The 55,970-nt window shown below is 51.2% G+C and carries 60 protein-coding genes (2 of these 60 only partly in view); 32 read left to right on the top strand and 28 right to left on the bottom strand.

All coding sequences use genetic code 11. The annotated features are described in order from the left end of the window. Positions 1-1,663, bottom strand: partial view of a penicillin-binding protein 1A gene (locus tag IMY23_RS17755; RefSeq protein WP_192823359.1) — the 5' portion only. It extends 668 nt beyond the left edge of the window; only the first 1,663 of its 2,331 coding nucleotides appear in the window; the start codon lies at positions 1,661-1,663; its stop codon lies off the left edge, out of view. A gap of 519 nt (positions 1,664-2,182) precedes the next feature. Then, positions 2,183-3,166, bottom strand: coding sequence for an N-acetylmuramoyl-L-alanine amidase (locus IMY23_RS17750; RefSeq protein WP_192823358.1), 984 nt, complete (start codon positions 3,164-3,166; stop codon positions 2,183-2,185). 166 nt (positions 3,167-3,332) lie between these two features. Between IMY23_RS17750 and IMY23_RS17745 the strand changes: the two genes are divergently transcribed. The 5 genes from IMY23_RS17745 to IMY23_RS17725 all read left to right on the top strand — a co-directional run bounded on the left by IMY23_RS17745 (position 3,333) and on the right by IMY23_RS17725 (position 6,682). Further along, positions 3,333-3,932 carry a hypothetical protein gene (locus IMY23_RS17745; RefSeq protein ID WP_192823357.1) on the top strand — a complete coding sequence of 200 codons (600 nt, stop codon included), beginning with the start codon at positions 3,333-3,335 and terminating at the stop codon, positions 3,930-3,932. Positions 3,933-4,000: 68 nt separating this feature from the next. Next, positions 4,001-4,516, top strand: a complete 516-nt coding sequence (locus IMY23_RS17740) for a nuclear transport factor 2 family protein (RefSeq protein ID WP_192825131.1) — start codon at positions 4,001-4,003, stop codon at positions 4,514-4,516. A gap of 33 nt (positions 4,517-4,549) precedes the next feature. Further along, positions 4,550-5,245, top strand: coding sequence for an SUMF1/EgtB/PvdO family nonheme iron enzyme (locus IMY23_RS17735; RefSeq protein WP_192823355.1), 696 nt, complete (start codon positions 4,550-4,552; stop codon positions 5,243-5,245). A 560-nt stretch (positions 5,246-5,805) separates the two neighbouring features. Further along, positions 5,806-6,168, top strand: coding sequence for a hypothetical protein (locus IMY23_RS17730; protein WP_192823354.1), 363 nt, complete (start codon positions 5,806-5,808; stop codon positions 6,166-6,168). A 196-nt stretch (positions 6,169-6,364) separates the two neighbouring features. Continuing rightward, the gene (locus IMY23_RS17725) at positions 6,365-6,682 is read left to right on the top strand and encodes an SRPBCC domain-containing protein (RefSeq protein ID WP_370589889.1); all 318 of its coding nucleotides are present in this window, start codon (positions 6,365-6,367) and stop codon (positions 6,680-6,682) included. A gap of 171 nt (positions 6,683-6,853) precedes the next feature. Here the strand turns inward: IMY23_RS17725 and IMY23_RS17720 are convergent, their stop codons facing one another. From IMY23_RS17720 to pnuC, 5 genes are all read right to left on the bottom strand, one after another. Next, the gene (locus IMY23_RS17720) at positions 6,854-7,261 is read right to left on the bottom strand and encodes a hypothetical protein (RefSeq protein ID WP_192823353.1); all 408 of its coding nucleotides are present in this window, start codon (positions 7,259-7,261) and stop codon (positions 6,854-6,856) included. A 355-nt stretch (positions 7,262-7,616) separates the two neighbouring features. Then, complete coding sequence (locus tag IMY23_RS17715) at positions 7,617-8,519, bottom strand: aldose 1-epimerase family protein (RefSeq protein WP_192823352.1); 903 nt, start codon at positions 8,517-8,519, stop codon at positions 7,617-7,619. A gap of 2 nt (positions 8,520-8,521) precedes the next feature. Next, the gene (locus IMY23_RS17710; RefSeq protein WP_192823351.1) at positions 8,522-9,058 is read right to left on the bottom strand and encodes an AAA family ATPase; all 537 of its coding nucleotides are present in this window, start codon (positions 9,056-9,058) and stop codon (positions 8,522-8,524) included. A 97-nt stretch (positions 9,059-9,155) separates the two neighbouring features. Then, positions 9,156-9,911 (bottom strand): DUF2490 domain-containing protein, encoded by a 756-nt coding sequence (locus IMY23_RS17705; protein WP_192823350.1) that lies wholly within the window; start codon positions 9,909-9,911, stop codon positions 9,156-9,158. Positions 9,912-10,030: 119 nt separating this feature from the next. Then, complete coding sequence (gene pnuC, locus IMY23_RS17700; RefSeq protein ID WP_192823349.1) at positions 10,031-10,630, bottom strand: nicotinamide riboside transporter PnuC; 600 nt, start codon at positions 10,628-10,630, stop codon at positions 10,031-10,033. A gap of 140 nt (positions 10,631-10,770) precedes the next feature. Here pnuC and IMY23_RS17695 point away from each other — a divergent pair, with 140 nt between their 5' ends. The 12 genes from IMY23_RS17695 (at position 10,771) to IMY23_RS17640 (ending at position 23,676) form a co-directional block, all read left to right on the top strand. Next, complete coding sequence (locus IMY23_RS17695) at positions 10,771-11,091, top strand: rhodanese-like domain-containing protein (protein ID WP_192823348.1); 321 nt, start codon at positions 10,771-10,773, stop codon at positions 11,089-11,091. A 61-nt stretch (positions 11,092-11,152) separates the two neighbouring features. Continuing rightward, the gene (locus tag IMY23_RS17690) at positions 11,153-11,389 is read left to right on the top strand and encodes a DUF433 domain-containing protein (RefSeq protein ID WP_192823347.1); all 237 of its coding nucleotides are present in this window, start codon (positions 11,153-11,155) and stop codon (positions 11,387-11,389) included. Continuing rightward, positions 11,389-11,742 carry a DUF5615 family PIN-like protein gene (locus IMY23_RS17685; RefSeq protein ID WP_192823346.1) on the top strand — a complete coding sequence of 118 codons (354 nt, stop codon included), beginning with the start codon at positions 11,389-11,391 and terminating at the stop codon, positions 11,740-11,742. The genes IMY23_RS17690 and IMY23_RS17685 overlap by 1 nt, the downstream gene beginning before the upstream one ends. A 251-nt stretch (positions 11,743-11,993) precedes the next feature. After that, the gene (gene guaB / locus IMY23_RS17680) at positions 11,994-13,463 is read left to right on the top strand and encodes an IMP dehydrogenase (protein ID WP_192823345.1); all 1,470 of its coding nucleotides are present in this window, start codon (positions 11,994-11,996) and stop codon (positions 13,461-13,463) included. 89 nt (positions 13,464-13,552) lie between these two features. Next, on the top strand, positions 13,553-15,631 hold the full coding sequence (locus tag IMY23_RS17675) for a PP2C family protein-serine/threonine phosphatase (protein ID WP_192823344.1): 2,079 nt from the start codon (positions 13,553-13,555) through the stop codon (positions 15,629-15,631). 19 nt (positions 15,632-15,650) lie between these two features. Continuing rightward, entirely contained in the window at positions 15,651-15,989 is a 339-nt protein-coding gene (locus IMY23_RS17670) for an STAS domain-containing protein (protein WP_192823343.1), read from the top strand. Further along, positions 15,982-16,392 carry an ATP-binding protein gene (locus IMY23_RS17665; RefSeq protein ID WP_192823342.1) on the top strand — a complete coding sequence of 137 codons (411 nt, stop codon included), beginning with the start codon at positions 15,982-15,984 and terminating at the stop codon, positions 16,390-16,392. The genes IMY23_RS17670 and IMY23_RS17665 overlap by 8 nt, the downstream gene beginning before the upstream one ends. 208 nt (positions 16,393-16,600) lie before the next feature. Beyond that, entirely contained in the window at positions 16,601-18,880 is a 2,280-nt protein-coding gene (locus IMY23_RS17660) for a peptidylprolyl isomerase (RefSeq protein WP_192823341.1), read from the top strand. Positions 18,881-18,992: 112 nt separating this feature from the next. Continuing rightward, positions 18,993-20,342, top strand: a complete 1,350-nt coding sequence (locus tag IMY23_RS17655; protein ID WP_192823340.1) for a peptidylprolyl isomerase — start codon at positions 18,993-18,995, stop codon at positions 20,340-20,342. A 10-nt stretch (positions 20,343-20,352) separates the two neighbouring features. Continuing rightward, a complete protein-coding gene (locus tag IMY23_RS17650; protein ID WP_192823339.1) occupies positions 20,353-21,318 on the top strand; it encodes a MoxR family ATPase in 966 nt (321 codons plus the stop codon). 438 nt (positions 21,319-21,756) lie between these two features. Then, a complete protein-coding gene (locus IMY23_RS17645) occupies positions 21,757-23,175 on the top strand; it encodes an FAD/NAD(P)-binding protein (RefSeq protein WP_192823338.1) in 1,419 nt (472 codons plus the stop codon). Positions 23,176-23,247: 72 nt separating this feature from the next. Further along, positions 23,248-23,676, top strand: a complete 429-nt coding sequence (locus tag IMY23_RS17640) for a hypothetical protein (RefSeq protein WP_192823337.1) — start codon at positions 23,248-23,250, stop codon at positions 23,674-23,676. Positions 23,677-23,796: 120 nt separating this feature from the next. Here IMY23_RS17640 and IMY23_RS17635 read toward each other — a convergent pair whose 3' ends face one another. Beyond that, on the bottom strand, positions 23,797-24,174 hold the full coding sequence (locus IMY23_RS17635; RefSeq protein WP_192823336.1) for a hypothetical protein: 378 nt from the start codon (positions 24,172-24,174) through the stop codon (positions 23,797-23,799). Beyond that, positions 24,155-25,072, bottom strand: coding sequence for a TIGR02587 family membrane protein (locus IMY23_RS17630; RefSeq protein ID WP_192823335.1), 918 nt, complete (start codon positions 25,070-25,072; stop codon positions 24,155-24,157). Before IMY23_RS17630 ends, IMY23_RS17635 begins: the two co-directional genes overlap by 20 nt. A 265-nt stretch (positions 25,073-25,337) precedes the next feature. Here IMY23_RS17630 and IMY23_RS17625 point away from each other — a divergent pair, with 265 nt between their 5' ends. Then, positions 25,338-25,937, top strand: a complete 600-nt coding sequence (locus IMY23_RS17625; protein ID WP_192823334.1) for a GNAT family N-acetyltransferase — start codon at positions 25,338-25,340, stop codon at positions 25,935-25,937. 67 nt (positions 25,938-26,004) lie between these two features. Here IMY23_RS17625 and IMY23_RS17620 read toward each other — a convergent pair whose 3' ends face one another. After that, complete coding sequence (locus IMY23_RS17620) at positions 26,005-27,174, bottom strand: hypothetical protein (RefSeq protein WP_225986545.1); 1,170 nt, start codon at positions 27,172-27,174, stop codon at positions 26,005-26,007. Positions 27,175-27,444: 270 nt separating this feature from the next. Between IMY23_RS17620 and IMY23_RS17615 the strand changes: the two genes are divergently transcribed. The 9 genes from IMY23_RS17615 to IMY23_RS17575 all read left to right on the top strand — a co-directional run bounded on the left by IMY23_RS17615 (position 27,445) and on the right by IMY23_RS17575 (position 34,568). After that, positions 27,445-28,161, top strand: coding sequence for an IS1 family transposase (locus tag IMY23_RS17615; protein WP_192820093.1), 717 nt, complete (start codon positions 27,445-27,447; stop codon positions 28,159-28,161). A gap of 292 nt (positions 28,162-28,453) precedes the next feature. After that, complete coding sequence (gene recA, locus IMY23_RS17610; protein ID WP_192823333.1) at positions 28,454-29,491, top strand: recombinase RecA; 1,038 nt, start codon at positions 28,454-28,456, stop codon at positions 29,489-29,491. Between the two features lie 154 nt (positions 29,492-29,645). Next, on the top strand, positions 29,646-30,455 hold the full coding sequence (locus IMY23_RS17605; RefSeq protein ID WP_192823332.1) for a DUF3108 domain-containing protein: 810 nt from the start codon (positions 29,646-29,648) through the stop codon (positions 30,453-30,455). Positions 30,456-30,840: 385 nt separating this feature from the next. Next, complete coding sequence (locus IMY23_RS17600) at positions 30,841-31,530, top strand: response regulator transcription factor (protein WP_192823331.1); 690 nt, start codon at positions 30,841-30,843, stop codon at positions 31,528-31,530. Further along, a complete protein-coding gene (locus IMY23_RS17595) occupies positions 31,505-32,605 on the top strand; it encodes a cell wall metabolism sensor histidine kinase WalK (RefSeq protein ID WP_225986544.1) in 1,101 nt (366 codons plus the stop codon). The genes IMY23_RS17600 and IMY23_RS17595 overlap by 26 nt, the downstream gene beginning before the upstream one ends. Before the next feature lie 132 nt (positions 32,606-32,737). Then, positions 32,738-33,451 carry an RluA family pseudouridine synthase gene (locus IMY23_RS17590; RefSeq protein ID WP_192823330.1) on the top strand — a complete coding sequence of 238 codons (714 nt, stop codon included), beginning with the start codon at positions 32,738-32,740 and terminating at the stop codon, positions 33,449-33,451. Between the two features lie 93 nt (positions 33,452-33,544). Further along, positions 33,545-33,886 (top strand): type II toxin-antitoxin system RelE/ParE family toxin, encoded by a 342-nt coding sequence (locus tag IMY23_RS17585; RefSeq protein ID WP_192823329.1) that lies wholly within the window; start codon positions 33,545-33,547, stop codon positions 33,884-33,886. 19 nt (positions 33,887-33,905) lie between these two features. Further along, entirely contained in the window at positions 33,906-34,217 is a 312-nt protein-coding gene (locus IMY23_RS17580; RefSeq protein ID WP_225986543.1) for a helix-turn-helix domain-containing protein, read from the top strand. A gap of 66 nt (positions 34,218-34,283) precedes the next feature. Beyond that, on the top strand, positions 34,284-34,568 hold the full coding sequence (locus IMY23_RS17575) for a hypothetical protein (protein WP_192823327.1): 285 nt from the start codon (positions 34,284-34,286) through the stop codon (positions 34,566-34,568). A 6-nt stretch (positions 34,569-34,574) separates the two neighbouring features. On the opposite strand, the gene IMY23_RS20175 is transcribed toward IMY23_RS17575, so the two are convergent. Continuing rightward, positions 34,575-34,709, bottom strand: coding sequence for a hypothetical protein (locus IMY23_RS20175; protein WP_255430362.1), 135 nt, complete (start codon positions 34,707-34,709; stop codon positions 34,575-34,577). Positions 34,710-34,793: 84 nt separating this feature from the next. Here IMY23_RS20175 and rplM point away from each other — a divergent pair, with 84 nt between their 5' ends. The 4 genes from rplM (at position 34,794) to tsf (ending at position 37,409) form a co-directional block, all read left to right on the top strand. Then, complete coding sequence (rplM, locus tag IMY23_RS17570) at positions 34,794-35,243, top strand: 50S ribosomal protein L13 (protein WP_192823326.1); 450 nt, start codon at positions 34,794-34,796, stop codon at positions 35,241-35,243. A 14-nt stretch (positions 35,244-35,257) separates the two neighbouring features. Then, on the top strand, positions 35,258-35,644 hold the full coding sequence (gene rpsI, locus IMY23_RS17565) for a 30S ribosomal protein S9 (RefSeq protein ID WP_192823325.1): 387 nt from the start codon (positions 35,258-35,260) through the stop codon (positions 35,642-35,644). A gap of 24 nt (positions 35,645-35,668) precedes the next feature. Further along, positions 35,669-36,430 carry a 30S ribosomal protein S2 gene (gene rpsB / locus IMY23_RS17560; protein WP_192823324.1) on the top strand — a complete coding sequence of 254 codons (762 nt, stop codon included), beginning with the start codon at positions 35,669-35,671 and terminating at the stop codon, positions 36,428-36,430. Positions 36,431-36,575: 145 nt separating this feature from the next. Next, positions 36,576-37,409, top strand: coding sequence for a translation elongation factor Ts (gene tsf / locus IMY23_RS17555; protein ID WP_192823323.1), 834 nt, complete (start codon positions 36,576-36,578; stop codon positions 37,407-37,409). Positions 37,410-37,775: 366 nt separating this feature from the next. On the opposite strand, the gene IMY23_RS17550 is transcribed toward tsf, so the two are convergent. Continuing rightward, positions 37,776-39,122, bottom strand: a complete 1,347-nt coding sequence (locus IMY23_RS17550; RefSeq protein WP_192823322.1) for an NAD(P)/FAD-dependent oxidoreductase — start codon at positions 39,120-39,122, stop codon at positions 37,776-37,778. Between the two features lie 236 nt (positions 39,123-39,358). Further along, on the bottom strand, positions 39,359-40,231 hold the full coding sequence (locus IMY23_RS17545) for an alpha/beta hydrolase family protein (protein ID WP_192823321.1): 873 nt from the start codon (positions 40,229-40,231) through the stop codon (positions 39,359-39,361). A gap of 135 nt (positions 40,232-40,366) precedes the next feature. Between IMY23_RS17545 and IMY23_RS17540 the strand changes: the two genes are divergently transcribed. Next, positions 40,367-41,185 (top strand): glucose 1-dehydrogenase, encoded by an 819-nt coding sequence (locus IMY23_RS17540; protein WP_192823320.1) that lies wholly within the window; start codon positions 40,367-40,369, stop codon positions 41,183-41,185. A gap of 9 nt (positions 41,186-41,194) precedes the next feature. Here IMY23_RS17540 and IMY23_RS17535 read toward each other — a convergent pair whose 3' ends face one another. The 15 genes from IMY23_RS17535 to IMY23_RS17465 all read right to left on the bottom strand — a co-directional run. Continuing rightward, positions 41,195-41,635, bottom strand: a complete 441-nt coding sequence (locus IMY23_RS17535) for a hypothetical protein (RefSeq protein ID WP_192823319.1) — start codon at positions 41,633-41,635, stop codon at positions 41,195-41,197. A 151-nt stretch (positions 41,636-41,786) separates the two neighbouring features. Next, positions 41,787-42,035: a hypothetical protein gene (locus IMY23_RS17530; RefSeq protein ID WP_192823318.1), complete on the bottom strand. Its 249-nt coding sequence runs from the start codon at positions 42,033-42,035 to the stop codon at positions 41,787-41,789. A gap of 77 nt (positions 42,036-42,112) precedes the next feature. After that, a complete protein-coding gene (locus tag IMY23_RS17525) occupies positions 42,113-43,912 on the bottom strand; it encodes a DNA mismatch repair protein MutS (protein ID WP_192823317.1) in 1,800 nt (599 codons plus the stop codon). Positions 43,913-44,149: 237 nt separating this feature from the next. Continuing rightward, complete coding sequence (locus IMY23_RS17520) at positions 44,150-44,569, bottom strand: RidA family protein (RefSeq protein WP_192823316.1); 420 nt, start codon at positions 44,567-44,569, stop codon at positions 44,150-44,152. Positions 44,570-44,677: 108 nt separating this feature from the next. Then, the gene (locus IMY23_RS17515; protein WP_192823315.1) at positions 44,678-45,961 is read right to left on the bottom strand and encodes a hypothetical protein; all 1,284 of its coding nucleotides are present in this window, start codon (positions 45,959-45,961) and stop codon (positions 44,678-44,680) included. After that, on the bottom strand, positions 45,942-46,559 hold the full coding sequence (locus tag IMY23_RS17510; RefSeq protein WP_192823314.1) for a hypothetical protein: 618 nt from the start codon (positions 46,557-46,559) through the stop codon (positions 45,942-45,944). The genes IMY23_RS17515 and IMY23_RS17510 overlap by 20 nt, the downstream gene beginning before the upstream one ends. A 42-nt stretch (positions 46,560-46,601) precedes the next feature. After that, complete coding sequence (locus tag IMY23_RS17505; RefSeq protein WP_192823823.1) at positions 46,602-47,162, bottom strand: RNA polymerase sigma factor; 561 nt, start codon at positions 47,160-47,162, stop codon at positions 46,602-46,604. 363 nt (positions 47,163-47,525) lie between these two features. After that, positions 47,526-47,987, bottom strand: coding sequence for a hypothetical protein (locus tag IMY23_RS17500; protein ID WP_192823313.1), 462 nt, complete (start codon positions 47,985-47,987; stop codon positions 47,526-47,528). 434 nt (positions 47,988-48,421) lie between these two features. After that, positions 48,422-48,943: a DUF4442 domain-containing protein gene (locus tag IMY23_RS17495; protein ID WP_225986542.1), complete on the bottom strand. Its 522-nt coding sequence runs from the start codon at positions 48,941-48,943 to the stop codon at positions 48,422-48,424. Between the two features lie 144 nt (positions 48,944-49,087). Beyond that, a complete protein-coding gene (locus tag IMY23_RS17490; RefSeq protein ID WP_192823312.1) occupies positions 49,088-50,629 on the bottom strand; it encodes an aldehyde dehydrogenase family protein in 1,542 nt (513 codons plus the stop codon). Positions 50,630-50,763: 134 nt separating this feature from the next. Continuing rightward, positions 50,764-52,263, bottom strand: a complete 1,500-nt coding sequence (locus IMY23_RS17485; RefSeq protein WP_192823311.1) for a Do family serine endopeptidase — start codon at positions 52,261-52,263, stop codon at positions 50,764-50,766. Positions 52,264-52,446: 183 nt separating this feature from the next. Further along, the gene (locus IMY23_RS17480; protein ID WP_225986541.1) at positions 52,447-52,881 is read right to left on the bottom strand and encodes an Hsp20/alpha crystallin family protein; all 435 of its coding nucleotides are present in this window, start codon (positions 52,879-52,881) and stop codon (positions 52,447-52,449) included. 1,065 nt (positions 52,882-53,946) lie between these two features. Then, a complete protein-coding gene (locus tag IMY23_RS17475; RefSeq protein ID WP_192823310.1) occupies positions 53,947-55,152 on the bottom strand; it encodes a M20 family metallopeptidase in 1,206 nt (401 codons plus the stop codon). A 103-nt stretch (positions 55,153-55,255) separates the two neighbouring features. Then, positions 55,256-55,528 carry a hypothetical protein gene (locus tag IMY23_RS17470; protein ID WP_192823309.1) on the bottom strand — a complete coding sequence of 91 codons (273 nt, stop codon included), beginning with the start codon at positions 55,526-55,528 and terminating at the stop codon, positions 55,256-55,258. Between the two features lie 218 nt (positions 55,529-55,746). Beyond that, positions 55,747-55,970, bottom strand: partial view of a sporulation protein gene (locus IMY23_RS17465; protein ID WP_192823308.1) — the 3' end only. It continues 319 nt past the right edge of the window; the window shows 224 of its 543 coding nt (coding positions 320-543); the start codon falls outside the window, past its right edge; the stop codon is at positions 55,747-55,749.

The raw sequence follows: 55,970 nt of genomic DNA, 5'->3' as shown, positions 1-55,970 counted from the left end.
ACTTACGCGCGAATTTGCGAACCGTGTCCCAGCCAATGGCCTCAGTTAACTGCGCGGTGACGGTGTTGATGGAGCGGCCCATGGCGTGGCGCAAGGTCATCTGGCGGCCCGAGATGGAATAGTCGGCGTTGTGCGGGGTCCATTCCATGGGTTTGCCGTTCTCCACGTATTTAATGGTCACGCGCTTGTCCTGAATCTTGTCGCAGGGCGAATAGCCTTGGTCAATGGCGGCGCCGTACACAAATGGCTTGAACGTAGAGCCCGGCTGGCGCTTGGCCTGTTTTACGTGGTCATATTTGAAGTTCTCGTAGTCAATACCGCCCACCCAGGCTTTGATGAACCCGGTTTTGGGGTCCATGGTCATCATGCCAGCGCGCATAAACCGCTTATAGTACCGCAAAGAATCCATGGAACTCATGGTCATCTCCTTGGGCCCTTTCCAGCTGAAAACCGTCATTTTCTTGGGTGTGTTGAGTGCCAAATTAATAGCGGCCGTGTCAGAACCGTACTTGGCTTTCAGGGATTGATACACGCCGGTGCGCTTGATGGCATTCTCAATAAAGCCCGGAATCTCCTTGTCCTGGTCATCTACCCAAGGGTTCTTGCCGCGCCAGTGGTTCTCAAACCGGTTCTGCAGGCTCTTCATCTTCTCCTTCATCGCCTCCTCAGCTAACCGCTGCATGCGCGAATCAATGGTGAGGTAAATCTTGAGGCCCTCAGAATACATGTCCAGTTCCTTGGTTTCGGCCCATTTGCGCACAATCTCGTTCACGGCCTGGCGGTAATAAGCCGGCACGCCGTCTAAGTGCTGTTCTACCTGATATTTGAGTTCTATGGGAATCTGGCTCAATGAATCTGCCTGCGCGGGCGTGATGACCTTGTTGCGGGCCATCTGCTGCAAGACCACGTTTCTTCGCGCCAGCGCATTTTTAGGATTGAAGCGCGGGTTGTAGGTAGTAGGTGCTTTGAGCACGCCCACCAACATGGCAGCCTGCTCGGGTTTCAGGCTGTCTGGCGTGGTGCTGAAAAACGTTTTGGCCGCCACTTTAATCCCGAAGGCGTTGCTCCCGAAGTCAACCGTGTTCAGGTACATGCCCAGAATTTCGTCTTTGGTGTAGCGCTGCTCCAGTTTGATGGACGTGTTCCACTCCTTGGTTTTGGCCACCAGCGTAGAAATGCCCGGCACGTAGCCCAGCGGCCCTTTGGTGTTCTTGGTTCTGAGTTTGTAGAGGTTCTTGGCCAGCTGCTGCGTGAGCGTGGACCCACCGCGATTCTCGCCTTTCAGGTTGTCACGCACAGCGGCTAACACGGAGATAGGGTCAATGCCCTGGTGTTCATAGAAACGTTCGTCCTCAGTGGCTACCAGCGCCTTCACCATCACCGGCGAAATGCTGTCAAAGGGAACCGGGTCGCGGTTTTCCCTGAAGTAGCGTCCTAGCAACACACCATCGGCGGAGAAAATCTGCGAAGGCAGGTTGTTGCGCGGGTTCTCCAGTTCGTCCAGCCCCGGCGAGGCCCCGAAAAGGTAGAACAAATTCACATCTACGGCAAAAAAGTACCCCACCGTGAACAGCACCCCGACCGCGAACAGCTTCCAGAGGTTTCTAATCCATTTGTTGATTTTGGTACGCGGGGGCTTTTGCTTAAATTCTTCTTCTGACATGCGGGTATGGCACGGGCGGCGGCCCGCTCTCTCAAAAACGTACAAAGTTACGCGAAAGTGTTGGGTTTCCCGTGGTTAGACTTCTATTTTCGGGCTCATTTTCAGAAACGAAGCTGAAAACAGGAAATTGTTAATTGTTCGTTGTTGATTGTTATGGCCGTGGTATCCAAACACGAAGAAGCGACCTATCTCTACCGTCTGCGGATTCGGCTTCATTTCCAGTTTAGAGCCCGAAAACGCAAAATTTGTCGTTGCCTACTACATGGTTGTGCGAAGAGTTAGCGGAGCGCTCTTCGGACTTGCCGGACAGCCAATCTCCTGATTGGCGTAATTGGCAAAGACCTCGTAGGAGCTGCGCATACTTCGAGTCTTTGAGCAGGCGGTGTTGTCCATGGCAGCAACTGTAGAGACAAGGCGGTGCCTAGTCTCTACAGTTGCTGGTTTTCGCCCCATTTCTATTTCAGGGCCCGAAAACGTGAGATACAAACAACAGAAAATTATTTCTGTCTAATCTGACTGCTACAAACTCTTTCGGTACAAGTCATACAGAATCTTCAGGTCACGCTCGGTTAAAATGGCGTTCACTTCAGACTGAATAAAATGCAGCTTAAACGCTTTCACCGCAGCGGCCATATTCCGCGTGTCAAACCCGATGATGCGCAGCGCGTCTTTTGGGTTGAAACTGGCCGGAATGGTGTCTGTGAGCGCAGCCGGAGTTTCTTTGCTGAAATCCTTATAATAAACTGGTATTGGATTATGCATTCCTGGTTCATTTCCAGTTCTTGCCGTGGAATCTGAAACTGCAATAGCCACTGACTCTTTAGGCAATTGGCTTTCCAGCACCAGGCGGTTCACGGCGGCTTCATCGTACCAAATGCCAAAACCGGCTTCTGCCAGGCGCTTCCAGGGGAAGGTGGGGTTAGGGTCTACCTTGCGGCTGGGGGCAATGTCTGAGTGGCCTATGAAATTGGCGGCCGGTATGCCGTGCGTTTTCTTGAGAATGGCCAGCACCTGCAACAAACTTTGCACCATCTCCTCGGGGAACGGCTCAAACCCGTTGTTGTCCAGCTCAATGCCAATGGAGGTGGAATTGAGGTCGGTGGTGGTGCCCCAGCGGGCGTTGCCGCCGTGCCAGGCGCGCAGGTAATCATGGAGCATGTGGTAGACCTTGCCGTCGCGGCCGATGACGTAGTGCGCGCTCACCTGCGTCTTAGGCGTGGTGAAGGTCTTGAGCGTTTGCTCGGTGGAGTTTTGCGCCGTGTGGTGGATCACCACATAATTAGGTTTGCGCATGCTGAAATTAGTGGTGCCTACCCAGTAATCGCCTTGGTGCAGGCTGTCTTCGCCGGGGTTGGTGACGGGCGTGGCGCGCAGGGTTTTGGCCATGCGTTTGACCTGTTTTTTATAGACTTTGTTGGTAGCCAAGTACGGGTGTAGGGTGCAGGCTCCGGTGAGCAAGAGCAAAGACAAACTGAACAGCAGGCGGAAGGCAGGGAATTTCATGGCATGGGGCTTAGAAGAGCCAAAGATGTTCAATTATCTGGAGCCGGAAACCACGCTTGCTAATAATTTTTACGAACTCCTTGAAATAGGGCTTCCGGCGGCCAGGTTGTTATTTAAAACAGCCAGAATTTGATAACTTGAGGTTTAAAACGTTGCCCACCTGCCCATGGACCTGCCATCGCTTCGCCTTTCCCACGAGTTTGAGCCCATTCCCAAGCTGTTTCATTCCACGGCCACCGGCCAGTGCTTTACCCATTGCGTTACTTGCAACAAAGCGCTGCTGCAAGACGGAACGCCCTATCTGGTGGAAAAAGCCGTCCGGAATTACCCGGGTACCGGCGTGCATGATATTCTGCTGGAGTACGCCATGTGCCTGGGCTGCGCCGAACAACTGCGCCAGGAACTGTCTGTGGAGTCAAAAACGCGCATTGACGCCTACATGGCCAAAAACGTAGACTTGGCAGCGCGCCGCGAAGCCCTGGTTTCTTTGCCTGACCCGTTTTTGCTGGACAATTGGCTGGCGAACTGTCTGGTGACCGGCGAACCAGTAAACAAATGCACTGAATACCAGATTTTCGCGCAGTGCGATGGCCCAGATTTGCTCTACGGGTACATGCCCTACGTGCTCAGCGAACAGGCCATGTCCCAGATTCAGGAACTGATTTCGCCGCACACCCGCCAGATTCTGGATGATTTCATGGACACGCACTTCGGGTTGCCGCCGGAGCTCAGGGCGCTGCTGCAAGACCGGTTGGTGCTGATTTGAGCCGCTGTTTCAGAATATGCCGGAAACTATTTACCTTCCGGCCACTAAACCCTAACTACTTGAAGACCATGCGTTCCTTCTTCCTATTGCTGGCCTTTGCTGCCCTTAGTTTTTCGGCGGAAGCCCAAACCAAAAAAGCCGCCGCGCTCGCCTTGAACCTCGAAGCCAAAGCCGTGGAAGCAGCCGTAGTCAAATTCTTTGACGGCATGCGCGCCGGCGACAGCACCATGGCTCGGTCAGTGTTGGCCCCGCAGGCGCGGTTGCTCTCAGTGGGCAAGGGCAAAGACGGTGTGGTGCAGCTGCGCGAGACGCCCATGCAGAAGTTTCTGGAGATGATTGGCACGCCCCAGCCCAAGGTGGTGGACGAGCGCATCTGGGACGTGCGCGTGCAGATTGACGGCGACCTGGCCACGCTCTGGTGCGAGTATGCCCTGTACGTAGGCGAAAATTTCAGCCATTGCGGGGTAGATGCGTTTCAACTGCACCGCAGCAAAGACGGCTGGAAAATCTTCGCCATTGCAGACACGCGCCGCAAGGAAAACTGTGACCTCAAAGCCGCCGAGGCCGCCAAAACCAGACGTTAGCCGTAAAATACTCCGTTTACCTACACATTTCCTTTGCCACCTACCAATGTGAACGTTTCCTCCATTTTAGAACAACTGGTAGAAATTCCGGCTGGCCAGGTAGAATTACGTGATGACAGAACCAAGCAAAAATGGACGGCAGTCGTTAAGCCTTTCTGGCTAGGAAAATATCCTGTTACCCAGGAACTGTATTTTGACGTTACCCAGGAAGCACCCAGTCTGTTCAAAGGCAGAAACCACCCCGTGGAGAACGTGACGTGGGAAGACGCCGTCCTTTTTTGCAACGCTTTGTCACAGATGGCTGGGCTGCAGCCGTGCTATGCGCTAAATGCTACTACAGAAGAAATACAGGTAAATGTGACGGCCAACGGCTATAGATTACCCACCGAGGCCGAGTGGGAATATGCCTGCAAGGCAGGCACTGCCGGCGCTAGGTATGGACTTCTAGAAGACGTGGCCTGGTTTAAAGGGAACTCTGGTAGAAGCACCCAGCCCGTAGGGCAAAAATCGCCCAACGCCTGGGGACTGTATGACATGCTGGGGAACGTCTGGGAATGGTGTTCAGACATTTATGACCAAACCACGTATGGTTCCTACCGCATCTTCAGGGGTGGCGGCTGGTGCGATGAAGAACGCAGCGTGATGGCCACCACCCGCCGCCGAAGCCACCCTTCCAAGTTTAAAATTGATGACCTGGGCTTTAGAATTGCCCGTAACCAAATAAATTAATATCATGGACATTGTAACTGGTTCTATCCTTTCTATCATCGCGTTTATTGGGTTTGTATGGCTCCTGCCTTTTTTGGTGATAGGCTTTTCCAGCAAAACGTCTGGGCTTGAAAAACTCGGCTGGTTGTTGGCGGTGGTTTTCATTTCCTGGTTCGCCTGGATTTTTTTCTTGCTCTTCGCCCCGCTGAACAAAAATTCTGGGTACCCAGATAGAAATAGTAGGTAAGCACTGGTGCGTTTCCTGGGCAAGCGAAGGAAAGTGTTTCGCACTTGGCTTTGGAAGCCGTCTGCAGTATTAGGTCAATTAAAAGTCAGCAGAAAAGCTTCCGCTAGCATACTAATTTGTAGCGTTTTGGGGCTTATTTCGGGAAATGGGGCCGAAAACGGAGATGGCCTTTTCCTTTTTTATACTTTTTATTCTTGCTTAGGCAATAGGAATATGGACGTAAAAGGTAAAGTTATCTATTGAAAACAGCAGATAAATATACCTATTCCTTTCAATTTGTATACCCAATAACTGTACTGGTGTAATTATCCAGGTGTTGGCAGAAATAGATAAAATGAAAAAAGTCATTGCGATTTCCGTTGTCATTTCTGTAGCGATAGGCTTGACTTGGTATCTTGACCCATTCCATAAGCCAGTAGAATCTATAAAAGAGCTTGAAGGTCAAGATTATGAATTCGCACGTAAGAAATACTTTGGAAAAGAACCTGACGAGAAATATGATATCAACATCAACAAAGGCTTATACGAATTCCATTACGGAATTATGTACAAAAAAGAATTACTTCTCGATTCGATAGTTCAGGTTATTACTTGGGAATTCCCTCGGCATAAAGAAACTATATGGGTTAGTAGGACGGCCCAATCGGACAAAGAAATCATTGACGCTATCCGTTATAAAGATGGCGTTGAGTTCTAATATTGATTCATGATTTAATGAAAAATACGTTTTTAGCCTGTTTTTCTTAAATCAAAGCAAAACTAAAAAACTACTTCTGCCAACACTGTATAAACATCAAGCTACGGCCGACGGCCTTGCTCGTTGTTTATACTAGTCCGTTCACACCCATTGACCAACCAAATACCCTTCCATTCAAACACAAACCAAACCCACCGTGACCGTACAAACCACCGTGCAGCAACCCCTGGAAAAAGTCTGGCAGTGTTGGACTGCGCCGGAGCACATTATGCAGTGGAACTTCGCGGCAGATACGTGGCAGTGCCCCAGCGCCGTGAATGATCTGCAACCCGGCGGCCGCTTTTCCTGGCGCATGGAAGCCAAAGACCAGAGCATGGGTTTTGACTACGCCGGCACCTATGAAGAAATTATGATGCACCAGAAAATAGTGGCCCGCTTAGATGACAACCGCCAAGTCACCGTCACCTTTGACAGCCAGGGCCCCGCAACCACCTCACCGAAACTTTTGAAGTAGAAGACCTGAACACCCTGGACATGCAGCGCTCCGGCTGGCAAGCCATTCTGGACAATTTCAAAAAACACACAGAGGCGCAACCGTAAAACCACCAACCATACACCAGAAAAGCCAATGGGCCCGCAAATACGTCTGCGGGCCCATTGGCTTTTATAGGAATAAGCAGAAAGCTTAGTTCTGTGAATAAGCCCTTGAAAGCTGGTTTTCTTTGGCCTGGCATTGTTTCAGCCAGGTTAAGGCTTCTTTTTTGGTGTAAAACATGCAATACTCCAGGTTCTGGCCAATCTTGCTGAATTTCATGACTTCGCCGGCTACTTCACCGTAGGAATGCGGGTTGGCCACGTGCGCCAGGTAGCGCAGGCCCGCCGCCATGGCTTTGGGCAACCATTCCTTCTCCAACCATTCCACGGCATCGCTCCAGGGGCCGGTCAACTGGCTGTTGTCATTGAGCTTGTAGGCACACCCGGTTTTCTCCAAAATCTCCAGACCCGCAGAACAGGCGTTTTTCAAGTCTTGCTGCGAGGCGTAGCCGTACCACAGCGTGTCAATAATATCCAAATCCTGCTTATGCTCTACCACATAAAAGGTTCTATCAAAAGAGTTAACCGCTTCTAAGCGCATATATTAGGCATGTGTGATGTAGAAAAAGGACCCTTGTAAAGATACAGGAATTTCAGCAAAAGGTACACTGTTGAACGGCGGTGCAACCCAGATTTTCTCCCAGCTTCTGCCTCAGCGTATCTGCAGCCTGAAGACCCCGTCTACGCCAGGAAAATAGCCGGAAAAAAATACGATTTGCCTGTACCTCCAGCACACAAACCCTGCGGGCACCAGAATGTTTTGGAAGAAACGGCACGCCGAAATAAAATTGATGCTACCCTCGCCACCCAACTCCCGTTTTCGGGCTCATTTCTGGAAATGAAGCCGAAAACGGCTACCCGATGGTGATGGCGTAATGGGCTTCAAAAGTTTCCTTCGCGCCAATTGAATGAATGCCTTCTTTCTCGCTTAACTCCAGGGGCTGGCCCACGCTGCCAGCCAGGCCGTGCCAGGGCTCCAGGCACAGAAACGGCGCACCCGCGCATTTGGTCCAGATGCCCAGGTACGGAAACCCGCTGAACTCCATCTGCACAAAGTGCGGGTGCTGGTCGCATTTTAAGGTCACGCGGGCAGACTTGAAATCTTTGAACACCAGGGCGTCTTTCTCAAACAAACGGTACCGAAGCGGCAGCAGCGCCATGTTGTCCAGCACGGGTTCGGTTTGGCCGTTGAACAGGCCGGTGGCTTGGTCCAGCAGGTAGCGCGAGAGGGTTTCTGGTTGGGAGAATTTCAGGTAGTAGTCTTCAAAGCCGGCGCCGGGCAGCAGCGGCACGTTAAAGCCCGGGTGCGCGCCAATGGAAAAAAGCATCTCCCCTTCGCCGGCGTGGTGCACCTGCCAGGTCACGCGCACGGTGTGGCCTTCTAAGATGTACAGAATTCGAAGCACGAAATCAAACGGGTACACGGCTTTGGTTTCTGGGGTGGCCTTCAGTTCAAAAACCAATTGTTGCGCGCTTTCCTCTACCAAATCAAACGGCAAATCCCGCGCAAAGCCGTGCTGTGGCAGGCTGTAGGTGTTGCCTTGGTGCAGGTATTGGTTTTGCGGCAACCGGCCCACCGTGGGGAACAGCACCGGGGCATGACGGTTCCAGAAAGCAGCATCGGCTTGCCACAGATACTCCACGCCCGTGTCTTTCTTCACCAGCGAGCAAAGTTCGGCGCCGTGGTGGTGCACGCCCAAGCGCACAAATTCATTCTCAAGGTAGGTGGTCTGCGGCATAGTGATTTGAGATGACATGATTACAAAAGTGGGGCGCTGGTTTGGTCTGAAAGCAAGTGGTCCACGGCCTGCACGGCGTTGAGCAATCGTTCCTGCGCAGACCCCGAAATCTCCACGTACGGCACGCCCATGGTTTCCAGTTCGCGCTTGTACCAGCTGTAAAAGAAAGGCCGAAGGTGCGGATGCTCGCGCTGCGGGTCTGGTTCCCAGGGCAAATCCACGTTCAGGAGCAGGTACAAATCTGCCTTCTGCTGCCTGAGTTCGTCCACAATATACCCCGGGCAAATGCCGTAGGCGTGTTCAGACCAGATTTTGAGCACCAGCATCTCGGTGTCCAGAAAAAGCAGTCTGGGGGTTTGCGCAGCGGCCTGCGCCCAACGCTCTTTCTGGCCGCGGGCAATCTGCTCCAGGTCAGAGGCCTCGTACGGACGGCCCAACTGATGCAGGTATTCGCGCGCGTATTCGGGCACCCAGTCTGCGTGGTAATGGTGGGCTAACTGGGCTGCCAGCGTGGACTTGCCGGTGCTTTCTGGTCCGGTAATGGCGATGGTGAGCAAGGGCGTACGGTTGAAAGGATGACGTTTTGGGGCTCATTTCCGGAAATGAGGCCAAAAACGGAATTTCTGCAAGTAACAAATTTCTGGCGGGCGGCGGCTACGGCACAGGCGTGGTTTCTTTCTTCCGGAAGTCCAGGTTATAGGTCACGCCCACCTGCAGTGTGTGGTTGTTCTCAAACCAGATGCCGTTGCGCTGGGCCACGTGCTGGTGCAGGTAGCCCACTTCTAGGTTGGCGTCTTTGTGAAAGCGGTAGCCCACCACGGCAGACGCGCGGTTCTGGTCAAAGATGTTGTTGGTCACCTTCGGCCCAAAATTCACAAACACTTCGTCATAAAAACTCAGGTAAAACTCCTTGTCCTCTACCGTGGGGCCTTGCAGCGGCAACGTGGCTTTGAACTGGTAGCGCACGCGGTTGAGGTAAGCATACGTGTCTGTGCCGGCAAACTTGATCCAGCGCTGCTCCAGCCTGAACCGGTGCTGTAACCCAAAAATGCCCTGCTGGTCTTTGAGCTGCAATTGCTGATACGTGCGCTGCTCCGGAAATTCTTCACTAGCCGGGTTGTCGCCGTACGGATAAGTATGCACGTAGGCGTAGCCCGCCGCCACTGAGGCCTTGTCTGAGAGGTTGTAGGTGAGCGCCACGCGCGGCATGTACTGTTGGTTGGCCTTGATGATCTGGTAGCGGCGCCACTGGAACTCGGTGTGCAGGCCCACTTTATCGGTTAATTTATGCGTACCCGAAAACATGTACCAGCCGTTGTAATTGGTGTCATGCCGGCGGTTGTTCTGGGCGAAGGCTTCTGTAAGCGTAAAAAGGCAAAAAGTGAGGGCAAGGAATAAAAATTTCTTCATGGGTAACAGCCGCAGGTGTTTGGTTGGCGATGTTGTAAAAATTTAAGACTTCATAAATACATACGCAGCTGTTTTAGGCCCCGTTTCTGAAAATGAGCCCGAAAACGGAATTTTGGTGGTTACGCCGCGGTGGTTTTTCCTAGCTGCGTCTTCTTCCAATCGCGGTACCCGTACCAGGCCAGCGGCACAAAAATGGCGTACAGCACGGCCGTGAGGTAGAGTTCTTTGTACAGGTACAGCGGCACATAGATGATATCTACTACAAGCCAAATAAGCCAGTTCTCTAGTTTTTTTCGGCTCATGAGCCACTGTGCGGCCAAACTCACGGCGGTGGTGCCGGCATCCCAATACGGTATGTCTGCCGAAGTGGTCACGTCTAAATACCGGCCCAACCCAAACCCGAACGCCGGCGTGAGTACCAGCAGCCATAGCCATTGCGTTTTGGTGGTGTTGGTCACGGGTCTTTCCACCCGCTCGCCGTTTTTGAAAAGCCACAGGTACCAGCCGTAGATATTCAACACCCCGAACATGACCTGCAAGCCCATGTCGGCGAACAGCAGCGCGTCAAAGAACACGGCCACGTAAAAAGCCGCACTTATAAGCGCGATGGGAAAGGTCCAGACGTTTTGCCGGGCCGCCAGCCACACGCACAGCAGGCCGGTCACAAAGCCCACCCACTCGCTTATCTTATAAATGCCCCACTCAGAAAAATACTCCATAGGCGTTTTTGGCCCCGTTTCCACAAATGAGCCCCAAAACGAAACCCCTGGCCACGGCAGGCGCACAAAAATAGCAGCTTCTGCCAAGTCTGCCCTTTTGTAACGGCCTATGACCTCATAAATTTCGCGTATTTTGCGCCATGCTTCCAGAAATCACGCCCCAACAGCTAAAAACCCGCCTAGACAACCAGGAAAACCTGCAACTCATTGACGTGCGCGAACCCAAGGAATGGGCCATCTGCAACCTAGGCGGCACCTTGATTCCCCTGGCAGACCTTCCCAAGAAAGCCGCCGAGCTGGACAAAAACGCCACCACCGTTTTAATCTGCCACCACGGGTTCAGGAGTGCGCAAGCCTTACTGTTTTTGCAGCAGCGCCACGGGTTTACCAATCTGTTGAATCTGAAAGGCGGCGTACATGCCTGGGCGCTGGAAGTGGACCCGGCGTTTCCGGTGTATTAGGTTTAGCATTATGGCGGAAAGAGTGATTCAATAAAACTTAAAATAAAGCGTATATTGAAGTATGAATTGGCAGCAACACATTATAGAAGACGAAAATATTTTAGTTGGTAAACCCACTATCAAAGGCACCAGACTTTCAGTAGAATTTCTGGTTGGCCTTTTAGCCCAAGGTTGGTCAGAAGCACAAATACTTGAGAATTATCCGCGCCTTCAGAAAGAGCACCTTCAGGCCATGTTTTTGTATGTACAGGACTGTTTTCGGGATGGATTGATGTATAAAAGAACAAATGTTGATTAATGAAGCTTCTAGCAAATGAAAATTTCCCTAAAGCTTCTGTTCTTGCTCTAAGAAAGCATGGTTATGATGTTTTGTCAATTGGGGAAGATAATCCTAGCATTCAGGATGACGAAGTAATTAATATTGCCCTTAAAGAAGAACGACTCATAGTAACCTTTGACAGGGACTATGGAGAATTGGTTTTTAAAAAGGGTTTTAAACCGACAAAAGGAATTATCTACTTACGATTTAACACTTTTGCCCCTGCAGAACCTGCTGAAATAGTCCACAAGTTAATTCTCTCCCAAAAATTTGACTTCGACAGGCATTTAACAGTAGTTGACAATAATTTTGTAAGGCAACGGAAATACTGAGAAAATCTCTTCCTCTCGCAAGTTACGCTGCCGCTAAACTTGCGGCAGAGACCAAACAACATTTCCATTTTTGCTCTCATTTCCCAAAATGAGCCCGAAAACGGAAAATCCTTTCCTCCCTACATTATCCAATTCCGCTGGAATTCAGGCAATCACCTATCTGTCTTATCACAGAAAGATTTCCGTAAAAATCTAGTTTACTCAACTTTTCCCTTAATTTTACGTGGCAAGTACCATAAACGCTATTTGCCATGCAGTCTCACGCACCCAACCTGTTGTTTGAAGCCCTCACCTACGACGACGTCCTTCTCTTACCGGCTTACTCTGAGGTACTTCCAAAAGATACCAACACCTCTACCCAACTCACGCGCAACATCAAGGTCAACATTCCGCTTATCTCGGCGGCCATGGACACCGTGACCGAAGCCGACATGGCCATTGCCATGGCCCAGGAAGGCGGCATTGGAATTATCCACAAAAACATGAGCATCAAGCAGCAGGCCGAACTGGTACGCAAGGTGAAACGCTCAGAAAGCGGCATGATTCTGGACCCCGTGACCCTGCACCAAGACGCCACCCTGGGCGAGGCCATTGCCATCATGAAAGAGCACAAGATTGGCGGCATTCCCATTGTGTCGGCAGACAAAAAGCTGGTGGGCATCATCACCAACCGTGACCTCAGGTTCGAGAAAAACTACTCTGTGAAAGTGTCTGAAATCATGACCAAAGACAGGTTAGTCACCGCGCCCAAAGGCATAGAACTAGACAAAGCCGAAGACATTCTGCAGGAATACAAGATTGAGAAACTGCCCGTGGTAGATGAAAACGGTGTATTGGCCGGGTTAATCACCTACAAAGACATCCTCAAAAGAAAACACCGCCCCTATGCCTGCAAAGACGAATTCGGGCGGTTGCGCGTAGGTGCCGCGGTGGGCGTAACGCCAGACGTGCTGGAGCGCGTGGGCGCCTTGGTAGAAGCTGGCGTTGACGTGATTAGCGTAGACACCGCCCATGGCCACTCTAAAGGCGTGCTGGAAGCCGTGACCAAAATCAAAAAAGCGTTCCCCAACGTAGATTTAATGGCCGGCAACGTGGCCACCGCTGAAGGTGCCAAAGCCCTGGCAGACGCCGGCGCCGATGCCGTGAAAGTGGGCGTGGGCCCGGGCTCTATCTGTACCACGCGTATTATTGCCGGTATTGGCGTTCCGCAGTTATCGGCGGTGATGGAAGCTGCCAGAGGCCTGGAAGGCACCGGCGTTCCCGTGATTGCCGACGGCGGCGTGAAATTCTCCGGTGACATTGTGAAAGCAATTGCGGGCGGCGCCAGCACCATCATGATCGGTTCTTTGCTGGCCGGCACAGAGGAAGCCCCCGGCGACATGCAGATCTACGAAGGCCGTAAATTCAAAACCTACCGCGGCATGGGTTCCATTGAAGCCATGGGCGAAGGCTCCAAAGACCGCTACTTCCAGGATGCCGAAGACGACGTAAAGAAACTGGTGCCCGAAGGCATTGTGGGCCGTGTGCCCTACAAAGGCCTGGCCGGCGAAGTGCTTTACCAATTGGTGGGCGGTTTAAAGGCGGGCATGGGCTACTGCGGCGCACCAGACATAGAAACGCTTAAAAAAGCGAAGATGGTGAAGATTACCGGTGCCGGTTTGCGCGAGAGCCACCCGCATGATGTGCAGATTACCCGCGAAGCCCCCAATTACAGCCGTTAGTATCCTGAATTTTTTTTAGTTATTTTTAGAGAATTCACGTATTCACCCTGATTAACTCTAAAATCACCCCAGCCCAGGCAACCCAACCAATGCCCCAAAAAGACAGAATCAAGCGTTTGTCCTTCTTTACCGCAAGCGTCAGCTGGGTGCTGCTTTTGGTGAACGTGCTGTTGCTGGCCTACCAGCGGCATACCGGCGAAGAAACCCTGGGGCAAGACTACCTGAGCAATTTGTTCTCGGTGGTGTTCATCTTGTCAGTGTTCACGTTCCAGCGTTTCAGGCTGGAGCCGCACGCCACCGCCGGGTTCACCAAACCGCTCTGGCACCTGTTTGTGAAGGGCGGCCTGGGCGCTTATGTCTGCCTACTCTTAAACGTGGGCTACCCCAACCTCAATCTGTATTGGGCCAATCCTTACCTGCTTGACATTTTTTACCAGATACTCTTCGGGTTTTTGGTGTATTTCCTGGGCAAGGCGTTCTATACGTGGCGGCAGTTCATTCTGTACCAGAAAACCAAAGACCTGCAGACCCAGTGGAAGTGGTTTGAGATTTTGTTGTACGTCTCGTTGCTGGTGCCTTTGCTCAACGTGGAGTACATGAAGTTCATCTTCCTCATGCTGGACCTGGCCTTGCTGCTGGCGTACAGCGTGTACATGAGCGTGCATTTGCGCTGGGTGGCCTTTCTTAGCCTAGACCGAAAATGGGGCAGTATTTTCCTGTTGACCGCCATTCTGGCCAGTGTGGTTCTCTTCGGTAATTTCCTGTTCCAGTACTCAGATTCCCCAGAGCTGGTCATTGACTACACAGACAACCCGTTCATCTTGCTCACGCTGGCGTTTGTGTTCACCTACACCTTGTCTTCTTTTTTGGTGGCGGTGTTCAGTTTGCCTACCTCCAAGGTGTTTGAGCAGAAAAACGCCGACCTCCGCAATTTCCAGCGCCTGAGCCAGACCATTCAACAAGGCCAGAGCGAGGAAGAAGTCTATTCCATTCTATTTGACAGCGCCATCAAAGCCTCCGGGGCCGACTCTGCCTGGCTGGAAACTGGAGAAGAAGGCCGCTCAGGCATTCCGCCCGCCCATAACGAAGGTGCGGAACAAGCCTTGATGGACCACATCAAAAGCGGCCTGACCCGGGCACACAAAGAACGAGGCACCCTTCACCAGGATTCTATCTTTTTGGAAGGCGATTTGCGGCACAACCCGGCATTTGTGGGCGCAGACTTGCCCTTCTACTCCTTGCTGGTAATGCCGCTGGTATCTACCAAACGAAAATATGGCCATTTATACCTGCTGCGTGAAGTAGAGCAAGGCTTTGACCAGGATACCATTGACGTGGTGCAGTCCTTCACCAACCAGACCGTGCTTACCATTGAGAACCTGCGGCTGGTGCAGGAATCTCTGCAGAACGAACGCTACAAAGAAGAGCTCAAGATTGCCAGCTTGGTACAGGACCGGCTCATTCCTAAAACATTCCCCACTGATACCTGGTTTGAGATTAGTACCTACTCCCAGGCGGCCAAAGAAGTGGGCGGTGACTTTTATGACTTCCTGCAGCTGAGCGAGTCACGTATTGCCATTATCATTGGTGATGTGTCTGGAAAAGGGATTTCGGCGGCGTTTCACATGGCCCAGATGAAAGGCATTTTCCATGGCCTCATGCAGCAGGATTTACTTCCAGACGAGTTCATGGTGCAGGCCAACAGCGCGCTTAGCCGGTGTTTGGAACGTACGTCGTTTATTACTTCGGCGCTCTACATCATTGACTACAAAATGCAGGGGGTTTCTTTTGCCCGGGCAGGCCATTGCCACACGCTGTACTACAACTCCATGATGGAAGATACGTTTTACTTCCAGACAGAGGGCCTGGGCCTGGGCATCATGCGTGACGCGTCATATGCCAAGCGCATCCACCGCCTGCACTATGACTACAACCCCGGTGACGTGATGGTGATTTACACAGATGGTATTGTGGAGGCCCGCAGCGAAGACCAGGACGAGTACGGCGAGGACAGACTGAAATACATGCTCTCCCAAACGTACCATTTAGAAGCAGAGGACATTAAGAGTGCCATCATCAATGACGTCACAGACTTTACCAATGACACCTTGCATGATGACCAAACCTTGTTAGTGATCAAATTCAAACAGCGTCAACCTAATAATTGATGTTTCGTAAAGAAGGACGATGAAAATTAAACACACTATTTCCGACAACACCATCACCATCAGCTTAGACGGTGAATTGGACGCCAGCTCATCTGTCATGCTGGATGAAGAGCTTTCCAACCCCAGCATTATGATGTTCAGCAAGATTCTTGTGGACTGCAAGAACCTCAATTACATTTCTTCTGCCGGCCTTGGCGTGTTCATCTCGCACCTGCAACGGTTTGAAGATGCACAGATCAAGCTTATTTTCTTCAACATGCAGGAAAAAGTACGCAATGTATTTGAGATCCTGGGGCTTGACCTGCTCATGACGATTGTCTCTTCCTATGAAGAAGCCGTGACCATCGCAAATGACTAACACAATTAGGGTTAGCTGTGACAGGAAAAACCTGAGAGTCATCCGCACGTTTGTGACGGAGACTCTGGCGCCCATTCATCTGTCTGAGATCACGCTCAACCAGATTATTCTGGCCGTGGATGAGATATGTGCCAACCTCATCATTCACGCCAACAAAGAAGACAGCAACCAATTCCTCACACTCACCATTGAGTATGACAAGCGGCAGCTGGTGTTCAAACTCCTGGACCAGGGCAAAGCATTTGAGCAGGCCAACTACCGGGAGCCCAACATCCAGGAGAACATACGGCAGGGTAAAAAAGGCGGCGTGGGCGTGGCCCTGGTGAACCGAATCATGGACAAAGTGGAATATTTTGCCGAGGCAGGCACCAATATTTGCATCATGCAAAAGCACGTCAACTAATCTCCAGCCCACATTTTCGCACGTGGGCACAATAAATACAGCATACTGCCAGTTTTCACCAAAAGGTCACGTTAGTCCCAGGGTTTCGCCCTGGGTTCTTTCTTTGGCGTATGTTTTTTAAAATACCCGTTTCTGTCCAAAAAAATGAGTAAAATTGCATAACGTTCAGGCCTAGCGGGCTTGGGCGGCAAGCATTTTGCCAATTACTATGCGCGTTTCAAACCTTTACCTGGGCCTTGGCGCCCTGCTCCTCACCCAGTGTACTTCTCCCAAGCAGACTACTGAGCCTGTCCTGCTTACTATTGGCGCAGAAACCATTCCTGCGGCAGAATTTGCCTATGTCTATGAAAAGAACAACGGCAACGCAGACAGCGCCTATTCCGCAGCCAGCATCACAGAATACCTGGACCTGTACACCAATTTCAAACTGAAGGTAGCTGAAGCAAAGGCCCGTGGGTTAGACACCACGCAATCTTTTGTGAAAGAACTGAGCGGTTACAAAGAGCAATTGGCCCAGCCGTATCTTACAGAGAAAAGCGTGACCGACCAACTGGTGCGGGAAGCCTATGAGCGCCTGAAGAAAGAAGTAAACGCAGCGCACATCCTCATCACCGTTGACCAGGAGGCTGATCCCAAAGACACCTTAGCTGCTTTTCAAAAAATAACGGATTTACGCCAGCAGGCCTTGAGCGGCACCCCGTTTGAGACTCTGGCTAAGCAGCATTCCCAAGATCCATCGGCGCGTGAGAACAACGGCAGTTTAGGATACTTTACGGCCTTACAAATGGTATACCCGTTTGAGAACGCAGCTTTCACCACCCCTGCCGGGCAAATTTCGCAGCCGGTGAGAACGCGCTTTGGCTACCACCTGGTAAAAGTAAACGAGGTACGTCCGGCCCAGGGCGAGATTAAAGTGGCCCACATCATGGTGCGCGCCCAGCAAGGCCTGCCCAAGGCCGATTCATTGGTGGCCAAAAAGAAAATTGACGAACTCTACAAGCGCGTGCAACGCAAAGAGGACTGGAACATGCTGGCTTCACAGTTCTCTGAAGACGCTGCCTCCGCGGACCAAGGCGGTGAATTACCCTTGTTCGGGACGGGCCGCATGATTCCTTCATTTGAGGAAGCTGCCTTTGCCTTAGACAAACCTGGGGCTATTTCTCCGCCGGTGCAGACGGCCTACGGCTGGCACATCATTAAACTGCTGGAACGCAAAGAACTACCTTCTTATGAGGAGATGGAGACTTCGCTACGCAACCGCATTGCCAAAGACTCACGCTCAGAACTAAATAAAACCGCTTTCATCAGAAGAATCAAAACCGAAAACCAGTTCAAGGAAGTACCCGCCATTAAAGCAGCCACGCTACAATTGGCAGACTCTTCCTTAATTACTGGCACCTGGAAATTCAACGTACCGGCTGAGCCTAAAAATCTGCCTTCGGCCACGCTGTTCACCATCAAAGACCAACCTTACACCGTGGGGGCTTTTGCCACGTTTATTGAAACCAACCAACGCCCGCGCCAGAACGCTTCGGCTACGCACGCCATGAACCTACTGTATGACCGTTTCGTGGAAACCAGCCTGCTGAACTATGAGCGCGACCACCTGGAGGAAAAACACAAAGACTACAAAATGCTGGTGAACGAGTACCATGACGGTATTCTGCTGTTCCAACTCATGGAGGAGAAAGTGTGGGCCAAAGCCGTGGAAGACACGGTGGGCCTGAAAGCCTTCTTTGAACAGAACCGCGACAAATACATGTGGGGCACCCGCGCCAAGGCTACCATTCTGAGCGCTGCCAACCCCACGGTGCTGGCCCAGGCGCAGGAACAATTACCGCAAGGCAAGTACCTTTCAGTGCGCCATAAAGTACCCGAACTGAAATTTGATGCCAACTCAGACGTTCTTTCTAAAACAGCTACTGCTGAACTAGACAAACTGGCGGCGGCTTTACAGGCAGATTCTACCTTAATGGTTGAGTTAAATGCAGCCGTTGATGCCCGTGAAGCCGGTAACAGAACCAACAGCTCATTGGCCCAGCGCCGGGCCACGGCAGTGAGAAATTATTTGCAGCAGAAGGGCGTAGGCGCAGAAAGCCTGCAGGTGGCCGCTGTCACTGGCAAGAATGGCCGGGCAGTAGGCGTGAAGGTTTATTCCACAGATATCCAGACCCTGGCCGACCAGCTAAACCAAAACAATGCCTTGGCGCTGCAGGTGCAGTCTAAGAAATTTCAGCGGGGGGAGAACAAGGCGCTAGACGCGGTGAATTGGGCCCCGGGCACTTACACTGCCACCGTAGACGGCAGAACCGTCTGGATTAAGATTGACCAGGTGGAGGCCCCGGCCCCCAAAGCCTTGAATGAAACCAGAGGCCAGGTGATCTCAGATTACCAGAACCACCTGGAGAAAGAATGGATCAAAGAGTTAAAACAGAAATACCCGGTGAGTGTAAACCAGACAGAAGTACAGCGCCTGCTTAAAAAGTAAGCACACCTGAAGTTTCTTAAAGTGAACCACTTTGCCTAGCTTTGTCTGTTTAAGACACATTATTATTTTGCAAGATAGCGGCGCCTTTGGGGCGTTAGCTTTAAACACCAACATGAGAGCCCACTTTTCTTTTTCCTTCTTAGTTAAAGGTATTTTTTCTTTCAGTTTCCTTTGCCTTGGGTTTAGCGCCCAGGCGCAGCAGCCTACGCTTATTGATAATATTGTAGCCAAAGTTGGCAGCCATATTATCTTGCGCTCAGAGCTGGAGTTCCAGCACAGCAACGCCCTTTCCCAAGGCTACCAGTCGCCGCAGCTGCGTTGTGACATTCTCAAGTCTTTGGTGCAGAACAAATTGCTGTTGGCGCGCGCCGAGATGGACTCTGTGATTGTGGAGGAATCCATGGTCACCGGTGAACTGGAAAACAGGCTCAGCACCTTTATATCACAGATTGGCAGCGAAGAGCGGTTGGAGGAATACTTCAACAAGCCCATGAATGAGATACGGTCAGATTTGCGGCGCAGCATCAAAGAACAGATGACCCTACAACGCATGGAGCGTGAAATTGCCGGTAAAATTGCCGTAACGCCCAAAGAAGTACAGACCTATTTCAACTCCATTCCCAAAGACAGCTTGCCCTATTATTCCACTGAGGTGGAAGTAGGCCAGATTGTGAAAATTTCCCAGATTGGCAACGCCCAGAAACAGGCCGCCCGTGAGCAGCTGGAAGAGATTAGAAGAAGAATTGTAGCCGGCGAAGATTTCGCGAAACTGGCCATGCAGTATTCACAGGACCCGGGTTCTGGGGCTGCCGGCGGCGAACTGGGCATGCTCAAGAAAACCGACCTGATTCCAGAGTATGTGGCAGCTGCCTTTAAACTCAAGCCCGGAGAGATTTCGCCGGTGATTGAGTCTATGTACGGGTACCACATCATTCAGCTTATTGAGAAGCGCGGCGAGGAATTCAACTCCCGCCACATCCTCATCAAGCCCGCCACCGGCCAGGCAGACGTGGCGTTGACCACCCAGCAACTGGACAGCATCAGAACATTGATCATGAAAGACACCCTCACGTTCGCCAAGGCGGCCAAGGATTTCTCTGATGACCGTTCTACCAAAGGCAACGGCGGCATGATCACCTTGCCCAACTCGCCAACCACCTACATTCCGGTAGACAAGCTGGATCCTTCAATCTTCTTCGTGCTGGACACCCTGCAGGTTGGTTCTATCAGCAAGCCGCTGCCCTACCGCACCGAGGACGGCAAAGAGGCATTGCGTATTCTTTACCTCAAGTCTAAAAACCCGCCCCACCAGGCCAACCTCAAAGATGACTACCAGAAAATTGCCGCCGCGGCGCTGAACAACAAACGCAACAAAGCCATTGCTGCCTGGTTTGAGAAAAACAAAGACACGGTGTTTGTAGATGTAGTGCAAGAGTTCCAGGCCTGCAACCTAGAAAATTAAATTCTCCCTTATGCCTTCATTTGCCTCTGACAAAGAAGCCGCCGATGCGCTGCACCAGGCCTACCAACGCCTGACCACCGAAATCTCCCAAACCATAATTGGTCAGGAGGAAGTGGTGAAACTAGTGCTCACGGCCGTTTTCTGTCAGGGGCATTGTCTTTTGGTGGGCGTGCCTGGCCTAGCCAAAACCTTGCTCATTCAGACTATTTCCAACTCCCTGGATCTGTCTTTTAACCGGGTGCAGTTCACGCCAGACTTAATGCCCTCAGACATTCTGGGTTCTGAGACGCTTGATCAGAACCGGCAGTTCCACTTTGTGAAAGGCCCGGTGTTCGCCAATATTGTGCTGGCCGATGAAATTAACCGCACGCCGCCTAAAACCCAGGCCGCTTTGCTGGAAGCCATGCAGGAATACAGCGTGACCGTGGCGGGGCACCATTACAATCTGCCGCGCCCGTTCTTTGTGCTGGCCACCCAAAACCCCATTGAGCAGGAAGGTACCTATCCCTTGCCAGAGGCGCAGCTGGACCGTTTCATGTTCCACGTGGCCCTCTCCTACCCCAGTTATGCCGCTGAACTCCAGATTGTCAAAAACACCACCGGTGACCGAAAACATGAACCCAAGGTGGTGCTGCAGGCCGAGGAGATTGTAGCCTTCCAGCAACTGGTGCGCCGCGTGCCCGTGACGGATAATGTGGTGGAATATGCCGTGAAACTGGTGCACAAAACCAGACCCAACACAGAATTGGCCGGTGCCCAGACAAACCAATACCTGGAGTGGGGCGCAGGTCCCCGAGCGTCGCAGCACCTGATCATGGGCGCCAAATGCAACGCACTCATCAACGGCAAATATTCGCCAGACATTGAAGACGTGAAAGCGGTGGCGGTGCCCATCTTGCGCCACCGCCTGGTGCGTAATTTCAAAGCTGAGGCCGAAGGCATCACGGTAGAGCAGATCATCCAAGGCTTGCTGTAATTTCCGTTTTCGGGCTCATTTCTGAAAACGAAGCCAAAAACAGAGAAGGCCAGTCAGTACCCTGTAAGCTACGTGGTTCTAGACAGTAAAAACCGTTTCCCTTTTTGCGCAATTTTGCCTTGAAAACAGGCCTTTGCTAATAGAGACGTTCCTTTTTCATAGGGCCACGTTGGTACTGGCTATGGACACAACACTTCTTCCGTTTTTGGGCTCATTTCTGATAATGAGCCCGAAAACGGCTTTTCCGTCCCTAATTTGCCCCAACCTTTTTTCTTCTTTTGGAGTTTGACAGGCATTCGCGCCTGCTAACCTACATTTCAATTCTGTTTTAAGGTGTATATTGGCGCGTGCCTACACCCATTATCCTGCAGTGATTAAGCTGTAAGGCTAGGTGGAGGCCAGGGAATTCCAAGGTTTTAATAGGTATCAGCCAGTTGTATGCAAACAGTCATAGCCATAGTAGGAGGAGGTTTCAGCGGGACCATGGTGGCCGTGCAATTGCTTCGGCAACAAGAAACGGCGCTCCACCTCTGCCTGGTCAATGACGGCTACCCCACGGGCAAGGGTATTGCGTATTCGGCGGCCTCAGATGTGTTTCTGTTGAATGTGCACGCCGGCCGCATGAGCGCTTTCCCAGACCAACCCCATCATTTCGTGGACTGGCTTCAGCGGCAGCCTGCGTTTGCGAACGTACCTGCGGCAGAACTGGAAACGTCTTTCATGCCCCGCCGCCAATATGGTTTGTACCTGGAGGAAATTCTGAAGGAAACCATACAGGCTGCCAGCGGATTTCATAAAATAGAAGTTCTTTCTACCAAGGCTAACGGCTGCAAAGCAACGCCTGATGGTCAATACGCGCTTACCTTGACCAATGGCCAGACCCTGAAAGCGCAGCAGGTGGTGCTGGCCACCGGGAATTTCTTGCCGGCCGCGCTGCGCTGCCAGATTCCGCAGGAGGCGGTGAACTCCCATTTTTTCCCAGACCCTTGGGTGCCTCAGGCCTGGCACGGCCTTACCGACCAAGACACCATTGCGCTGTTGGGCACCGGCCTCACCAGCATTGACATTATCATGGGCTTGCTGGAAACTGGCTTTCAAGGGAAGATTCATGCCATCTCCAGCAACGGCCTGCTGCCCCGCCCCTACCAGACCGCCGAATCAGACTCAGTTTTTAGCCAAAAGGTAGAGAAAGCTTCTTCCTTGCCCGAAGTGCTCAACCTGTTTAACCAAGCCCGCCGGCAGCACGGCAAACACAGTTGGGAGCGCTTGGTCAACGGCATCAGGCCGCACACCCAACAGTTGTGGCGCCGTTTTTCTTTGCCAGACAAAAAAAGATTCATGCGGCGCTTCGGCTCCTTGTGGGCGGTGGCGCGCCATAGGTTACCGCCGCAGGTGCACCAGGTAGTGCAGGAGGCCATTACGCGCGGGCAGTTGCAGATTACAGCAGGCCGGTTGCAGGCGGTCTCCACTGGGGCGCAGGGCCTTCAGTTGGCCATTCAATCAAAAACCGGACTTTGGGAGCTAGACGTGAGCCGACTGGTGACGTGCACCGGGCCGCAGCAGAACTACCAACACCTTACAGACCCGCTTATTTCTTCCCTCAAAACACAGGGCTTGCTGCAGCCGCACCCGTTGGGCATTGGGGTGAACGCCACCGCCCACGGGCAGTTGCTGGACCGGGCCGGCAAACCGGTGCCCGGGTTGTTCACGCTGGGGGCCACCATGCGCGGCGAACTGTGGGAGTCCAACGCCGTACCAGAACTCAGGCAACAGGCCCAAGCCTTGGCGCGGGAACTTCTGTTTTCGGGCTCATTTCTGGAAACGGAGCCAAAAACGCCCCAGGCCCTGTCATCTTAATGCCCCGCCGGGGTGAAAAAGAGAAGAACCTTGCGTACTTTTGTTTAATTACCGTAACCACCAACCCACACCATGGAAGCAGCCGCGCTCTACGAACGCTTTGAGAACAACCTGGACATCATCTTCGGGTACATAAAAAAAGGGCTGGACGTGCGCACCACGCCCTACCACATCACTATGCCCCTGGAGGTGAACCTGCTCTGCGACGTGCTCAACCACAAAGGCTTTGACTTTACAGTGACCAAAGACGGTTTTGACGCCCTTTCTGAGTTCCATGACCTGTTCATGAAAGACAGCAAGCGCGTGTATGAGGCCATGCACCAGATTTTGGAAGACAAACGCGCCTACCTGCGCACCCCCGAAGGCACGGTGCTCCTGAAAGAACAACTAATCAGACGGTTGGAGTATTTCAACGAGATTGCCCATTCCATGGAAGTGATTGCCCGTCTTCAGCAATTAGGCAGCCCGCTGCAGTACAACTACCCGTTCCTCAATAAATAAAATCTTGTAGTGGCGGCTTCTGCCGAAGAAAAAAATCCGGCCAGAGAATCCTATTGATACAGGTTTTCTCTGGCCGGATTTTTTGTTTTCCCCAAGGAAAAGGCTGAATATAAGGTGGCCCTAGGGTTTGTTGTAGCCTAAAATATGGACCTTGGTAGATTGCCCGGGTGCGCGCGTGGTCCTGAAAGTAACCCAGGCTTGCTTTACGCTGCCGTTGGGCGCCATGGGAAAGGCGGTCTGGGTGGTCTCCAGTTCCTGGCCGTTCTGCTCTAACATCACTTCCACGGCCACATTCTCCGCTACCTGCTCGCCCAGGTTTTCCAGTTCCACGCGGTAAATGTTCTGGTCCTGTTTTCCTTGTTCTGGAATAAGGCGCACCTGCAAGTCTGGCGGCGTGTCTTGGTAATGGTAGGTTTTCACGCTGAGGTAGGCAATCAAGGCGAGGATCAGCGCGGTGCTGACACCAAACACCACCCACTCAAGAAGGCTCTTTTTCATGTTCTTCGTCTTCATTGTCCATAAATTCCTGGTCCAGCAGGAACCTGCCCGCCGAAGCCCCCAAAGAGGTCACCACGGTGAGCACAATGGTTACTTTTATCCCAGTTTCCCAACTGCCTCCTTCAAACCGGCCAAAAAACCACAGCACCCCGGCAGACACCAAAAAGGCCACTGCGTAAGTCACGCTCAGGCCGCTGGCCACGTCAATAAACCCAGGCCGTGGTTGCGATTTGGACTTGGCGGTTCCTTTGAATTCTATGTAAAACAGTACGCTGGCGCTCAATACCAAAGATACCAACACCAACAGCAGCAACTGGAAAGGCGTGGCGCTCAGGCCAATCTCCAGCACTTCATCAGTTGGGGCTATGTTGGCGCCGAACAGCATGCCAGCGCAGGTGGCCAGCATAATCTGCTCCAGCAGGCTTTCCCGGTCTGGGGACGGCGCGTTGGGTTCGGCTTCTGGGGCATCTTCCTGGTCTTCTTCCTCGTCCTGGGCAGAGGCACCTAACTGCGCCGTGCCCACAGATACGCCAATGGCAATGGGCATGGCCTCCACCACTGTGAGGTACACCAAGCGCTCAAACGACATGGCCTCTGGGTTAAACTGCCCCAACAGCCACAGAAAAACAAAAGACAAGACCAGCCCCAGCCCCATCTCTTCCACAGAGTCAATGGCAATCTCTTTCCAGGAGGCGGTGGCCCGAAGCCCGGCATAGGTATTATAAGCCAGCAGCAGCACATAGGTCACCAGCAGGTACAGCAGCAATTGGTACGGTTTCACGTCAAAGCTGGTCCACCAGACCTCCATGGTGTAGAGCATGGGCAAACTGAACAACAGCCCGCCTATAATGCCACGGCCGTATTCCTGCAGAGAGCGAACGTACTTTTTGGTGGTCATGTAAATAGAAAAGCCGAAGCCAGGTGGAGAAAAGATGCTGCCAAACTGCCGGGATTAGGTGTGCGGGGTAAGAAAATGCTTCTACGTATTTATACCAATAGTAGTTTTTCTAGCCGCTGAGGGTCAAGGAATTGCAATCAGTACTTTCTGCGCCTTGGTTTCACGTGCTTCTCCGGTAAAAATTATTTTGCAGAAACCGGCCATGGCTCGTTATCCAGGCATAGGTAGATGCGTAGAGAGAAGGAGAAAAACCAGCGGCTTTCATATGCACTCATCGCCTGTTTCCTTTATTCTTGTTACTGAGTTAGAAACAGAGCGGCTGTGGCTTCGGCCGTACAAGCCCGAGATGGCGGCGGTTTTCTGCCAGCTGCTGCAGGAAAACCTGGACCGGTTAAAAGCCGATTTCCCGGACCGCACCAGCGCCGTGAAAACCGTGGAAGACGCCCAGGAGCGCATCAATGTGCTCACCACCCAGCGGCGGCGCGGCGATCTGTACGGTTTTGGGCTTTGGCGCAAAGACAACGGCGACTATATTGGCGATATTTCTTTAAGAAGACTGGCCCGTGGAAAACTGTTCGCCGAAGTGGGGTATTACCTGCACGCCAGCCAGGAAGGCCAGGGCTTTGCCACAGAGGCCCTGAAGGAAATCTTGCGCTTTGGGTTTCAGGAACTCCGGATGACGAGCATTAACGTGCGCTGCGCCCAGGAAAACACCAAAAGCCAGCGCGTAGCAGAGCGCAGCGGTTTCAGCCAGCGCAAGATGCTGGCCCCCACCGCCCATGAAACCAGCAACGGCGAGAAACGCCACGTGTACTGCTACACGCTGTACCGCAATGAATACCTGGTGGAATCACTAGACCGGTAATTTTCCTTTCACGCAAGTAACGCCTTCCGTTTTCGGGCTCATTTCTGGAAATGAGTCCGAAAACGGCTTATCTTTTCTTGAGCCGCGCCAGGAAAATATCGGTGTTAAAGTTCAGGTAGAGGCTGTTAGCGAATTCCAGTTCGGGCCGGTCCAGGTCTAGGTAAGGCTCCAGGCGCATGGTGAGCGTGAGGCCGTCCATGAGGTTCAGGTCGTGCAGAAAGCGTAAAATCAGGAGTTGGCGGGTTTTGTCTGTAAAGGCAGGCGTCTTGAAATTGTTGGACACCGAAGAAAACAGTTTGCCGCCCAACTCTGCGTAATACCCGCTGCCGCGCCAGTAACTCAGCATCACGTTCTGGTATTTGGTATCAATGCCCGCGTTCAGGTAAATACCGCCGCCCTGCTGAAAAGGGAATTCCGTTACGTTGGAGAAATCCTTCCAGCCCACCACGTACGGCTGAAAATGCAGCGCTTTCAACACTTTTCTATCATAGGTTTTCCTGATCACCAGACCAGCGGCCACGTTGGCTAGGGTCACCAGCGGTAATTCGGTCATGTCTATCTGCCCGCCGCGGTGCTGGGCCGTGAATTGCAAGGGCAGGCCAATGTAGGTTTCCGTTTTTGGCTTCTGTTCCGGAAATGAGAGCGAAACTGGCGTGCGGTACAAACCCAGCTCCGCTGAAACACCGCCGGCCACTTCTTCCTGGAACGGGTCAAACCGCTGCAGATAGCGCTGCCAGTCAAGCCAGATGTCTACCTTGGCGTTGGGCTTGTTGATGAGCACTTGCAGGCCGTTCTCCAGGCGGTTGGTCATGAGGCGCTCAAAGTCATACAGCGGCTCAATGTAGCCGTGGTGCACGTTGCCCTGCAGCGTCCCAAAAATCAGCGCTATGTCGTCTTTCTCATACCTGATGGTGAAGGTGGGCTGCATGAGCGAATACCGCTTGGAGCCAAAGTCCTTCTGCACCTGCACGCCGGCGTCTACCCGTACATGCTCAGACGCGAAATACGTGAGGCGAGGGTTGAGGTGGTAGCCAAACAGCGTGTAGCCTTCCGCAATGTCATTGAAGTACTCGTTGTTTTTCTGGTAGCCCAGCGCGCTCAGGCCCAACTGCAACTCCCCCGCTTGCGCAGGTTTTACGGGTTGTTTGGCTTCCAGCGCCCGGTTGTCTAGCTGCGCCACGGCCTGGCCACAGACAAAAAAGGCTCCCAGAGCCAGTAAAAGGTGTTTAGTTGACATACAGCAGAATCACGTGCAGAAAAGGTCCAAGACAGACTACAAGGGGCTGCCTGCCAGGCCAATCAAAAAGCTAGTTGAACGTTAAAGATAATCAGAATTGTGACGCCCCAACCTGTGCCTGCCTTTCCGGTAAAGTATGGTAAGCCAAAAGGCTTAATTTCTACAGCGTTAAAGCCAAAATTTCTGCGCGCCACGTAACTAAAAACGGCGGTAGTGGTTTAGAAAGTATGATGGGATAAAAGCTGACAGTGAGTTGTTTAAGATGATGGAATGTTCGAAGTCCTCATCAAAATAAACTGTCCCCACTGCCAGAGCAGTAAGGTAGTAAAAAACGGAAAGAAAAAGAACGGTGCCCAGAACCTGCTATGCCACAGCTGCAGAAAGCAGTTCCAGGCCACGTACCAGTACAAAGGCGCCGATCCGGCCACAAAGCAGCTAATGGTGCGGCTTTTGGAGCGCAACAACGGCATCCGCGACATAGAGGCGCTGCTGGGGGTGAGCCGCAAGTGCATACTGGACAACCTGTGCCGGCAAGGCAGCCGACTCAGCATCGCACCGGCGCGGCGCTGCTACGAGTCGGTGCAGATAGACGAGGTCTGGAGCTACGTGGGCAGGCGCAGGAAAGGGAAGTACTGGCTTTTGTATGCCTACTGCCCCGAGACGGATGAGGTTTTGGCTTACAGTTGCGGCCCCAGGAGCGCAGCAACTGTGAGGAAGCTGCTCAAGAAGCTGGAGAAAGCACACATTGGAGAATACTGCACCGACCATTGGAGAGCCTTCGCCCAGGTGATACCTACAGAGAAACACAAGGTGGGCAAGGCTTACACAAAAAATATAGAAGGGGTAAATACCTGCCTCAGGGCCAGGAACAGGAGGCTGGTCAGGAAAACGACCTGCTTCTCCAAGAAAAAGGAGAACCATGATGCGAGCTTAAACCTAATGTTCAACTACCGAAACAACCAAAAATCAAAGCATCATACATTGTAAACCACTACCAAAACGGCTGAAGGGTGTTGCATACTAGAGACTCAACCCAACCAAAACTTTAATTCTTTACCAAAAAACCGCCTTGCTATTTTAATTAGCATTTCGCTGTAAGTCAGCCAAAAATAAAGCTAAATAAAATAGTAAATGATGGCACAATTTCGGTACTTTGGGTGTTTCTTTTATACACCTCCGGCATGCGTCTGGGAAGCAGCTGAAACGCCGCGGCAAGCGTTTGCAGATTGACGTAGGAAGTAGTAATTTCATCTAAACAAAGCAAAGAAAAAACACAGACATGAGTGTAAACACCGAAAAATTAAAAGCGCTCCAACTTACCATTGATAAGCTAGACAAGACCTACGGAAAAGGAACGGTCATGAAGCTGAACGATACCCAGGTAGTTGACGTTCCCGCCATTTCCACCGGCTCCCTGGGGCTTGACATTGCCCTGGGCATTGGTGGTCTTCCACGCGGACGGGTGATAGAAATTTACGGACCAGAATCTTCCGGTAAAACTACGCTCACTATGCACTGTATTGCCGAGGCGCAGAAAAAAGGTGGTATTGCCGCGTTCATTGACGCCGAGCACGCCTTTGACAAAGCCTACGCCGAGAAACTGGGCATTGACACAGAGAACCTTTTAATTGCGCAGCCAGACAACGGCGAGCAAGCACTGGAGATTGCCGATCATTTGATCTCCTCCGGCGCTATTGATATTATTGTGATTGACTCCGTGGCCGCGCTGGTGCCTAAAGGCGAACTGGAAGGCGACATGGGTGACAGCAAAATGGGTCTTCAGGCACGTTTGATGTCGCAGGCGCTTCGTAAGTTGACCGGTACCATCAACAAAACCGGTTGCTGCTGTATCTTCATTAACCAGTTGCGGGAGAAGATTGGCGTGATGTTCGGGAACCCGGAGACAACCACCGGTGGTAACGCCCTTAAATTCTACGCCTCTGTACGTTTGGACATCAGAAGAATTGGCCAGATCAAAGAAGGCCCAGACAACATTACCGGTAACCGCACCAAGGTGAAAGTGGTAAAAAACAAGGTGGCGCCTCCGTTCAAAGTAGTGGAGTTTGATATCATGTATGGCGAAGGTATCTCCAAAGTAGGTGAGATTCTGGATCTGGGCGTAGAACTGGGCGTGGTGCAGAAATCAGGTTCTTGGTTCTCTTATGACGGCAACAGACTGGGCCAGGGCCGTGACGGTGTGAAAACCCTGCTGCTGGACAACGAGGAACTGATGAATGAGATTGAAGCTAAAATCAGAGCCATTGTAAAAGGTGAGCCTGCAAAAGTAGCCGCCGTTTTAGAAGACACCGGTGAATAAGCACTATAAAAATTAGATTAAAACGGCACCTTTCTGGGTGCCGTTTTTGTTTAGCAGTAGTTCCATTCAAAAAATAGTAGATTTGTGTAAAGACGCCGGGGCTTTTTTGGTATGACATTTGAATACCAACAGACTACAACCGGAATTTTGGCTTATGCGTGTAAAACATCAACTCCTGCTCCTGCTCCCCTTGGTCGGCTTAGTGCTCAGCGGCTTTGCTATCAATGACACCATGCGCACCGTCAAGAATGAAAGCTTCGCCCCTGGTGAGGTGCTGCAATACAAGGTGCATTACGGCATCATCAACGCCGGCGAGGCCAGCATCAACGTGTCGCCGTCTTTGCAGCGCATCAACAATCGCACCTGCTACCTCACCACCGTAAGCGGACGGTCTACGGGCTCCTTTGATTTTTTCCACCGCATACGTGACACCTGGAGTTCGTACATAGACACATCTTCCATGCTGCCGCTTCGGTTTCACCGCAACATTGAGGAAGGCGACTACCGCCGCAAAGAAACCACTGACTTTGACCACACCCGCAACACGGTAACCGTCAATGACAGCCGCGACGAAAAGAAAAACCAGGTGTTCAAAGTGCCAGACAACGCCCAGGACATGGTGAGCGGCTTCTATTACCTGCGCACCCTGGATCTAGACAACTTTAAACCCGGCCAAACCGTGAAAATGCAAGGCTTTCTGGGCGACGAGGTGTTTGACATGACCGTGACCTACAAAGGCGTGACCACCGTTGATACCAAAGCCGGTAAAATCAGGGCGCACCGCTTAATCCCGCGCATGCCGTCTAACAAACTGTTCAAAGGCGAAAACGCCATCTCAGTGTATTTCTCAGATGACGTGAACAAGATCCCGGTGTTGTTTGAGGCCGAAATGTTTGTAGGCTCCGTAAAAATCAACCTGTTCAAATACAGCGGCCTGCAAGGCAAACTCAACGAGGTGAAATAGTTCTGCTCAAAATTTCTATCTTATAAAAAGCGAAGGCGCTGGAGGAAATCTTCCAGCGCCTTCGCTTTTATAAGGCGAGCTAAGACGCTGAAAAACTTCGGCCTACCCCATGAAAGGGAGTAACCAATGTTACCTCAATATTAAATTTCTGGGTAAGGTCCAGACAAGGAGTTTGAAATTCGGCACAGAAACTTGCTCTAAAACCATGAATGTCACAAGCAAAGGCCGTTTTGGGGCTCATTTCTGAAAATGAGCCCCAAAACGGCCTTTCTTTCGGCTTGTTTCATGCCCGTTGATTTTAGCTATCTTTGGTAAGCGTTTCAAGGCAAGGCGGTGCGGCCCACAAGTGCCCTGCCCTTTGCCCAACGCTTTAAACCAGAACGCTATGCAAACGCCGGTAAAATACAAGATTCTGATTGTGGACGATGACCCAGACATTGTAGAACTGCTGCAGTACAACTTGGAGAAAGAAGGCTATGAGGTGGCCCACGCCCTCAACGGACAGCAAGCCCTGCTGGTGGCCCGCAAGTTCAAGCCCGAGATTATTCTGCTGGACGTCATGATGCCCGTGATGGATGGCATCACCGCCTGTCGGCATTTTAGGGAGGACCCAAAGTTCAAAGACACGCACATTCTGTTTCTCACTGCCCGGTCTGAGGAGTTCTCTGAGGTGGCCGCGTTTGAGGCCGGCGCCGATGACTTTATTGTCAAACCCATCAAACCGCGCGCGCTCATCAGTCGCCTGGCTGCCTTCGTGCGCCGCGACAACCAGATTCCGGAGCAGACCCAGGTGATTGAGATTGGCGACCTCAAGATTGACCGTACCGGGTTCATTGTGCAGAAAGGCGACCAGAAAATTAACCTGCCGAAGAAGGAATTTGAACTGCTGGCCTTTTTGGCCGCCACGCCAGACAAAGTATTCAGCCGAGACGAACTCCTGAACAACGTGTGGGGGAATGATGTGTTTGTGATTGCCCGCACCGTTGACGTACACATTAGAAAAGTGCGCGAGAAAATTGGCGAAGACCATATCAAAACCATTAAAGGCGTTGGCTACAAATTCAACACAGACTAACCCACCGCCTGCCCCACGGTCTAAAGTGCGGGTGAGTTCGCAGGCCATTGCCATTGTCATCTCAGTGCTGGTGGCGGGCATTATTGGTGCGTATCTGTTTTTCTCGCCGCAATTAAGTTTCAGAAACCAGGTGCTGGCCCTGGCGCTCACGTTCTCATCTTGCTTTCTGCTGGTTTATTTTTCGTATGAAGCCTTGATTTTCAGGGAAATCAACAGCATTTACGGCGGATTGGAGAAGTTCAAGCGGCAGGAGTTCAAGCGCATGAGCAACAAGTTTTTGTTCAGGCCAGACCCGCTCAAGCGCATCAAAGACGAAATCTATCTGCTAGCTGAACGAAACCAAAAGGAGATTGAGGAGCTCAAACGCCTGCAGGCCATGCGCCGTGAGTTTCTGGCAGATGTGAGCCATGAACTCAAAACCCCCATCTTCGCGGCGCAAGGTTTCATTCACACGCTCTTAGACGGCGCCATGGATGACGAGCGCGTGCGCGACAAATTCCTGCAGAAAGCCGCCAAAAGCTTAGATGGCTTAGATGTTTTGGTGCAGGACCTGATTACCATCTCGCAGCTGGAGAAAGGCGTGATCAAGATGAAAAAGTCCAGGTTTGATTTGAATGAACTGGGCCAGGAAGTCTTTGAGCAGCTGGAAGGCAAGGCGGCCGCGCGCCACATGACCTTGCACCTCACCAATGAAACCACCGAGCAGTTTCTGGTTACCGCAGACCGGGGCCGCATCAAACAGGTGCTCATCAACTTCATTGACAACGCCATTAAATACGGCCTGGACCACGGCAACATCTGGCTCTCTTTCCAGGAAAACAAGCGCAAAACCTGGGTTACCGTGCGTGATGACGGCCCCGGCATACAGAAAGAACACCAAACCCGCATTTTTGAGCGCTTCTACCGCATAGACAAAAGCCGCACCAAAGACGCGTCGGGCGGCGGTTCAGGCTTGGGCCTGGCTATTTCCAAGCACATTGTGGAGGCGCACAACTCAGGCATTGGCATCAACAGTGAGATTGGGGTAGGCACCACGCTCAAATTCAAGCTGCCCAAGGTGAAAGACGCTGAATAAACGGGCACTTTCAGTCCCTATCATTCCCCGGAAAATAATAAGTACCTTTGTGGGAGCGCGGCTGCGTGTCTGTTTTCGGGCTCATTTCCGGAAACGAAGCCAAAAACGCCGCGCCTTTCACATTCTGTTTCTATGAAGCTACCCGCTTTCCAAGACCTCATTATTTTTGAGAACGATGATTATATAGTGGTGAACAAGCCGCCGTTTCTGGCCACGCTGGAAGACCGCTCGTTCAACGCCTCTAACCTGCTCACGTTGGCCCGCCAATACCATGATGATGCCCAGGCCTGCCACCGCCTGGACAAAGAAACCTCCGGCTGCCTGGCTATCGCCAAAAACCCCGAAGCCTACCGGCATCTTTCCATGCAGTTTGAGAACCGGCAGGTGAACAAAATCTACCACGCCGTGGCCTGGGGAAGCTATGATTTCAAAGACCTTTTGGTAGACCGCGCCATTCAGCCCGGTCTCAAAGGCATCGCCAAACTGGCCTACAAAGGCAAACCCGCACAAACGTATTTCACCACATTGGAGAAGTTCGGGCGGCACACACTGTTGGAATGCAGACCCATCACCGGCCGCATGCACCAAATCAGGCTGCATCTGGCGTTCCTGAAAGCCTCTATTGTGCATGACGAAATGTACGGCGGCCAACCATTGTATCTCTCCAGTTTGAAACGTAAATTCAACCTGGCCAAAGACACTGAGGAACAACCCTTGATCAAACGCTTCGCGCTGCACTCGTATCAGTTAGGCTTTACCTTGATGAACGGTGAGCCCGTTTTGGTGACCGCAGATTATCACAAGGACTTTGACGTGTTGTTGAAGTTGTTGCGGAAGAATGGGTAATGAATTTATCTCCAACGAAAGTAAACCCCAATCTAAAGTTTCCAAATTTAGAAACTTTCACTAGTTTTACTCCGTTATACTTGGGCATAAGTAATGCAGTATTTTCAAACAAGATTTTTAGAGGAAGCTGAGAAATTCATTTCTCAGCTTGATTCCAAGACAATTAGGAAAATACTGTATAACATTGACCTGGCAGAGCAAACCAATGACCCAAAGCTTTTCAAGAAACTGCAGCAGGATATTTGGGAATTCAGGACAAAATACGCTGGCTTGCAGATAAGACTGCTTGCCTTTTGGGACAAAACTGATGGTAAAGAAACCTTAGTTATCGCAACACACGGTTTTATCAAGAAAGTAGACAAAGTTCCAACTAGCGAAATTGACAGGGCTGTGCGCATCAAAAACAAGTATTTTGACATCAAACAGAAAAAATAAAAGTATGGCAGCCTCACAAATGAAATCTTCTTCTCTTTCTGAATTAAAAGACAAGTTCATTGGCAAAGTGGGTACGCAGGAGCGGGATGCTTATGAATATGAACTGCACATGGAAGTGTTGGGCAAAATGATAAAAGCGGCCCGCCAACATAGAAACCTTACCCAGGAACAATTAGGTCAACTGGTAGGCGTACAAAAATCTCAAATCTCCAAACTGGAGAACAGCACTAACAGCGCCACTATTGATACTGTTCTGAAAGTATTCAAGGCGTTAAAGGCAGAAATCAACTTTAATGTAAAGTTGGAAGACAATTTTGTAAAGTTGGCTTAGAACTTATTTTCTTTCTTTGACGGTGGCATAACCAGTGATAGCTAAATGGCCGTTAATCCATAAGAAATGACAAAGCCGTATATCACAGCCGAGAAGTTATATGTCACTTGGTCCATTGTGGCTGTGATTTCTATTGTATTCATTCCAATTATTTTAGCCTTGACTTCCTCTGGAGGAGAACAAAAGCCACTTATCTGGCTTGCCTATTCACTACCATATATTTTTGGTGGATACGGACTCTTAAGTATCCTGACAAGTCTACTGTTCAAGCAATGGTTTAAAAAGCATTGGTTTATAAACGTGGCTATTTTTGCGGTTGTAGTTTTTCTATTCTTACTAACTATTGATTAAAGCACGTTAAATAATCAGTTGCGTTTTCAGCTTCATTTCCAGAATGGAGCCTAAAAACGGAACTCCAGCTTGATTCCCAAATGCTTCCTCCACTTCCCTCCCCAATTTCCCTTGATTTTCAGGACAATAAATAGACTGCATGTTGCATACCAAAAACCGGTTTTGTATCTTTGTGTCCATTTTCAAGAAAAAGCATTACATTTTTTCACTAGTTAACCATTCATAATGGATCATTTAAGTTACAAGACGTTATCAGTTAATAAGGCGGCCGCTAATAAAGGCTGGGTAGTGATAGACGCCGGAGACTCAACCCTTGGCCGCGTGGCCTCACAGATTGCCATGATTCTCAGAGGCAAAAACAAACCTTCTTTCACACCTAATGCAGACTGCGGTGATAGCGTAATTGTTATCAACTCAGACAAAGTTCGCATGACCGGTAAGAAGTGGGACAAGAAAACCTTTGTGACGCACACAGGCTACCCAGGTGGACAGAAAACCTTCACTCCGCGTGAGTTAAAGGCCAAGTCTTCTACCCTGTTGGTAGAGCGCGCGGTACGCGGTATGTTGCCAAGAACCCGTTTGGGCCGTGAGCAATTCAGAAACCTGTTTGTGTATGCTGGTGCTGAGCATCCACATGAAGCACAACAGCCAGTTACAGTAAAACTTACAAAATAACCTAGTCATATTTAATGGAAATTCTCAATACATCTGGTAGAAGAAAAACCTCGGTGGCGCGCATCTACATGACGTCAGGGCAAGGGAATATCACTATTAACGATAGAGATATTAAGGAATATTTCCCTAGTGAAGTATTACAGACCATCGTACAGCAGCCTTTGAGCTTGTTGGAGTTGGTAGGCAAATACGACATCAAGGCAAATATCAAAGGCGGTGGCGTTGCCGGTCAGGCAGAAGCCCTTCGTTTAGCTATCACCAAAGCGCTGATAGAAGAAAACGCCGAGACCCGTCCGGCCCTGAAAAAAGAAGGTTTCGTAACGCGTGACCCCCGCATGGTGGAGCGCAAGAAATTCGGTAAGCGCAAAGCTCGTCGCTCCTTCCAGTTCTCTAAACGTTAATATCTTATCAGCTGTAAAAATATCATGGCTAATACCACTTATAAAGAATTACTGGACGCCGGTGTACACTTTGGTCACCTTACCAGAAAATGGGATCCTAAAATGGCTCCGTACATTTTCATGGAGAAAAACGGCATCCACATCATTGACCTGAACAAAACCTTGGCGTCTTTAGACGAAGCAATCTCCGCTATTAAGCAAATTGCGAAGTCTGGCCGTAAGATTTTGTTTGTCGCCACCAAGAAACAAGCCCAGGACATTGTAGCAGAAGAGGCCAAGCGCCTAAAGATGCCCTACGTGACGGACCGTTGGTTGGGTGGTATGTTGACCAACTTCCAGACTGTACGTAAGTCTTTGAAGAAAATGTCAACCATTGACAAAATGGTAAAAGAAAACACCGCCTATGCCGCCATGGCAAAGCGTGAGCGTTTGATGATGAGCCGTGAGCGTGACAAACTTGACCGTGTGTTGGGTGGTATCGCTGACTTGTCTCGCCTGCCAGCCGCTTTGTTCATTGTAGACGCCAAGCGTGAAAGCATTGCCATCAAAGAAGCGCAGAAATTGAATTTGCCAATATTTGCGATTGTAGATACCAACTCTAACCCAGAGCTGGTTGACTTCCCAATCCCGGCGAATGATGATGCTTCTAAGTCTATTGCGTTGATCACCGCTCTTATTGGTAAAGCCATTGAAGAAGGTCTTTCTGAGCGTAAAGTTGACAAAGACGAAACTGAGAAGAAGCGTTCTGAAGAAGAAGGCATCCAGGAGAAAATTGAGGCTGAATAAGCGTTAATCCTTCTTTATACTATTGAAAAGAAACTGAACATTAGGAAGCCTGGCTACTGATGTTCAGTTTCTTTTTAACCTTATTGCGTGGGCCTAGCCCCGCTCCTATTGAAACTTATTATCCGTATTTCTTAATAAAAGAACAATGGCTATTACAGCACAAGATGTAAACAGACTTCGCCAGGAAACTGGTGCCGGTATGATGGATTGCAAGAAAGCCTTAACTGAGGCCAACGGCGATTTTGAGAACGCCAAAGATATCCTTCGCAAGCAAGGTCAGAAGATTGCCAGCAAGCGTGCTGACAACGCCACTTCTGAAGGCGCTGTGTTGACCCAAGTAAACGCCGAAGGCACGGAAGGCATAGTAGTAGCCCTAGCCTGCGAAACCGAGCCGGTTTCTAAAGTAGAAGATTTCAAGAACCTGGCGCAAACTGTTTTGGCCGCTGCCGTTTCTTCTAAGGCTTCTTCTAAAGAAGATTTATTAGCTTCTGTTCAAGCTGATGGCCGTGCGTTGCAAGATCACCTGACAGACCTAATGGGTAAGATTGGTGAGAAAATTGACGTAGTTTCTTTTGAGACTGTGAAAGCTGAGCGTGTAGTTGCTTACAACCACTCTAACGGTAAATTAGGTGTATTGGTAGGTTTGACCAACACCGGTGGTAAAGAAGTAAACGACCTGGGCAAAGACGTAGCCATGCAAATTGCGGCCATGAAGCCAATTGCCGTTGACAAAGACGGTGTTGATTCTGCTACCGTTGAGCGTGAGATTGAAATTGGAAAAGAGCAAGCCCGCGCTGAAGGCAAGCCAGAAGAAATGCTGGAGAAAATTGCCTTGGGTAAACTGAACAAATTCTACAAAGAAAGCACTTTGCTGAACCAGGAGTTTGTGAAAGACCCATCTGTGACCATCGCTAAATTGTTGGACAACGCCAACAAAGGCATGACCGTTACGGAGTTCAAGCGTGTAGCTATTGGTTAATCTGTAACAACCAGAACATATAAAAAGCCCCGCTACGGAAGTAGCGGGGCTTTTTTGCGTTTAGTGAAGTTTCCGTTTTTGGCTTCATTTCTGGAAATGAGCCCGAAAACAAAGAATGACTTGCAGTTTTACAGAATATATAATAGGGCAAATGTAGAGACGCAATACCTTGCGTCTGGCGTGCACCCTCGTTCCATAGAGCCAAGACGCAAGGTATTGCGTCTCTACAAATAGGCCATTTCAAACTATCAGACAGTTTATTTATTAAGGTGAAGTACCAACTTTTCAAATCATCACCTTTTCAAATCATTACCTCTTCAAATCCTCAAATACAATTAATACATCAGCACATTAGAAATGTGCACCTTAATCCAAATCTGTCTGTTTCCGCACGAACTCTTGCCCGGCCAAATCTTCCTTGCGCAGGAAAGGCCGGATGATCAGGCGTGTACCGTTTTCATAGGTAAAGAACTTGTACACCCAGTTGGCCAGCACCACCAGCTTGTTCCGGAACCCGATCAGGTAATAGATGTGCACAAACAACCAGGCAATCCAGGCGATGAACCCGGTTAGGTGCAGGTTCTTGGGCAAATCAGCTACGGCACGGTTACGGCCAATAATGGCCAGAGAACCTTTGTCAAAATACTCAAACGGTACCAAGGTCTCGCGGTGTACCAGGCGTTTCAGGTTCTTGGCCAGGTGCTTGCCCTGCTGAATGGCAGGTTGGGCCACGCCAGGGTGTCCGTTGGGCCATTTCTCGGTTTTCATGGCGGCAATATCGCCTATGGCGAAGATGTCTGTATAGCCGTTGACTTGGTTAAAGGTGTTGACCAAGTAGCGGCCGCGTTCGCTGGACGTATCTGCCAGGCCTTTGATTTGGGCTCCAGACACGCCGGCTGCCCAAATGAGTGTTTGGGTTTGAATCTGTTCACCGCCTTTGAACGTCACGGTTTTCCCGTCATAAGACTCCACCAGCGTATTCAGTTTCACCACAATGCCCACATCCTCCAAATACTTGCGGGTTGTCTCGCTAGACTCCGCAGACATAGGCGGCAGCACGCGGTCCATGCCTTCCACTAGGTAAATATTCATCTTGCTGAAGTCCATGCCTGGGTAATCGCTGGGAAGCACGTGGCGGCGCATTTCGGCCAGAGCACCGGCCAGTTCCACGCCGGTGGGCCCACCGCCTACAATCACAAAGTTGAGCAAGCTTTGGCGCACCGCGGGGTCTTTAATCATGTTGGCCTGCTCAAACGACTGCAACAGCTGGCTGCGCAGGTTGAGCGCATCTGGAATCTGCTTAAGCGGGAACGAGAACTCCTTGATTTGTTTGTTCCCGAAGTAATTGGACTTAGTGCCCGTGGAAATAATCAGAAAATCATACGGCAACTCGCCCACCAGTGTGCACACCGTCTTGCTCTCTGGGTTAATGCTGGTGACTTTGACCTGCCGGAAATGGAAGTCTTCGTAGTCTTTGTCAAACAGCTTGCGCAGCGGTTCGGCAATGGCGTCTGGCTCCAGACCGGCGGTGGCTACCTGGTAAAGCAGCGGCCAGAAACCATGGTAGTTCTGGCGGTCAAACATCACAATCTGAAACTCTTTGCCGGGTAAATTCTTGGCTACGTTCACGCCACCAAATCCGCCGCCAATAATGACCACCCGCGGTTTGGTGGTCTCTGGTATATTTAAAGATAACTCGTTTAGCTGAAGCATATTTCTTGCGGTATCGTCAGAAAAAAAGCCCTTGCAACAAGCGCGCAGGCACATAGGTTTCCAATAGTCTTATACTGTATTTCTCCTATATAAGATATTGATTCCTGCGGCAAATGTGCGCCAATTCTACTCCTGTTTAGAGGTGAACGCAAACAATCTCCCGTTTTCGGGCTCATTTCTGAAAATGAAGCCGAAAACGGAAATCTCAAAGAAGAATAGGCCTGCCTGCTAAGGTGTTACTGCTTGAAATGACTGCCCACAAAGAGCAAGACTTCCGGCAACCCCGTCTGCCAATAAGACCAACTGTGGCCACCGTCGCGCACCCTGAACTCGTGGGGCACCTGGCGGTCAATCAAGGCGGCGTGCAGCGCCATGTTGCCTTTAATCAGGTAATCATCATCGCCGCAGTCAATGTAGAACTTCACTTTTTTCAGGTCTTCAGCGGGCGCGGTCTCTACCATTTTCAATACCGAATGCTGGTACCAATGTGTATTCAAGCGCGCCTGCCCGCTGAGTTGCGTACCGTACACAGCCCCGAAGATACGGTTATAGGCTTCGGCGGGCAGTGCGGTGAACTCTGTGTCTGTGCGTACGGCGGCGCTCAAGGGCGCAGCTACTGAGAATAAATGCGGGTACCTGATGGCATACTGCAAACTCCCGAACCCGCCCATGGAAAGTCCGGCCACGGCTCTGGAAGCTTGGGTGGCTTTGGTCTTGTAGGTTTTGTCAATGAACGGCAGGAATTCAGTGATGAAAAAATCTTCATACCGCACGCGGCCGTCATGGCTGTTAATGTAATATGTACCGCCGGCATCGGGCATCACAATCACCATAGCCGGAATCTGCCCGGCCTGAATCATGCTATCGGCTTGGGCTTGCACGTCGCCCTTCAGGGCCCAGTCGGTTTCATCACCGCCATAACCATGCAGCAGATACAGCACCGGGAAACGCTCTGGTGCGGTGGCATACCCCGCGGGCAGATAGATAGAATACTCCACTTCCTTGCCCAGCACAGTACTTTTGGTTTTGAGGCTTACCTGCAGGGAGCTTTGCTGGCCAAGCACCGGCAACCAAACCAACCACAGAAAAAACACGAGCAAATTTTTCATAAAAGCAGCATGACAGATGATGGGCCTAAAGATAGGGTTTCACACCGAAAGCTGGCAACCCCTCCACTTTTGACAAACCTATAACTTTTATACCCAGACCGCGGTAAGAACACTTGTTACCAGAAAAACCAGCCCATGCAAAAGTCTATCGCCCAACACAGATTACAAGACCAAGTAGCCATTGTCACGGGGGCCAGTTCGGGCATTGGCCAGGCCATTGCCATTCAAATGGCCCTGGAAGGCGCCAAAGTGGTCATCAATTATTTCTCAGACAAAGAAGGAGCCCAAGCCTCGTTGGCGCAAATAAAGAAAAACGGTGGCCAGGGATTGATTTTTGAAGCCGATGTCTCCAAAGAAAAAGAAGTGGAGCAGATGTTCAAGGCCGCAAAAAAGGAGTTTGGCGCGCTGGACATTCTGGTGAACAATGCCGGTATTCAAGATGATGCCGCGCTGGTGGATATGACCCTGGCGCAATGGGAAAAAGTCATCAACACCAACTTAACCGGCCCGTTTTTGTGCGCGCGGGCAGCGGCTCAGGCGTTTTTAGCTAAGAAGAAGGAGGAAGAAGAAGGCCCTGCTATCGGTAAAATCATCTTCATCAGTTCGGTGCATGACATTATTCCGTGGGCGGGGCATGTGAACTACGCCAGTTCCAAGGGCGGCGTGGCCATGATGATGAAAACCATGGCGCAGGAACTGGCGCCCAAAGGCATACGCGTGAACAGCCTCTCGCCGGGGGCCATTAAAACCGACATCAACAAAGCCGATTGGTCTTCTAAGAAAGGGAAAGAGAAAATGCTGTCGCAGATACCTTACGGCCGCATTGGCGTGCCCCAGGATATTGCCAAAGTAGCGGTGTGGCTGGCCTCAGATGAAGCCGATTATGTGGCCGGCGCCACTATTTACGTAGACGGCGGTATGACCCTATTTCCTTCTTTTGGCGATGATGCCTAAGCGCAGGAATTAGAAATTGTTTCTGGATTTATAGACCGGCACCTGGGCGGCGCTTTCCAGCCAGGCTACGGCCTCTTGTTCGGTCATGAAAGCTTGGCGCATAACGTCCTGGCTGGGTTCTGAGATGGCCTGCAGTTTCTCACCTTCTTGCAGGCGTTGCATCTGCCGCGGGTTCAGGAGCCAGGCCACCACCAATTGCGGCGCTACCTGTTGCAGGGCTTTCGGGAAGAATTCTTGCTGCAGCCACTCGCTTTCCTCCAGGGTCACTTCCCCTTTAGAGCGGCAGTCAAAGAGCCAGAGCGCCGAGGCGTTTTCCTTGGCCGTGGCCAAAATAGCCAGACAGTTCATCTTGAACTCTGTGAACGTCACAGACTGCTGCCACCGGATGATGACCGTCTGCATATCTGGCCGATAGGAAATCTTGATGTGCTTGCTAAATCCTATCTTCATAACGTGGGGGATTCGTTAGGGCGTTAAGAATTTACATGTCATCCTTTATGCTCTTCTCTGCACTTAAATTAGGGGAATACTTATTTATAAACAAGTTTCCCACAGGCTTACCCACAATTATTTTGAAAGAAACCGTATAAATACCTAAAAATTACAGTTCATGCCGCGCCCTTGCCGCGAATAAATTCTTACGCATGGCCAAGAATAATTCTATGCTCTCTTGCAGAAACGTTTCATCTAGCCATTGCTTCACTTCTTCATCGCCGCCGGTCACGTCCAGTTCATTGACCTTGTAGGTCTGTTCAAAAGGCCCCAGTTCCAGCTTAATTAAGTACTTTCCGTTCCAGGCCAACAAAGTGATTTTAATCTCTGGGTGCGGAATATCTGCCACTACGCGCATGGTGTGTAAATTTTAAGGTGAAGAAAAAGGTAACGTTTCCGTTTTCGGGCTCATTTCTGGAAATGAGCCCGAAAACGCTACAGCTCAATGCCCATCTGCCGCATGAGTTGGCTGGCATTGAAACTCTGGCAAACCCCCGGCCGAAGGGTGTAATCAAACTGAAGTTCGCCGTTCTCAAAATAACTGTTGAAGCTGTAATTCTCCACCGAGCCCGGCAGTTCCTGCTCCATGTTGCCCAGCTCCAGGTCATGGGTAGAGACGAAGCCCGCGGCTTGGCGCTTGTGCAACTGCCTGATCAGGGCCATGGCGCCGTGGTGCCGGTCATGCGAGTTGGTGCCTTTCAGAATCTCGTCTAGGAAGAAATACACGGGCTGCCCGGTGGCGGTGAGGTCCAGCAAGATTTTCAGACGCTTTAATTCGGCATAAAAAGAAGACGTATTCTCGGCTAAATTATCCTCGGTGCGCATGCTGGTGTAGACCTGGGCCGGGAAGATGGCGAACCGTTTGGCACACGTAGCCGCGCCCGTAAAGGCCAGCACCATGTTAACGCCCACCGCCCGCAGAAACGTACTCTTCCCTGACATGTTGGAACCGGTGATCAAGACCGTGTGGCCCGCGCCGGAGAAGGAAAGACTGTTGGCCTTACGGTTGGCGCTGAAAATCAGAGGGTGGCTCAACTCCTGGGCATCACAGGTAAACGGAACCTCAGAAATGGTGGGCACCACGTAGCTTGGGTTGGCATACTGAAAAGCGGCCAGCCCGGCCAGCGCCTCAAAATCTGCGGCGGCGTTCAACACCTGACTGATGTTTTCTGACATGGTGGTTTTCCAGCGTTCCAGGCGCCACATCCAGATAAAATCCCACATGAGCACGTGGTTCAGGATAAAGTTCAGGTACGTGTTCAGCCTCGCCGATAAATATTGAATGATAGACGCCAGCTGCCGCACGTGCTCTGAGGCCGGTTTGTCGTCTATCTTGAGTTGTTGCTGCAGTTGCTGGGCCTTGGCGCTGGTGAAGGTGTGGTTCTCAATGTGCACCAGCATATCTTGGTAGCTGCGCAGGGTTTCATACATGCCACTGCTCTCCTCGTAGAATTCATCGCGCTGGCGCTGGTATTTCACGGCCACCAGAAACTGCACCACCACCAGGCCAATGAACGGGTAATGCGAATAGCCTTGCGCCCAATACACAATGGCGGCAATGGTGAGCACCGGCAACAGAAACGTAAGCACCACCAGCCAGCCTTTGCCCATAAAAAAATTGGGTTGCTTGAGCCACAGCAAGAACAACTGCGGCAATTGCTGGGTCTTGCGATGGTGGTGCATGGCCCGGGCCTGCAGGTGCTGCCGCCATTCCAGGTCAGCGGCCAGTTCCGCTACCGCCTCTTGCCGCGCAATAATTTCCTGGGGGGCGGCAGGCGCTTTCAACCAGTCGGCCAGGCGTTGCTGGCCAAGCCTGGTCACGGCCCGGTTCAAGAGCTGAAACAGTGAGTTCTGGCCAAATACATCCAGGTCGGCGGCGTAGGCGTGGTTGGGTTCCTGAAATTCTTCGCCGGTGGTAAAATCTTTGAGTTCGCCGCGCAGGCGTTCCTGTTCGGCCCGGTTAATGATGCCCAGGTACATCTGGTGCTTCTGGGAGTATTCAATCTTGTTGTGCCACCGTATCAGGACCGCGAACAGGAAGTAGCCCGCCATGAGCAAACTCAGGCCAGCGCCGTTATAGCCGTAATAAAACAAGGCCACGCAGCCCACCACAGAACCAATCACGAAGAATAACCTGAACCAGCCCACCCACCGGTGACGGTTGGCGTGTCTGGCTTCTTCACTAAAAAAGCGCTGTTCCCGCTCAGAAAACAGTTGCTCAGGAGTTGAGGACATAGGGATGGAATGAGTGAAGGATGGAATGAGTGAGTGAATGAAGGATGGAATGAGTGAGTGAAGGAAAGAATGAGTGAAGGAGTAAATTAGTAAAGGAATGAAGGAAGAAAGATTGAAGATGGAGATTGTCTGCTGTACCAATAACTAAACGCAGTTTCTGCTAACTATTGTCTATTTTAGAGAAGCACATTCACTCATTCCATCCTTCACTCATTCCATCATTCAATCATTCACTCCTTACACCGTGGCAATGCATTTGAGTTCAATGGCGATGGGCGTGGGCAGGGCATTTACTTCCACAGTGGTGCGGCACGGTTGGCAATCCTTGAAATATTCGGCGTACAGGCGGTTATAGGTTTTAAAGTCGGCTTTCATGTTGGTGAGGAACACGGTGACATCTACCAGGTTTTGCCAACTGGAGCCCGCCTCCTCCAGAATGGTGCGCACATTTTTGAACACCGAATGGCATTGCGCTTCAATATCATAGCTGGTGATATTGCCATGTTTATCCAGCACCACACCCGGTATCTGCGGGTTTCCTTTCTCGCGCGGCCCCACTCCCGACAAAAACAGCAGATTGCCTACTTTTCTGGCGTGCGGGTACAAGCCAACCGGTTCCGGTGCTTTAGAGGAGGAAGTAGCAGATTGGTTTTCCATGGCATTTTGCGTTTTTGGGCTCTATTTTCAAAATTAAGCCAAAAACGGCCATATAAAAAAAGCGAACCCCTGGATGGAGCCCGCTTTCAATTCAATTTGTGCAAAGGTTTAGTTAAAAGACACGCTGCCGTATCTGTTGGTCACGGTCACCAGGGCTTTGCCCGAGGACTTGCCGTACTTGCCCTTGTACACCGCCGAGGTGTTTTTGACTTCCCTAAAGCTGTAGTCCACCAGGTTCTCGTCTACTTTCAGGCCGCTGCAGTAGGCGGTGTTCACGTCAAAATTGAAGTTCGTTTTATCGGCGAAGCCTAGTTTGATGGACGTGTAGCCACCGTTCAAATCTACCTTTCTGAAGTTAGAAGCAATGCTGCCTACCTCAAACTTGGAGCAGTACTTCAAATCCATGCCCAGTGACTCCTGCACATTGCCGATGATAAACGTGGTGTAACTCCCACGGCCCGACATCTGGTTCACGCTGCCCACCTTGAACACCGGGTCATAGCGGCTCTCCAGAATAAGGTTGTCCACTTTCTGAATAGACATGGTGCTGTAGGCCGTGTTGGCGTTGATGTCTTCGCCACCGTTGAGGGCCAGTTTGGAATACCGTACCAAAAGTTCCCCGGCCCGCATGTACTGCATCACGCATTCACCGCTGCTGTACTCCAGGGCCACTTTGTTGTGGCGGTTGGTGAGGCGGCCCGTGTTGATTTTGCCGTATTTCATGGTAAGTTCGGTGGCGCCTTCATAGTCTGGCAGCAAGATGGAGCCGTGTTTGTTCACTATTTTGAGCGGATTGCCCTTCGGCATTTTCACCAGGTAATTAATCTCAAAGCTCTTGCTGGTGGCGGTGCGCACATGCATGGGTTCACGCTCGGTGACCAAGGAAATACCTGCCCCGCCCCGGTCTTCAGAGATGCGCACGCTCAAACGGTCCAGTATCTCCTGAGCTTTGGACTCAGTCTCGGCGCGGGAAATCATGCTTACCTCCACCGAGATTTCGTTTTTGCTCCAGGTCTGCACTTCTACTTTGCCAAACTGGTTGTCAATGGAGAGTTTGTCTGAGCTGCTCACTTTAAAAGAGCGGTTCACGTTCTTGCTTTTCTCGGCGGCATACGCGCCCGGCACCTGGGCAGACGCTCGTTCCACCACCACAATATCTGGCTGGCCTGCGGCCGATGGCCCTTGCCCGTTCACATACACGGTAGCCTTGGCAGCTTCGCCCACCACCACGGCGGTGTACACTTTCCCGTTCACGGTAACGGTACGGTGTTCGCTCACGCCCGGGCACGGCTCCGGCGATGGACTTGGCGAGCCGGACGCTTGCCCCTGCACGTCTAAAAAGCTGACGCACGCGGCTAACAAAAGGGGCAGTTTATAAAGGCTTGCTTTCATTGGGAACTTGCGTTTTTACGGTCTGTATGTTTTCTAAAACCTGCAACTGCCGGTTCAATATGGCGATGCGCATTTTCAGGTTGTCGCTCATGGCCCTGATTACAATGTCTTTGTTAGGGGTGGTGAACAGGTCCTGCTTGAGTTGGGCGTAGGCTGCGTCTAAGTTGGCGGCTTCCTGTTCCCATTCTTTCTGCATGTTCACGTCGGCCAGGTCATATTCTTTGAGTTGGGCTTCTTTCTGTTCAATCACGCTCACAAACCGGGTTTCAATCTGCTTTAACTCTGGGGCAATCTTGTCTAGCGTAACCGGTTGGGCGGCGGCAATGCCAGGAGTTTCTGCATTTTGAGTATTCAGCACATATTTAGCCGAGAACGCCAACATGGCCACCAGGGCCACGGCGGCGGCGTAGCGCCAGGCGTGGTGCCAGTTCAAGGAAATCACCTTTGCTTCTTTCACAGGCTCTGGTTGCTGCTTGGTGGCACCGGGCTCCTCTGTATTCAACTCACTGAAAATGTCCTGCCACAGGTCTGGCCTGGGGCTGAACGAGTCAAACTCTTCGCGGTGAGTTTGTACAAAATCCTTTAATCTATCTTTCATGGCTAAAAGCTCTTTGTATTCTATTTTAAGCTACTCTTATTATTAATTGGCCAGTTGCTGGCTTTCCATCAAACTCAATAATTTCTTGCGCGCCCGGCTGTACTGGCTCTTAGACGTGGCCTCACTAATGTTCAGCACTTCGGCAATCTCACCGTGATCATAGCCCTCCAGCAAATAAAGGGTCAGCACCACGCGGTAACCGTCAGGTAAAGACTGAATGGCCTTTTTAATGGCGTCTACCTTGTAGGCCGTATCTTCGTCGTCATACTCCGGCGTGTCTTCCACAAAATCCAACTGTTCGTCTATGGGCACCACCTGCAGGCGCCGGCTGCGCACTTTGGTAATGCTTTTGTTGATGACAATGCGCTTGAGCCAGCTGCCAAACGTGGAATCGCCTTTGAAGGTATGCAGCTCCCGGAACGCGCTCAGAAACGATTCCTGCAGTACGTCTTCGGCTTCTGTATAGTCATTGGTGATGCGCATGCTCACGTTGAACATGGACTTGCTGTAGAGCTTGTAGAGCTCATATTGGGCTTTGCGGTCGCCTTCTTTGCAGCGGGTGACTACGTGCGCGTTTACGTCGGTGAATTCCAGCGTCTCCAAATTCTTACTGGTTAAGGCCTTTTCGTCATGATTATGCGGTAAGCGATTAAATCTCTGGAACTGCCCCAACCCGTAAATTCTCTGTTGTCCCAAGCTTCTGTACTAAAGACTACAGGTTGGTACATGGGTTGCACGGGGCTCCAAAAATAATGCTTGTTATTTTTCTGAGGGGGCGTGAAAAGCCACTGGAACGGGGGTTGTTCTGGGCTGCAGGGTCTTCTTCCCCCTAGTTACCAAGATTTCAAGACCCAATCAATAGGCTAGAATGGCTTTAACAGAACTTTAACTAAAACGCGTTTTGGCCCGCGTTTGGGAAATAGAGCCAGGAAACGGGAGGGGAAGAATTGGATTCCCTTTGCATTATTACTGAATCCTTACAAATAAAGTATAGCTACTTGGCATCTCACATTCTTTACTACTACTTTTAGTGACCCTAACCGTATCCAGATATTGAATAATTTGTGGGAGAATTACCAGTAAATCATTGGGGTAATTAGGCTCATTTAGAAATTCAACATTTTGATATGCAGCATAAGCAGAGGAATCACTTGCTTTTTTTAAGTAAGTTTTCAAAATTCTAAACGTTGAAAGCTTCAAATTAACTGTATCAATTTCTGCCCTTACTGCTACTCTCCCAAATATCCCTCCCTTTAATTCTAACGCATTCTCAAACGGCTTACCATCATTGACACCATAACATGCAGGCAATGTTGGAAGAATGCACCTTTCATCATTATCTTCTTTTGTAGCTAGGCTTGTTTGATTAGCAACTCTGCAACCCAAACAAATAAAAAGTAACATAAATGAAAAAACCAATGACTTCACGCTAGATTCCGTTTAAAAAATCAAACTATATGTTGGGCGTGCCCCTGCGGGTCGGGCTATGCGCTGCAAGTCCTCGCTGGCGCTGCGGGCTTTCCGCTGCTATCCCTCACGCGGGAAATTCAAACCGTATTCTGCCGCAAGTTTAGCGGCAGCGTACCTTGTGGCTGCCCACGCTGTAAGTTTACAAACTTACGTCAGTTGATAAACTGATTCAGTGTATGACCACATGTTACGGCGGCGCCTAAACTTGCGGTAGAGGTGGTTTCTGCGTATTCCGTTTTTGGGCTCATTTCTGGAAACGGAGCCAAAAACAAGAATGCAGGAAGTAAACACCCTGTGGCCGAAGCTGCTCTAGTTTGACCACAAGATCCTTTCAGGATGACAAAAGAGAGAAAGAGACAAAGGGATGAAGAAGTGAAAAAAGCAATAAAAGTCTACTTCTTCCCGCGCACCTTGTAAGACCACGTAATAGTGAACCGTGCTACTTCCTCGCCTTGCTCGTTGCGGCCAATGCTGAGGGCGTGCAGGCTGGTGCCTTGTCCGGTTTCCTGGGTTTGGCGGACGGCGGCGGCAATGGCCGCACCATCGGTGCAAGTGAACGTGATCACGCCCACGGCTTTTTTGGTGAACTGCGCCTCCATGCCCGTCACCAGCATTGATACGCTGGGTTGCGCCTTGTGCAAATACATCATGCTCAGCACCCCAGAAGCCATCTCTGCGGCCATTCCCAGACACGCGAAGTAGATGGACTTGAACGGATTCTTGGTGAGGTAGCCGTATTCAATGGTGACCTGCGCCTCCTGTTCGGTTAGACTTTTGATTCTGATGCCTGCCAAATACGCCATGGGCAGATTCTTGAACAGAAACAGCTTGAGCTTAACCGGGTTGGTGATAATCTTTCTAAAAGCGGCGACAGAAGCAGAGACAGACATAGACAGTAGAACAGTAGTATGCAAAAGGTAAGAATTTTACCAGAATTTCAGGTACACGGGCAACCCAGATTTCCGTTTTCGGCTTCATTTCCGGAATTGAGCCCCAAAACGGAAAAGCCCTCACCGAATGTTGGCAAGGGCTTTTGTTTATCCGAAGGAAATTAAGAACTACAAATCAAACTTGATGCCCTGCGCCAGCGGCAACTCCCGCCCGAAGTTGATGGTGTTGGTTTGCCGGCGCATGTAGAACTTCCAGGCATCTGAACCAGATTCACGGCCGCCGCCGGTGTCTTTCTCCCCACCAAACGCGCCGCCAATCTCGGCCCCAGATGTGCCAATGTTCACGTTGGCGATACCGCAGTCAGAACCCCAATGGCTCAGGAATGTCTCGGTTTCCAGAATGTTGGTGGAGAAAATAGACGAAGACAAGCCCTGGCGCACACCATTCTGGATGGCAATGGCGTCTTCCACGGTGCCGCTGTATTTAATCAGATACAGAATGGGCGCGAAGGTTTCTTCCTGCACGGTGTGGTACTCGTTCTGGGCTTCCACAATGGCGGGGGTTACGTAGGTGCCAGTGGCGTATTCCTCGCCTTCCAACACTTTTCCGCCTACCAGCAATTTGCCGCCTTCTTTCTGCACTTCTTCCAGCGCTTTCAAGAACGCAGAAACGGCGTCTTTGTCAATCAGCGGGCCAACCAGAATACCGTCTTTCAACGGGTCCCCGATGGGCAGATTTGGATACACTTTCAGCAAACGGTTTTTCACTTCGTCATAAATGCTGTCATGGATGATTAAGCGGCGCGTGGAAGTACAGCGCTGTCCGGCTGTGCCCACCGCCCCGAACACCACCGCGCGCATGGCCATTTCCAAATCAGCGTTTTCAGTTAAGATGATGGCGTTGTTGCCGCCCAGTTCCAGCAGAGATTTGCCCAGGCGTTTGCCCACGGCCTCTCCTACTTTCTTGCCCATGCGCGTGGAACCCGTAGCCGACACAATAGGAACGCGCTCGTCGTTCGCCATGCGGCTGCCAATGGTGGCATCGCCTACTAGCATACAGAAAACACCCTCGGGCACTTGGTTCTGCTCCAGCACTTCTTTAATGATATGCTGACAAGCCACGGCCGTCAACGGGGTTTTCTCAGACGGTTTCCAGACCACCACATCGCCGCAGATGGCGGCCAGCATGGCGTTCCAGCTCCAAACGGCCACCGGAAAGTTGAACGCCGAAATCACGCCCACAATCCCCAGCGGGTGGTATTGCTCGTACATGCGGTGTGTGGGGCGCTCTGAATGCATGGTGAAGCCGTGCAGTTGACGCGACAAGCCCACTGAGAAATCACAGATGTCAATCATTTCCTGCACTTCGCCCAGGCCTTCCTGCAAGATTTTGCCCATCTCATAGCTTACCAGTTTGCCCAGCGCTTCTTTGTTCTCCCGGAATTTCTGCCCGATCTGCCGCACTACTTCGCCGCGCTTAGGTGACGGCCATTGGCGCCATTCCACAAATGCTTTCTGCGCCACGGCAATCACGGCGTCATAGTCTTCCTCTGTGGCCATGTTCACCGCGGCAATGGGTTGGCCGTTGGTGGGCGAGGCTATGGTGCGGTTCTCGCGGTTTTCGCCACCCCAAGTGAGGCCGGTGCTGTAGGCGGGGTTGGTTTCTTTGATGCCCAGTTGGGCCAGAATATCTTGTATGTTTTGTGACATGGTGTTGAATTGGGGATTGAAAGTACGAGTATAGGCCTTTCTGAGAAGATATGAAACAAAAAAAGCTCCTGCCGCTGGGCAGGAGCTTTTCAAAGAGCCGTTTTTTGGCCTCTATTTCTAAAATGAAGCCGAAACTAGCGCCCGATGGCGTAGTAGGCGCGACGCCCGTCTGGGTACACGCCTTCAATCAACAGACCGCCTTTGCGCGTGCCTTTCAAAATTTTCTGCACGTCTTCTGGGGTGTTGGTGGGGTTGCGGTCAATGCTGGTGATGATGAAACCGTCTTTCATGCCCGTCTCCGCGAACTGGCTTTTCTCCACGCCAGAGACTCTCACGCCGCCGGTAATGTCCAGTTTGTTCAGTTCCTGTTTGCTGGCCGCCTCAAACTTGGCGCCGTCAATGGTCAGGGATTTGGTCGAATTGGGGTCACGTTTCACAATCTCGGTGTTGCCCGCCGCGTTGCGCAAGGTCACGTTGGCTGTTTTCTCGCTGCCGCCGCGTAGGAAGGTCACTTTCACTTTGTCACCCGGCCGGTAACGGGTTACCTGTTCCTGCAGCTGTGAGCCGGTGTTTACTTTCACGCCATTGATTTGGGTGATCACGTCTCCTACTTCAATTCCGGCAGCCTTGGCGGCACTTTCGTCAGGCATTTGGTACACGAACACTCCGTTCAGGGTTTTCAGGTTTTTCTCTTTGGCCAGGTCAGCGGTCACTTCCTGCATGCTAACTCCCAGCAAGGCACGCTGCACCTCGCCGTATTTCAACAGGTCATCTACCACCTTGCTCACAATAGACGAAGGCACGGCAAATGAATACCCGGCAAACGTACCGGTCTGTGACGCAATGGCGGTGTTAATGCCAATCAAGTCGCCGTTCAGGTTCACCAGGGCCCCGCCACTGTTGCCGGGGTTCACGGCCGCATCTGTCTGAATGAAAGACTCCACGCTGTACTGCCCCGCAGATTCCTGTAGAATGCCTACGTTGCGGCCCTTCGCGCTTACAATACCGGCGGTTACCGTTGAGTTGAGGTTAAATGGGTTCCCCACGGCCAACACCCACTCGCCCACGCGCACGTTGTCTGAGTTACCATAGCGCAAAGCCGGTAAATTATCTGCGTTGATTTTTAACAATGCGATGTCTGTGTTTGGGTCGGTGCCTACCAAGGTGGCCTCGTAGGTGCGTTTGTCGTCCAGCACTACTTTGATTTTGTCGGCGCGGTCAATCACGTGGTTGTTGGTGACAATGTACCCGTTAGACGCGATGATCACCCCGGAACCGGAGCCCTGGGCCGGACTTTGCCGCTGGCGCTGATAACCTTCCATTCCTTCCTCCCCGAAGAAATCACGGAAGAATGGGTGGATATCATTAGGCATTCGGCGCGCCTGCACCTTGTATTCAGTAGTGACGTGCACCACAGCGGGCGTCACCAATTCCGCCGATGTCACAAAGTTGAGGCCCTCCGGCACTATTACTTTGGAGTCACGCATGACGCTGGTGTAGCGCACGTTGGTGTTGGGCAAGGTAGATTCAGACGTGGGTCGGTCATCGTCGAGGAGCTTGTAGCTTCCTACGGCCACGCCGCCGCCCACCATGGCCGAGAGCATGAGACCCAAGAAGAGTTGTTTCGTTTTCATACCAAAAAATCAGCTTTATAGGTTAATAAAATGGTTAGTCTTGGTTGGAGGTGAACGCCAGAAGTGCGCTCTTTCCTATGTACGTGGTCAACGCTAAAATAGCAAAACTAGTATTTAGAAGACAACAAGGACCACGCCAAAAAGGCGCTCAGCGCGCCTTTTTAACATAGTCTTAACAGTTGCTTACTTCACGGCAATCTGGCGCTTCATCACTTTCTCCTCTACTTTAGGAACCGTGATGTGCAAAATACCATCGGCAAATTGTGCGTCAATGGCGGCCCCATCTACGTGGTCCGGCAACTGGAACGAGCGGCTGAATTTGCCATACGCGCTCTCCACGCGGTAGAATTTCTGGTCTTTGGTTTCCTGGTTGAACTTGCGCTCGCCGCTCACACGCAGCACACTGTCTTGGAACTCCACGTTCAGGTCTTCTTTCTTTAAGCCGGGCAGCGCCACTTCTACTTCATAGCTGTTCTGCGTTTCCCACAGGTCTACCTGCGGGGTGAAGCTCTGGCCCTGGCGGCTGCTCACGGTGTCCTGGAAAAAACGGTCTAGTAAACCGCTGAAGGTCTGCGGCATTCTATCTTGCAAGGCTGGGTTTTGTCTTGTTGTGTTCATGGTCTTTATGTGTTTAACGTCATAATCAGGTTTGATACTTCTGTTGTAGTAAATTCTGTACCAATCCATTATTTTGTTTAAAACCAGACAAAACGTCTATTAATTGAGATTTCAGGAATTAAAGATATGCCAGGTTGTCTTGATTATGGTTTAAAGGGAAGCTGACTTGCACCTCCTAGAATAGAGGAAGTCCCACCCCCCAGCCCCTCCCAAGGTAGAGAGGAGTTTTTTGAAATGCGTGAGCAATGCGTGGGAGACAAGGCAGTGCCTGGTCTCTACGGGTTATCGTTTTTTGCTCCATTTCCAGTTTAGAGCCCGAAAATGCCCTAATCCCGAGCTAAAGCACGGGTCTATTGATTTCAGCAAAAGCCAAGAACGCACCAGTTCTTCCTCCTGCCCTGAAGGGCGAGGAAGTTTATGCAGCATCTCCACCAGAAATTGCAGCAACCGACCGACCTTGCGGAGGGTCGCCGGAAGGCGATGTCCCGGAGCATGGGAGGGAGTTGTAGTAGCTGTTCAATTGGCAGTGGCATAAGTCAGCTAAGAGCAGTCAGCGTTTGCCAGGTGCTAGAGAATGAACACCCGCCTGTCTGAGCGGCAGCGAGTTCGGGGGTTCTTGATTCTTTTGGTTACTTTTCTCATCAAGGAGAAAAGTGACAAACTTCAAAGGCGAAGTAAGAAAGAAGGAATTAGGATGAAAGGTGGTGGGTGGTAGTTGTTCTAAAGTGATAGTTGCTAGATTGAAAGGCAGTCTTGGTTGTTGGTGATAACACCAACAACGGCGAAGATTATAGATGGAAGGCTGTGGTAATTGCCTTAGAAACGCCTTTTCGTTAGATCCTTTGGCAGGCTCAGGATGACCGGGGGAATGTAAACATCCCCCTTCGCCCCCTTCAAAGGGGTAATCCGCACAAGGGGAAAGGCTTTTGCTGCATTTAACTTTGGTTAATGGAAGCCAAGGCTTGGCAAACCATCAACACTGAACCATCAGCAATTCTTCAGCAATCAACAATTCCCGTTTTCGGGCTCAATTCTAGAAATGAGCCCGAAAACGGGAATCAGAAATTAGCGTTCCGCGGTCAAGATCTGCAATTCATGGACCGCGAGCCAGGCCATTAAGCCACTGCCCAATTCCAGAGCCGATTCATCAATGTTGAAGGTGGGGGTGTGTACGCCAGAGGTGATGCCCTGGGCGTCATTGCGGGTGCCCAGGCGGTAGAAACAGGCGGGCACTTGCTGGGAATAATACGCGAAGTCTTCGGCGGCCATCCACATATCCAGATCCACTACGTTTTCTGAACCCAGGTACGCCTCGGCGGCGGCGCGGGAACGGGAAACCAGATCAGGGTCATTCTTGAGAAACGGATAGCCGTCCAGAATGGTGAACTCGCAACTGCCACCCATGCTTTCGCAGAGACCTTCAGCGAGTTTCTTCATGTGTACTTTGGCTTCGGCGCGCCAGTTTTCATCCATGGTTCTGAAGGTGCCTTCCAGCTTCACCTCGCTGGGGATGACGTTGGTGGCGCCCTCTGCCGTGACTTTCCCGAAGGACAAGACCGATGGAATTTTGGGGTTGGCCCGACGGCTCACAATCTGCTGCAGGGCTACCAACAAGTGCGCCGTGATCAAGACCGGGTCCACTAACTGCTCGGGCAGACCGCCGTGGCCACCTTTGCCTTTCACGGTCACGTAGATTTCATCAGCAGAAGCCATGTACATACCCGACCTGAAACCCACCTTGCCTGCTTCCAGCATGGGGAACACGTGCTGGCCCAGAATGGTGGCCGGCGCCGGATTCTCCAGCACGCCTTCCTTGATCATTAAAGACGCACCCCCAGGAAATTTTTCTTCGCCAGGCTGAAAAATTAGTTTCACGGTGCCTTCAAACTGGCCTCTGAGTGCATGCAGAATACGGGCGGTGGTCAACAACGAAGACGTGTGCACATCATGGCCGCAGGCGTGCATGACCCCGGCGTTCTGTGATTTGTAGGCTACGTCATTGGCTTCCAGAATGGGCAGCGCGTCTAGATCAGCTCTTAAAGCGGTGGTGGCTTTCTCTGGGTTTCTACCTTTCACCAAGGCCACCACGCCGGTTTGAGTGAGGCGCTCCGGCTCCAGGCCATATTCCTGCAGTTTCTGAAAAACGTAGGCGCTGGTATTATGCTCCTGAAAAGAAAGCTCAGGATGCTGGTGCAGGTGGCGGCGGTTAGCCAACGTGGCAGCGGCGTACTGCTGGGCCAGTTCCCGGATCTGGGCGGTGAGGTCTTGCATAAGAAAGGGCTTGTCACGGCAAAGGTACGGCTATAAAAGCAAAATCCGTTTTTGGCTTCATTTCTGGAATTGAGCCCGAAAATAGCCGTTTCGCCAAGGGCGTTCAACTGGTCTGCCGGTTTTCTGGTGTAGTAAGGATCAAGCGCTTCGCACGGGCAATGCCTACAATGGTGATGTACAGGAGCGGCGGATGATGGAGCGGGCTGATGGCCACAAACCCTTCGTGCAACAGTTCCTGCCCCAGTGACAGCACCAGCGGCAGCGGAAGGTTGGTGTCTTGGGCTATCTGGCTACTAGACGCAGGGTGGTCTGCCGGATCAGCGTGGTGCCTCACCTTTGAAAACAAATCTAGTAAAATGACATCCTGTAACTCCATAGGCACCCCATTTGTAGAATACTTACGAACAAGAACCATGCAAATAGTGAGGCGCGTGGCAAATTGGGTATTTACCACATCACTTTCAGTAATTCTCACACCGCGGCCAAGGACTTACCGAATACCTAAAAACCAGCCCTTCCGTTTTCGGCTTCATTTCTAAAAATGAAGCCGAAAACGGAAGGGCTGGTTCTATCTTTAATTTTTTCCGGACGTGTTTATTTGGGAATGTTGATGGTTTCCTGCACCAGCAGGGCGTTGGGCAGCAGGTCTCTGATCTTGGCCAGCGCGGCCTGGGCCTCTACCCTGGTAAAGAAATCCCCGAACTTCAGTTGATAGGTGGGTTGCTTGAACGTGAGGTAGTCGCGTTGCTCCGGGAGGCGCTGCACCAAGCTGTTGCGCAGGTCCATGGCGGCCTTGCGCTCAATACCCGTGTAGGCCA

It is taken from the genome of Rufibacter sp. LB8 (assembly GCF_014876185.1).
Classification (GTDB): Bacteria; Bacteroidota; Bacteroidia; order Cytophagales; family Hymenobacteraceae; genus Nibribacter.
Note: the sequence above shows the minus strand (reverse complement) of the source record. Positions and strands in the feature narration are given on the sequence as shown.

Excerpts from the sequence above, each read along its gene's own strand:
- IMY23_RS17750 (WP_192823358.1), bottom strand. The coding sequence starts at position 3,166 with ATGAAATTCCCTGCCTTCCGCCTGCTGTTCAGTTTGTCTTTGCTCTTG.
- IMY23_RS17745 (WP_192823357.1), top strand. The coding sequence starts at position 3,333 with ATGGACCTGCCATCGCTTCGCCTTTCCCACGAGTTTGAGCCCATTCCC.
- IMY23_RS17740 (WP_192825131.1), top strand. The coding sequence starts at position 4,001 with ATGCGTTCCTTCTTCCTATTGCTGGCCTTTGCTGCCCTTAGTTTTTCG.
- IMY23_RS17730 (WP_192823354.1), top strand. The coding sequence starts at position 5,806 with ATGAAAAAAGTCATTGCGATTTCCGTTGTCATTTCTGTAGCGATAGGC.
- IMY23_RS17715 (WP_192823352.1), bottom strand. The coding sequence starts at position 8,519 with ATGTCATCTCAAATCACTATGCCGCAGACCACCTACCTTGAGAATGAA.
- IMY23_RS17705 (WP_192823350.1), bottom strand. The coding sequence starts at position 9,911 with ATGAAGAAATTTTTATTCCTTGCCCTCACTTTTTGCCTTTTTACGCTT.
- pnuC (WP_192823349.1), bottom strand. The coding sequence starts at position 10,630 with ATGGAGTATTTTTCTGAGTGGGGCATTTATAAGATAAGCGAGTGGGTG.
- IMY23_RS17695 (WP_192823348.1), top strand. The coding sequence starts at position 10,771 with ATGCTTCCAGAAATCACGCCCCAACAGCTAAAAACCCGCCTAGACAAC.
- IMY23_RS17690 (WP_192823347.1), top strand. The coding sequence starts at position 11,153 with ATGAATTGGCAGCAACACATTATAGAAGACGAAAATATTTTAGTTGGT.
- IMY23_RS17685 (WP_192823346.1), top strand. The coding sequence starts at position 11,389 with ATGAAGCTTCTAGCAAATGAAAATTTCCCTAAAGCTTCTGTTCTTGCT.
- guaB (WP_192823345.1), top strand. The coding sequence starts at position 11,994 with ATGCAGTCTCACGCACCCAACCTGTTGTTTGAAGCCCTCACCTACGAC.
- IMY23_RS17675 (WP_192823344.1), top strand. The coding sequence starts at position 13,553 with ATGCCCCAAAAAGACAGAATCAAGCGTTTGTCCTTCTTTACCGCAAGC.
- IMY23_RS17670 (WP_192823343.1), top strand. The coding sequence starts at position 15,651 with ATGAAAATTAAACACACTATTTCCGACAACACCATCACCATCAGCTTA.
- IMY23_RS17665 (WP_192823342.1), top strand. The coding sequence starts at position 15,982 with ATGACTAACACAATTAGGGTTAGCTGTGACAGGAAAAACCTGAGAGTC.
- IMY23_RS17660 (WP_192823341.1), top strand. The coding sequence starts at position 16,601 with ATGCGCGTTTCAAACCTTTACCTGGGCCTTGGCGCCCTGCTCCTCACC.
- IMY23_RS17655 (WP_192823340.1), top strand. The coding sequence starts at position 18,993 with ATGAGAGCCCACTTTTCTTTTTCCTTCTTAGTTAAAGGTATTTTTTCT.
- IMY23_RS17650 (WP_192823339.1), top strand. The coding sequence starts at position 20,353 with ATGCCTTCATTTGCCTCTGACAAAGAAGCCGCCGATGCGCTGCACCAG.
- IMY23_RS17645 (WP_192823338.1), top strand. The coding sequence starts at position 21,757 with ATGCAAACAGTCATAGCCATAGTAGGAGGAGGTTTCAGCGGGACCATG.
- IMY23_RS17640 (WP_192823337.1), top strand. The coding sequence starts at position 23,248 with ATGGAAGCAGCCGCGCTCTACGAACGCTTTGAGAACAACCTGGACATC.
- IMY23_RS17635 (WP_192823336.1), bottom strand. The coding sequence starts at position 24,174 with ATGAAAAAGAGCCTTCTTGAGTGGGTGGTGTTTGGTGTCAGCACCGCG.
- IMY23_RS17630 (WP_192823335.1), bottom strand. The coding sequence starts at position 25,072 with ATGACCACCAAAAAGTACGTTCGCTCTCTGCAGGAATACGGCCGTGGC.
- IMY23_RS17625 (WP_192823334.1), top strand. The coding sequence starts at position 25,338 with ATGCACTCATCGCCTGTTTCCTTTATTCTTGTTACTGAGTTAGAAACA.
- IMY23_RS17620 (WP_225986545.1), bottom strand. The coding sequence starts at position 27,174 with ATGTCAACTAAACACCTTTTACTGGCTCTGGGAGCCTTTTTTGTCTGT.
- IMY23_RS17615 (WP_192820093.1), top strand. The coding sequence starts at position 27,445 with ATGTTCGAAGTCCTCATCAAAATAAACTGTCCCCACTGCCAGAGCAGT.
- recA (WP_192823333.1), top strand. The coding sequence starts at position 28,454 with ATGAGTGTAAACACCGAAAAATTAAAAGCGCTCCAACTTACCATTGAT.
- IMY23_RS17605 (WP_192823332.1), top strand. The coding sequence starts at position 29,646 with ATGCGTGTAAAACATCAACTCCTGCTCCTGCTCCCCTTGGTCGGCTTA.
- IMY23_RS17600 (WP_192823331.1), top strand. The coding sequence starts at position 30,841 with ATGCAAACGCCGGTAAAATACAAGATTCTGATTGTGGACGATGACCCA.
- IMY23_RS17590 (WP_192823330.1), top strand. The coding sequence starts at position 32,738 with ATGAAGCTACCCGCTTTCCAAGACCTCATTATTTTTGAGAACGATGAT.
- IMY23_RS17585 (WP_192823329.1), top strand. The coding sequence starts at position 33,545 with ATGCAGTATTTTCAAACAAGATTTTTAGAGGAAGCTGAGAAATTCATT.
- IMY23_RS17580 (WP_225986543.1), top strand. The coding sequence starts at position 33,906 with ATGAAATCTTCTTCTCTTTCTGAATTAAAAGACAAGTTCATTGGCAAA.
- IMY23_RS17575 (WP_192823327.1), top strand. The coding sequence starts at position 34,284 with ATGACAAAGCCGTATATCACAGCCGAGAAGTTATATGTCACTTGGTCC.
- IMY23_RS20175 (WP_255430362.1), bottom strand. The coding sequence starts at position 34,709 with ATGCAGTCTATTTATTGTCCTGAAAATCAAGGGAAATTGGGGAGGGAA.
- rplM (WP_192823326.1), top strand. The coding sequence starts at position 34,794 with ATGGATCATTTAAGTTACAAGACGTTATCAGTTAATAAGGCGGCCGCT.
- rpsI (WP_192823325.1), top strand. The coding sequence starts at position 35,258 with ATGGAAATTCTCAATACATCTGGTAGAAGAAAAACCTCGGTGGCGCGC.
- rpsB (WP_192823324.1), top strand. The coding sequence starts at position 35,669 with ATGGCTAATACCACTTATAAAGAATTACTGGACGCCGGTGTACACTTT.
- tsf (WP_192823323.1), top strand. The coding sequence starts at position 36,576 with ATGGCTATTACAGCACAAGATGTAAACAGACTTCGCCAGGAAACTGGT.
- IMY23_RS17550 (WP_192823322.1), bottom strand. The coding sequence starts at position 39,122 with ATGCTTCAGCTAAACGAGTTATCTTTAAATATACCAGAGACCACCAAA.
- IMY23_RS17545 (WP_192823321.1), bottom strand. The coding sequence starts at position 40,231 with ATGAAAAATTTGCTCGTGTTTTTTCTGTGGTTGGTTTGGTTGCCGGTG.
- IMY23_RS17540 (WP_192823320.1), top strand. The coding sequence starts at position 40,367 with ATGCAAAAGTCTATCGCCCAACACAGATTACAAGACCAAGTAGCCATT.
- IMY23_RS17535 (WP_192823319.1), bottom strand. The coding sequence starts at position 41,635 with ATGAAGATAGGATTTAGCAAGCACATCAAGATTTCCTATCGGCCAGAT.
- IMY23_RS17530 (WP_192823318.1), bottom strand. The coding sequence starts at position 42,035 with ATGCGCGTAGTGGCAGATATTCCGCACCCAGAGATTAAAATCACTTTG.
- IMY23_RS17525 (WP_192823317.1), bottom strand. The coding sequence starts at position 43,912 with ATGTCCTCAACTCCTGAGCAACTGTTTTCTGAGCGGGAACAGCGCTTT.
- IMY23_RS17520 (WP_192823316.1), bottom strand. The coding sequence starts at position 44,569 with ATGGAAAACCAATCTGCTACTTCCTCCTCTAAAGCACCGGAACCGGTT.
- IMY23_RS17515 (WP_192823315.1), bottom strand. The coding sequence starts at position 45,961 with ATGAAAGCAAGCCTTTATAAACTGCCCCTTTTGTTAGCCGCGTGCGTC.
- IMY23_RS17510 (WP_192823314.1), bottom strand. The coding sequence starts at position 46,559 with ATGAAAGATAGATTAAAGGATTTTGTACAAACTCACCGCGAAGAGTTT.
- IMY23_RS17490 (WP_192823312.1), bottom strand. The coding sequence starts at position 50,629 with ATGTCACAAAACATACAAGATATTCTGGCCCAACTGGGCATCAAAGAA.
- IMY23_RS17485 (WP_192823311.1), bottom strand. The coding sequence starts at position 52,263 with ATGAAAACGAAACAACTCTTCTTGGGTCTCATGCTCTCGGCCATGGTG.
- IMY23_RS17480 (WP_225986541.1), bottom strand. The coding sequence starts at position 52,881 with ATGAACACAACAAGACAAAACCCAGCCTTGCAAGATAGAATGCCGCAG.
- IMY23_RS17475 (WP_192823310.1), bottom strand. The coding sequence starts at position 55,152 with ATGCAAGACCTCACCGCCCAGATCCGGGAACTGGCCCAGCAGTACGCC.
- IMY23_RS17470 (WP_192823309.1), bottom strand. The coding sequence starts at position 55,528 with ATGGAGTTACAGGATGTCATTTTACTAGATTTGTTTTCAAAGGTGAGG.